The following is a 55,061-nucleotide window of genomic DNA, read 5'->3' as shown; positions in this document are numbered from 1 at the left end:
TCGTGCTGTTCATCATCACCCTCGCGGTGAACATGACCGCGCGCTGGGTCCTGTCCAGGCGCAAGGAATTCTCGGGAGCCAACTGATGTCCGTCACCACCTCGTCGTCCCTCCCCAGCGAGGCGCTCACCGCCGGCCAGCTGCCGAAACACACGGCCATCGCGATGCTCGTGGTCGCCGTGGCGATCACCGCGGGCGTCCTGGCCCTGTTCGGCGCAGCGGGCCCCGCGTCGGTCATCGTCGTCGGGGCGTTGCTCTTCCTCGTGGCCATGTTCGCGCTGTCCGGGGCCGTGGAGGGCATTCGCAAGGCCAAGGACCGCATGGCGCGCTACGTCGTCACGGGGTTCTTCATCATCGCGCTGTTCCCACTGGTGTCGCTGATCTGGCAGACGATCGCCAAGGGCCTCGAGCGCATGGACGCTCAGTTCTTCTCCTACTCCATGCGCAACGTGATCGGCGAAGGCGGCGGCGCCGTCCACGCGATCTGGGGCACGCTGATCGTCACCGGCATCGCGGGCCTCATCTCGGTGCCGATCGGGCTCTTCACCGCCATCTACCTCGTCGAGTACTCGGGCCGCGGCAGGCTGGCCGCCGCCATCAGGTTCTTCGTCGACGTCATGACCGGCATCCCCTCGATCGTGGCGGGCCTGTTCGCCTACACGCTGTTCAGCTTCGTCTTCGGTCCGGGCACCAACAGCGGTTTCGCCGGCGCCATCGCCTTGTCGGTGCTGATGATCCCGACGGTGGTCCGCTCGGTCGAGGAGATGCTGCGGCTGGTCCCCAACGAGCTGCGGGAAGCGTCCTACGCGCTGGGCGTCCCCAAGTGGCGCACGATCGCCAAGGTGGTGCTCCCCACCGCGCTGGCGGGCATCGTCACGGGCGTGGTGCTGTCCGTCGCCCGCGTCATCGGCGAGACGGCCCCGCTGCTCGTCACCGCCGGCATCACGTCGTCGCTCAACGTCAACCCGTTCGCGGATCCGATGGCGACGCTGCCGGTGTTCGTCTACTACCAGTACATCACCCCCGGCGTACCCCAGGATCCGTTCTACGCGCGGGCGTGGGCCGGCGCCCTCACGCTCATCCTCATCGTCATGGGCCTCAACGCGATCGGCCGACTCATCGCGTGGAAGTTCGCCCCCAAGACCGGCCGCTGATCAGGAGACCCCCACACCATGTCGAAGCGAATCGAGCTCAAGGACCTCAACATCTTCTACGGCAAGTTCCACGCCGTGAAGTCGGTCAACATGACCATCGAGCCCCGCGCGGTGACGGCCTTCATCGGCTCCTCGGGCTGCGGAAAGTCGACCGTGCTGCGCTCCATCAACCGCATGCACGAGGTCATCGACGGCGCCTACGTCGAGGGCCAGGTGCTGCTGGACGGCGTCGACCTCTACGACAAGGCCGTGGACCCGGTGCGGGTCCGCCGGCACATCGGGATGGTGTTCCAGCGGCCCAACCCCTTCCCCACCATGTCGATCCGCGAGAACATCCTCGCCGGGGTGCGCCTGAACAACACTAAGATCAGCCGCTCGGAGGCCGACGAGCTGGTCGAGCAGTCCCTGCGCGGCGCCAACCTGTGGAACGAGGTGAAGGACCGCCTCGACCGGCCGGGCTCCGGCCTGTCGGGCGGCCAGCAGCAGCGGCTCTGCATCGCCCGCGCGATCGCCGTCTCCCCCGACGTGCTCCTCATGGACGAGCCGTGCTCGGCCCTCGACCCCATCTCCACGCTCGCGATCGAGGACCTGATCAAGGAGCTGAAGGAGACCTACACCGTCGTCATCGTCACGCACAACATGCAGCAGGCGGCCCGGGTCTCGGACTCGACGGCGTTCTTCAACCTCAAGGCGCACGGCCAGCCCGGTGAACTGATCGAGTACGGCCCGACCGAGAAGATCTTCCACAACCCTGACCAGAAGGCCACCGAGGACTACATCACCGGCCGCTTCGGCTGACCCGTCTCAGGCGGGGTCGACGGCCCAGTAGGTAACCGGCTCGGCCACCTTCCCGCAGCTCAAGGGCGCCGAGGCCCCGGTGTCGACCCGCGACACCCGCACCAGGGCCTCCCGATGCCCGTGCGTGACACGGATCCCGGAGCCCTCGTCGCGGCTCGCCAGATCGGTGGGACGGGCGGGCCCGAACTGTTCCAAGGCCCACGCCTCGGCCGCCTGCCGCTCCGGGGGGAGGTGGCTGCGCCCGCGGTCCCGCGCGGCGCCGCCCGGCCACAGCAGCCCGACGCCGGCGTCCCGGTAGGCGGCCACGGCCTCCGCGGGGGTCAGGCGGCCGAGAACCTGGCCGGTGGGCAGCAACAACGCCGTCGGGGCGAACCGATGGCCACCCAGATGCGAGCACTCCCACAACGACTCGGGGCCGATGTCATCCTCCAGGTCGGCCAGCAGCGGGCGTCCCTCCAGCGCGCAGCACTGATCGCGACGCGCGTGGCTGCACACGAGCAGCACCGGATCGGTCTCGAGCTCGGCCGGGGTGGGCATGTCGTCGGCGCGCCACCGGTCCAGCCAGTCCATCAGCTCCGCCGCCGTCGGCACCTCGAAGCGGGTCGCCCACCCGCCGTCGGTGAAGCCGCCTGAGACGAGCACGGTCAGTGGGTCCTGCCCGACGGTGTTGCGGGTGGCGCGGCGCAGCAGCAGCAGCCTGCCGCCCATCTCCTCGACGAGGGACTCGAGGCACCCTCCGAGGGCCGGGTCGAGGGCTCGGGCGCTGGTGGCGGCCTTCGGACCCCAGGGGCCAGGTGTCTCCAGGCACACCCAGAAGTCGGCTCGAGCGGCGGTCCCCCACGCGGGCGGCCCCGCGGCGGCCCACAACACGGAACAGCGCGACATGTCCGCCAGCCTAGCCGCCGGACAGTGCCTGGGCGGCCGTGATCAGGGGCGTCAGGCGCAGTCGACGAGCCCAGCGGCGGCCTTGAGCCGCAGGACCCGGGTCGCCGATTCGGCGACGCGCTCGGCGAAGTCCTCGTCGTCGGCGGCCCGCTGTGCGGTGGCCTCGATCATGTCCGCCATCAGTCCCGGCGTGGCGTTGATGGCGAGGTCGCCCCCGGCGTCGAGGAACCGGACCGCGCGTTCGGCGGCCGGGATGCCGGCCACGGACCGCGCCGCGCCGAGGTCGTCGGCGATGACGACGCCGTCGAACCCGAGGTCGTCGCGCAGCAGGTCGGTGATGACCGTGTGGCTGAAGACGGCCTCCTGGTCCGGGTCGATCCTGGAGAACACCGCCGACGACACCATCACGGAGTCGGCACCGGCGTCGATCCCGGCGCGGAAGACGTCCAGGCCGGCGTCGTCGCGGCCGGTCACGTCGTCGCGGGCCGCGCCGAAGTCCGTGTTCGTGTCGACCTTGCCCAGCCCCGGGAAGTGCTTCAGCGACGTGCGGATGCCCGCCGCGTCCATGCCCGAGACGTACTCGGCCACCTGCTCGCCGACGGCGCCCGCGTCGTTGCCGTAGTGGCGCGACAGCGCCCCGATGGGCGCGTTGCTCTCGACGAGGTCCGCCGGGACGACGTCGGCCACGGGCGCCAGGTTGTAGTGGATCCCGGCGCGTCGCAGCTGCTCGCCCCAGGTCTCGGCGGCCTCCCGCAGCTCGTCGCCGGGCATGGCGCCCTGGTCGACGGCGGTGGGGATGTCGTCGAACCCGGGCCCGCGGAGGCGCTGCACGCGCCCGCCCTCCTGGTCGACGGCGATCAGGAGCGGGAGGTCGGCGGTGCCGAGGCTGCCGAGCTCGGCGGTGAGCAGGCGGATGTCTTCGGCCCCGGAGCGGGTGTTCTCGAGGAGGACGACCGAGCCCACGCGCCCCTGCGTGATGGCGCGCCTGGTCGTCTCGTCGACTCCGGCGGTGGACACCCCGACCATGAACAGCTGACCCACCTGGGCGGACAGGGGGAGCTCCGCGGCGACGTCGGCGCACTGTCGCGGGGCGGGGCTCTCCGACGGCGCGGCGGCGGCCTGCGCCTCCGTCGCCTGCGCGGCGCCGGCGGGGGCCGACCCCGAGTCGACGGTGGGCGGGAGCGTCGGCGCAGGGGCGCAGCCGACCACGGCCACCGCCGCGACTGCGGGGGCCAGCGCCTGGAGGACCCGGCGCCTCACCGGTCGAGGTACACCGGGTGGTGGGCGTCGAGCAGGCCCAGGAGGGCGTTCTCGACTACCTCAGGCAGCGCAGGATGGATCCAGTACTGGCCGCGGGCCATCTGCGGGACCGGCAGATTGAAGCTCATGGCCTGGATCAGGGGCTGGATCAGCGACGGTGCCTGCGGCCCGATGATGTGGGCGCCCAGCAGATGCCAGGTGCCGGGGTCGGCCAGCAGTTTCACGAAGTGCCCCTCGTCCTCCAGCGCCCAGCCGTACGCCACGTCGGCGTACCGCTGCCGGGAGGCGACGTAGCGCACGCCCCAGGCCTTGAGCTGCTCCTCGGTGGCGCCGACCGACGCGATCTGCGGGTGGCTGAAGACGGCCTGCGGAACGTAGCGGTGATCCGTCTCCACCGGATTGTCGGGGTACAGCAGGTTGTGCTGCACGGTGCGCATCTCGGCGTTCGCGACGTGCTTGAGCAGGTAGTCCGAGGACACGTCGCCCATCGCCCAGACGCCGTCGACGTTCGTGCGCTGCTGGGCGTCCACGTGGATCTGGCCACCGGGCTTGACGTCGATGCCCGCCGCCGGCAGGTTCAGGGCGTCGGAGTTGCGCACGCGGCCCACGGCGAGCAGCACGGCGTCGGCGTAGTACTCGTACTCGATGCCGTTGCGGTCCCGGGTGATGACCGTCAGCTCGCCGCGCTGGTCCGTCTCCAGCGCCGCCAGCTCCTGGTTGAGCCGGACCCGGACCTGGCCGGCGACCATGGACGCGTAGTGCTCGGCGATCTCGCGGTCGTGGTGCCGCAGCAGGACGTCGCTGCGGTTGACGAGCGTCACGTCGGTGCCGAGGGCGGAGAACACATGCGCGAACTCGGCCGCGATGTACCCCCCGCCGACGATGACGAGGCGTCGCGGCCGCTCGGCGATGCGCATGATGGTGTCGGAGGTGTAGACCTTGGCGGCGGCGTCCTCGATACCGGGCACCGCCAGGAGCCGCGGGCGGGAGCCGGTGGCGATGACGATCCGATCCGCGCTGATCCGATCGTCGCCCAGGGCGAGTTCCTTCGGCCCCGCGAAGGACGCCTCGGCGTGGAAGACCGTGACGTTGGCCGAGCGCTCGCGCCAGTCGAGGCCTCCGGCGGAGATCGGGTCGATGCGGCCGAAGATCCGGTCCCGGATGGCGCCCCAGTCAGAGCCGCGCAGATCGAGGTCGACTCCCAGGCGGGCCGCGTGGGCGGGCGACGCCGCCAGGTCCGCCGGGACGACGAACATCTTCGTCGGGATGCAGCCGCGGTTGAGGCACGTGCCGCCGAACACGGGGTCACGCTCGATGAGCGCCACGTCCCAGTCCGCGAAGCGTTCATCGATCAAGGAGTTGCCGGACCCGGACCCGATGACTGCCAGATCGAAATGCTGCATGGCGCCCATTGTTCCACTAACCCCTCCCCCAGGTCACAGCCGCAGCGCGCCGTCGCCGGTCGCCTAAGCTTGCGCCCATGAATGGATCGTGGGCTGTCGTGACCGGGGCGTCGAGCGGGCTGGGTGTGGAGTTCGCGGAGCGGCTCGCCGCCGACGGCGCCAACGTCCTGCTGGTGGCCCGCCGGGCCGACCTGCTCGAGGCGGTCGCCGAGCGCGTCCGGAGCCACTTCGGGGTGCTCGCCGAGACCCATCCCGCGGACCTCACCGACCCCGCGCAACGCGCCGCGCTCGTGACCCGCATGGCGGAACTGGATGTCAGTCACCTCGTCAACAACGCGGGCTTCGGCACCATGGGCGCGTTCGCGGAGATCGAGCCGGAGCGGATGAGCCAGGAGATGGAACTCAACATGGTCGCTCTCACCGAGCTGACGCGGGCCGTGGTCCCGGGCATGGTCGCACGCGGGTCGGGCGCCATCATCCAGGTCGCGTCGACGGCGGCGTTCCAGCCCATCCCCACGATGGCCGTCTACGCGGCCACGAAGGCCTACGTCAAACGCCTGGGCGTGGCGCTCTGGGAGGAGCTGCGAGAGACCGGGGTGCGCGTCGTCGTCATCTGCCCCGGCCCGACGGAGACCGAATTCTTCGCCACGGCGGGTGACGACGCGGTGATGCGCCGCCGCCGGACCCCCGCGCAGGTGGTGGAGACGACCATGCGGGCTTTGGCCGCCCACCGGCCGCTCGTCGTCGACGGCCTCCCGAACGCGGCCATGGCGCTCGCCACGCGGCTCGCGCCGGTCGCGCTCCAGGCCAGGCTGGCCCGCGTCGTCGCCTCGACCTAGTCGACCGTGACGGACTTGTTCTCCGCCGATGTGCCGGCGACGGCGGCGCGGATGTCGTAGCTGCCGTCGCTGAGTTGCACGCTCACGGACCAGACGCGCCACCCGTCGGCGTTGACCCCCGTCGAGGTCTGGGCGGACGTCTGCGCGACGACCGTGTCCGTGTCGATGTCGGTGATGGTCACGATCGGCTCGCCGATGTCCGGTTTGACCGTCCCGATGACGACGACCTGCCCGGCAGAGAGCTGGGCCGCGTTGCGCGGGGAGCTGATCCAGAGGCCGGGCATCGGTTCGATGCCGTCGCGCGTGAATCCCTCGTCCGACACGAAGGCCTCCGGCGGCGGGCCACCGTCGGCCAGGAACTTGATCCGAAGCTGCGGGTCGCCGACGAGCTCCGAGGCGGTGTAGACCATCTGGTTGCGGGCGCGGTCGGCCTCGCCGGGCGTGGCCAGTTCGGCGTACGCGTCGGCGGAGAGGTCCACCGTGAGGGTGTCGCCGATGGTCTCGGTCGCGTTGAGCGTGCCGGGGCCCCACGCCGACTCGTAGTCCGGGTCCAACGGGGCCAGGGTGAGCAACGCCTCGAGCGCTCCGCTGACGAGGTTGCCCGTGGCGGGCAGGTCCCTCTGCTCCCGGTAGAGGCGGCCGTCCTGGCGCCCCACGTAGTAGAGCGGCACCCCGCGGACCTGCGCCGGGAGGGACCGCGGCGCCGCGGATGCCGTCGGGGCCGCCGACGGAGCGGGACTCGAGACCTCGGGCACCGCCGTCGTCGGGCGGGTGACCGCGGCGAGCAGCAGGCCCGCCGCCACCGCCAGGACCGCCACGGCCGCCGCCGCGCGTGGGCCCACGCTGCGGCCGCGCTGCCGCGACAGCGCGCGCAGCTCGCCCTCGAGGGTCTCGGTCCCCGGGGACTGGACCGTGCGGGCGGCGGATCGGAGCGCGGCGGTCACCTCCTGGGACAGCGACTCGATGACGCCGGGCTGGCTACCGGCCGTGGGGTCGCCCACAGCGCGGCGTAGCGTCTCCAGCGCCGCCTCCAGCCGGAGGTTGCACGATCGCACGGACATGCGCATGATGCCCGCCAGCTCAGGCCCGAACACCGACAGGTAGTGGCTGACGATGAGCAGCTCCGACGTGCGCGCCGGCATGGCGCTCAGGGCGGTGAGGATCTCCTGCTGCCGCGCCTCGGCGACGGCCGGCAGCCGGATCCCGGCCTGGGCGTCGCGAACGGCGCGGGCCAGGTGCACGACGTGCTCCTGCAGGAACTCGACCCGTTCGGCCGGGTCGATGAGCCGGTGGCCCCGCCGGTGCAGCGCCAGGAGCGCGCTGCGGACGATGCGGCCGGACTGGTGTTCGGCGTCGAGGAGCACGACGAGGCGGTGCAGGATCGGTCCCTGCTCCTCGTACAACTGGGCGAGCCAGTCGAGGTCCTCGTCGGACTCCATGGCTCAGATCCCCGCGTACGAGTGGAGGCCGCTGAACAGCAGGTTGACGCCGATGAAGTTGAACCAGAAGGTCACCAGCCCGATCAGGGCGATGATCGCGACGGGGCGGCCCCGCCAGCCCGCCGTCGCGCGGGCGTGCAGGTACGCGACGTACACGATCCAGGTGATGAAGGACCACGTCTCCTTCGGGTCCCAGTTCCAGAACCGCCCCCACGCGTACTGCGCCCAGATGGCGCCGGCCGCGATCGTGAAGGTCCACAGCGGCACCGCGAAGGCGTGCAGACGGTAGGACACCAGATCCAGGGTGCGGGCCGATGGCAGCTTCGCCAGGTAACCCGTCAGTGGCACCCCGCGCGACTCCGCCCGCCGTTCCGCGGCGTCGCGCGCCAAGTACAGCGCCGACGCCACCGCGCCGACGTTGAAGGCCGCGCCCGCGATCGCGGCGGCGACGATGTGGATGATGAACCACACGCTGTGCAGGGCCGGCACCAACGGCGACACCTCCACGTAGAACTGCGTGACGGCCACCCCGAGCCCGATCGAGTAGAGGAGGGTGAGTCCCAGACCCAGCCACCGCATGCCGAACCGGGCGACGGCCACGAGGTGGATGAGGACGGCGAAGGCGAGCGCCGAGGTGATGAACTCGTACATGTTGCCCCAGGGCGGACGCTCCGCCGCCACCCCGCGCAGCACGACGGCCGAGATGTGCAGCACCGCCGCGAGGACGGTGGCCGCGACGCCGAAGCGCCCCCACTGGTCCACGCGCAGCCGCTGCGCGTCCTCCGACCCGTCAGCCGGCCGCGCCGGGGCGAGCCCGCGGGCGGCGGACCACTCGAGCGCGTGCATGGCGAACGCGAGGAGGTAGCCGACGGTGGCATAGACCATCACGGTGTAGGACCACTCCGACAGCGTCATCTGCTCTCCTCCTCCGCGCCGCCCGGCGCGACCCCATTGTGCCCAGCGGGCGCGACGGAGGCCAAAAGCCCCGCGACCTCGTCCTCCAGACCGGTCGCCGCGTCGGCGCGGTCCAGGCCGCCGGCGGTGGCCTCGCCGTCGGTGACGCGGACGAAGAGTCGACGGGGACGCACGAACAGCGACACGCTCAGGCCGGCCAGGCCGACGGCCAGGGAGATCAGCGTCATGGCGTTGCCGGGGGTCTCGCTCACCTGCAGCTTCACCCAGCGCTGCCAGCCGTCGAAGCTGATGGAACCCAGGCCGTCGGGCAGGGTGAACCCGGCGCCGGGCAGCATCCGCGCCCGCAGCACCTCTCCCCCGTCGCCGGGGACCGGGGCCAGGCCAGCGGTGTTGAGCGTGTAGACGCTCTCCGGACGGCCCGTCTCCACGGCCGGGGGGCCGGACCAGGCGTTGAGGTACACCTCCGGGTTGAGGGCGTCGGGGAACACGGAGTGGGGCCCCGTCTCGTCCAACACTGCCGTCGGGAAGAAGAACGCCTCGAAGGCCAGGCGTTGCGGCCGGGCGTCGGGAACCTTGACCACCCCCACGGAGGAGAAGTTGCCGTCCTGCGGCAGGAAGACCACCGGACCGCTGAAGGCCACGTCGCCGTTGCCGTCGCGGACCGTGAATGTCGGGGCGTAGCCGTGACCGATGAGGTTCACCTGCGTGCCGCCGGACGTCAGGACGGGCTCGTTGACCGTGAGGAGGACGTCGCGGGTGCCTGTGGCGTCGGTGACGGTGACGTCGGCGTCGAACTGCCGGGCGGCGCCGCGCTGGACCTCCCCGGTCTCGAAGGTGGCCCGGAACTCGGTGACGTCCAGGTCGAACGCCTCGAGCCGGTCGGTGTCGACGAGGGCGCCGGCGGTGAAGTCGTCGTACTGCGTGATGACGTTGGCGAACCCGCGACCCTCCACCACGACGACGCTGCCGTGGTACCCCAGCAGGTTGGACCAGGCCATGCCGATGAGCATGGCGATGAGCGACAGGTGGAACACGAGGTTGCCGGCCTCGCGCGAGTAGCCGCGCTCCGCCGAGACGCCGTCGGCGGAGCGGCGCGTCCGGTAGCGACGCGACCGCAGCCAGGCCTCCCCCGCGTCCAGGGCGTTCTCGGTCGTGGCATCCGTGCGCGCCGACGCCGACGCCGGCAGCCGGTCGATGCGGGCGGGCAGCGCCGGGGGCGGCTTGCGGACCGCGGTGGCGTACTTCCCGATGCGCGGCAGGATGCAGCCGATGAGCGAGACGAACAACAGCAGGTACACGGCCGAGAACGCCGGCGAGGTGTAGACGTCGTAGAAGCCGAGGGGCTCCAGGATCCCGTCCCAGAACGGGTTGTCGCGCTTGAAGTCCAGCACCGAGATCGGGGAGGCGCTGCGCTGCGGGATCATCGAGCCGGGGATCGTGGCCAGGGCCAGGAGGAACAGCAGGGCCAGCGCCGTCCGCATGGACGTCAGCTGGCCCCATGCCCAGCGCAGGAACTGCCCGGGGCCGAGCGCGCGCCCGGCGTCCGCGGCGGTCACAGGATGGTCCCGAAGTTCGCGGCCCACTGCCGCAGCACGCCGATGAGGGCGTCCCACCAGCCCACGACCATGGCCACGCCGACCAGGATCATCGCGATGCCGCCTGCTCGCTGCAGAGCCTGCCCGTGCCGACGCAGCCACTCCAGCCGGGGAGCGAGCCGGGTGAACGCGACCGCGAACGCGAGGAAGGGCAGCCCGAGCCCCAGGGCGTAGAAGAACGCGAGGATGCCACCGCGCGTGGCGGAGCCCTCGTTGAGGGCCAGCGTGAGCACCACCGACAGTGCCGGCCCGATGCAGGGCGTCCAGCCGAGCCCGAAGACCATGCCGAGCAGCGGCGAGGCCCAGACGCCCATCCGCGGGGTGATGCCGGGCCGCCATCCGGTGGGGACCGGGAGCCAGCCGGCGAACCCGGCGCCCAGGACGGCGATGACGACGCCGAGGACGATCGTGATGGCCCGCGCGTTCGTCAGCAGCGCCGCCCCGACGCCGCCCAGCAGGGCGCCGGTCAGCACGAACACCACCGAGAACCCGAGGACGAAGCCCATCGTTCCGCCGATCAGAGCGCGCCGCCGCCCGGTGCCGTCGGCGATCTGCGCGGCCCCGAGGCCGGACGCGTACGACAGGTACCCGGGGAGGAGCGGCAGCACACAGGGGGAGACGAAGGACACGAGCCCGGCGAGCATGGCCACCGGCACGGCCACGAGCATCGACGACGTCAGCGCGGCCCCGGCCCAGGACTCGAGGAGGATCACCGCACCGCCCCGACGTCGGCGAGGATGCCGCGCAGCGTCGAGGCGTCGACGGCGCCCAGCACGCGGGCGGCGACGTCGCCGTCGGCGTCGATGACGACGGTGCTCGGGATGGCCTTGGGCGGCAGCTGCGCGAACCCCAGCAGCAGCTGCCCGTCGGGGTCGAAGATGCTGGGGTACGTGATGCCGAACGCGCGCTCGAACGCGAGTGCAGGGGCCGTGTCCAGGTCGCGCGTGTTGACGCCCAGGAAGGCCACGTCCTCGCCGAGTTCGGCGTGCGCCGCCACGAGTTCGGGCGCCTCGGCGCGGCACGGCGCGCACCAGGAGCCCCAGACGTTGACCACGACCGGGCGGCCCGCGAAGTCGGCCGTCGAGATCTGTGCCCCGTCGAGGGTCTCCCCGGCCAGGACGGGCGCGGGGCGGCGGTCGCCGTCGGGGATGATCGTCACGGTTCCGTCCCCGCCCTGGAAGCCGACCTGGTCCGTGGCAGCCGGGGCACCGCAGGCGGTGAGGACCAGCGCGGCCGCGCACGCGGCGGCGGCGACCCTCACGTGCCGACCTTGAACCGGCGGCCTCTCACCGCGGGAAGGAGGTCGGCGACCGGCTCGGCGTAGTCGACGGCGGTGATGACGCCATCGCGGACGGTGAAGCTCGTGACGGAGCACAGGGTGCAGCGACGGCGGCGCGGGTCGTGCGCCAGGGGCCTGCCCTCGGCGGCGCTGCGCGCGATCCAGATCGGGAGTTGGTGGCTCACCACGAGCGCCTGCCCCCCGGGACCGGCGGCGACGGCGGCGTCGCGGATCGCGGCGTGCATGCGCTCCGCGACCTCCTTGTACGGCTCCCCCCAGCTCGGCAGCAGCGGGTTGCGCATGTGCCAGAACATGCGCGGGTCGCGCAGCGCCTTGTTGGACCCACCGAAGACCTTGCCCTCGAACCGGTTGTCGGCCTCGATGACCCGGTCGTCGGTGGTGATCTCCAGGTGCGGATGGAGCCGGGCCGTGGGCGCGAGGGTCTCCTGCGCGCGCTGCAGGGGTGAGCAGCGCAGATGCGTGAGGGGAACGTCGCGCCAGTGTTCGGCCATCCGGTCCGCCATCTGGCGGCCGAGGTCTGACAGGCCGAAGCCGGGGAGGCGCCCGTACAGCACCCCGCCAGGGTTCTCCACCTGGCCGTGTCGCATGACGTGCACTTGAGTCGGGTCCACCACGCGCTCCAGACTAGACGCTCGGGTCGACGGGCTTGCGCCGCTTGCGACGCTTGCGCTGCGACGGCTTGGTGACCGGGAGGCCGGCGGCCACCTGGTCTGCCCGCCTGCGGTCCGCGAACCGGGCCAGGGACTCGGCGAGCGACTCGAAGGTGGGCGCGTCGGCGACGACGTCGACGCGGAGTCCGTGCATCTCGCAGGCCGCGGCGGTGGCGGGGCCGATGGCGGCGACCACCGTGGCGGCGTGCGGCTTGCCCGCGATGCCGATCATGTTGCGCACCGCGGTGGCCGAGGTGAACACCACCGCGTCGTACATGCCGGTCTTGATGTCGTCGCGGACCTCGGGCGGCGGCGGGGCGGCCCGGACGGTGCGGTAGGCCGTGACCTCCTCGACGTCCCAGCCCAGGCGGCCGAGGCCCACGAGGAGCGGCTCCACGGCCACGTCGGCCGAGGGCACGAGCACGCGGTCCAGCGGGTCGATGAGGTTGTCGTACGCGGGGAACTCGGTGGCCAGCGCGCCCGTGGTGTTCTCCACCACCGGCGTGAGGTCCGCCACGAGGCCGAGGCGCGCGAGGGCCTCCACCGTGCCGCGCCCCACGGCGGCGAGGCTGATGCCCGACAGCGCGCGCGAGTCCAGGCCGTACTCGGCCAGCCGGTCGGCGATCGCGGTCACGGCGTGCGGCGAGGTGAACACCACCCACAGGTAGCGGCCGTCGACCAGCCCACGCACCGCCTTCTCCATGGCCTGTTCGGTCCGGGGCGGCTCGATGGACATGGTGGCGACCAGTTCGGTGGTGGCGCCGTAGTGGCTCAGGTCCTCGACGAGCGGGCCGAGGTCGTCCTTGGTGCGCGGCGCGATGATCCGCCAGTCGAAGAGGGGCTTGCCCTCGAACCAGGCGAGACGCTGGCGGCGGGAGTCCTCAATGCCGGGTCCGACGATGAAGTAGCACTCCCCCGCGTCGGCCACGTCCACGTCGGCCCAGCTGACGACCTCGCTGACCTGGGCCGTGGTGCCGACGCCGACCATGCTGAGGCAGGTGCCGGTGAGCCCGTAGCGGAGGGCCGCCTGGGTCGCGACCTCGTGCGAGAGGGCGCCCCGGGTCCGGACCACGAGGGTCTCGGCGGACGGCCAGGCGTCAATCCCGGGGACCTCGCGCGTGGCGTCCAGCGCGGCGAACGCGGCGGTCGCTGTCACTCCCCCGAAGGACAGTGCCGCGCTCCAGCGCGTGACGCCGGGCACGACGTTGGCGCGGATCCCCGCGGCGGCCAGGACTTCGGGCAGCACGCCACCGGCGTCGGCGTCGGTGAAGTAGTCGCCGGCGTGCAACCGCACCACCTTGCGCCCGCGCGCGACCGCGCCGAGGATGTCCGCCACCTCGTCGTCGCTGCCCGAAGGCTTGATCTCAGCGTGCGCGGGGGCCAGCGCCCTGACCTGCTCCACGTCGGCACCGGGGTCGACGATGATGAGGTCCGCGAAGCGCATGGCGCGCGACCCCGACAGCGTGAGCAGCCCGAGGTCTCCCGGACCGGACCCGACGAACGTGACCGACCCGCCCGACGGTTCGAATTCCGGCGGGGTGGCCGGTGAGGTGGGTTCCAGAGGCTGGGTCACTGCGGGTTTCCGTTCAGGGCTGGTCGGCGAGAGCCGGTGTCCACTCGACTGGCATATCCCGTGGGGCCGGCGAGGCCAGCGCCGCACGCAGTGCCGATTCGTCGACGACCCAGTAGCTCAGCAGCCGCTGATCGACGAACGTGACCGGCACGTGATCGGTGTATCCGGCCCGGAGCGCCGCGTCGGTGTCGACGTCGACGGCGCGCCAGGCCACCCCCAGGTCCTCGCACGTGGTGCGGACGACCGACTCGGCCTCCACACACAGGTGGCAGCCCGCGCGGGTCAGCAGGAGGACCCTGGAGGGTCGGGTCACTACTTGCCGGCGCGACGACGCTGAATGCGGGTGCGCTTCAGCAGCTTGCGGTGCTTCTTCTTGGCCATGCGCTTGCGGCGCTTCTTGATGACAGAGCCCACTGTTCGCCTTTCCTCACCGGGAAGACCCGGATGGTACGTGTACGTCCGGCCGTGAAGCGGCCAGACTCTGAATCTTAACTGTTCGCGGTGGGGATCGACCAATCCCTCATCGCGACATCTCGCGTCCGCGCTCCGCGCACGCCTCGACGGCGGCCAGGAACGCGGCCCTGACGCCCCGCTCGTCGAGTTCCCGCAGCGCCGCCGCGGTGGTCCCGGCCGGCGAGGTGACCTGCTCGCGCAGCGCCGCCGCCGGGGTGCCGGTGGCGAGCAGCGCGGCGGAACCGACGAACGTCTGGACGACCAGCTCGGTGGCCTCGGCGCGGGTCAGCCCCTGGTGCACGCCGCCCTCGATCATGGCGTCGGCAATATAGAAGAGGTACGCGGGCCCCGATCCGGACAGGGCCGTAAGCGCGTCGATCTGCTTCTCAGCGATGACGACGCTGCGCCCGACGGCGTCCATGAGCCCGCGCACGGTGTCGACCTGATCCGCGGAGGCCGCGGTCCCGGGCACGATGCCCGCCATGCCCTGCCCGACGAGGGCGGGGGTGTTGGGCATGACCCGGACCACCGCGGTGCCCTCGGGCAGCGCCGCCTCCAGCTGGGCCACCGGGGTGCCGGCCGCGATCGACACGATCAGCGGCGCGGCGCCTGCCAACCCGCCCGCCAGCTCGCCGAGCACGCCGGCGATCTGATGCGGTTTCACGGCCAGCACGACCACGTCGGACCGCGCCGCCTCCGCGAGGTCGACCGCGCGCACGCCGTGGCGGGCCTGGATCGCGTCGGCGCGCTCACGCACGGGCTCCACGACGGCGAGGTCCGCCGGCGCGTGCCCGGCGCCGAGCCAGCCGGTGAGCAGCGCCTCGCCCATCGCGCCGGCGCCGACCAGGGTCAGCCTCATCGGACGAGCAGTTCGGCGATCTGGATGGCGTTGAGCGCGGCACCCTTGCGGAGGTTGTCGTTGCTGATGAACAGCACGAGCCCTCGCTCGCCCTCGACGCTGCGGTCCTGGCGGATGCGCCCGACGAACGACGGGTCCTGGCCGGCGGCCTGCAGCGGGGTGGGGACGTCGGCCAGCCGCACGCCGGGGGCGCCGTCGAGCGCCGCGCGGGCCTGCTGGGGGGTGATGTCGCGCGAGAACCGGGCGTGCACCGAGAGCGAGTGCCCCGAGAAGACGGGCACCCGCACGCACGTGCCGGCGACGAGCAGCTCCGGAAGGTGGAGGATCTTGCGCGACTCGTTGCGCAGCTTCTTCTCCTCGTCGGTCTCGCCCTCGCCGTCGTCGACGATGCTCCCGGCGAGCGCGACGACGTTGTAGGCGATCGGCGCCACGTACGGGGCGATGTCCGCCGGCTGGAAGGCGGACCCGTCGTGGGCCAGGACCCGCGGGTCCTCGATCTGGCCCAGCTGCGTCGCGAGCGCCTCGACGCCCTTGATGCCCGAGCCGGAGACGGCTTGGAAGGTGGTGACCTGCAGGGCCTCGAGCCCCGCGAGGTCGTGCAGAACCTTCAGCACGGGCATGGCGGCCATGGTGGTGCAGTTGGGGTTCGCGATGATGCCCAGCTCGGCGCGGGCGACGTCCTCGGGGTTGACCTCGGACACCACCAGCGGGACACGCTCGTCCATGCGCCACGCCGACGAGTTGTCGACGACGGTCGCCCCGGCGTCGGCCACCCGCGGCGCCCACTGCTTCGACGTCGAGCCGCCGGCGGAGAACAGGGCGACATCCAGACCGGCGAAGTCCGCCTTCTCGATGTCCTCGACGGTGATCTCCGCGCCGCGCCACGGCAGCGTCGTGCCGGCCGACCGCGCCGAGGCGAAGTACCGGATCTCGTCAACGGGGTAATCGCGCTCCTCCAGAAGGCGGCGCATCACGCCGCCGACCTGCCCGGTCGCGCCAAAGACTCCAACTCGCATGCGGCGCAGTCTACGCGGCGGGCCGGGGGTAGTGTTCGACGCGTCCCACCCCCCGCAGGAGGCCCGCATGCGTCAGGTGCCCCAACCCCATCCGTCCCGGATCACCCCCTTCGCCGGCAGCGACGTGGTGGTCGGCGTCACCCCGGACCAGCCCGAGGTCGTGGTCCTGACGGCGGCGTCGCTCGCCCAGGCGCAGGGTGGCGCTCTCTACTGCGCGTACGTAGATCCGGCCCGGGTGGTCGAGCACGAGTTCCCGGACGGGACGGTCCGCCACAGCGACCTCAACCCGGATCTCGCCGACGAGGACCAGTGGAGGGCGCGCGAGGCGGACCTGACCGCCGCGATCCGCGACCTGCTGGCGGGCTCCCCGGTCCCGTGGCGGTTCCGCTACCTCGCCGGCCGCCCCGACCGCGCGCTGACCCACCTGGCGCGGGCGGTCGACGCGGCGGTGATCGTCGTCGGCACGAGGCGGCCCGGCGCGTCGGGCCGGTGGCACGAGTTGCTGGAGGGCGCCGTCGGGACGCATCTGGCGCACCACCAGCACCGGCCCGTCCTCGTCGTGCCAACGGCCGTGGTCGACTGGAAGACCCCGCTGGAATGGCACTGAGCGGCCGCCCGGCGCACCTCGACCCTCGGCGCGTCGCGCTGGTCGCGGCCGGCGGCACCATCGGGGCCGGGCTCCGTTCGGCGATCGGCAGCGTGACCGGAGGCTCCCCGCTGGGGATCCCCTGGCCGACGCTGGCGATCAACGTCGCGGGCGCGCTGGCCCTCGGTCTGCTGGTCGAGGTGCTGGCCGCGACCGTCCGCGAGCCTCGCCGGCGCCAGTCGCTGCAGCTCGCGCTGGGCACCGGGCTGCTCGGCGGCTTCACCACGTACAGTGCCTTCGCGGTCGAGACCGCCACCCTCGCCGCCCACCGGCCCGCCCTGGCGGTGGGCTACGCCGGCGGCAGCCTCGTGCTGGGCTACCTGGCCGCGGCCGCGGGCATGTGGCTCGGGCGGCGCGTCCCCGGGGGGCGGCCGTGACGTGGCTGTGGGTGGCGCTGGCCGGTGGGCTGGGCGCCGCGGCCCGCTACGTGACCGACGGCTTGCTCTCGGCGCGCGGCCCCCGCGGGTTCCCCATCGCGACCCTGACGATCAACGTGCTCGGATCGTTCGGCCTGGGGCTGGTGGCCGGCGCCCTCGACGTGGGGACGCTCCGCGCGGTGCTGGGCACCGGGTTCCTGGGTGGCTTCACCACGTTCAGCACGGCCAGCGTCGAGCTGGTGCGCGTGGTCCGCTCGGGCCGACCGTGGATGGCCGTCACCCTGGCGCTCGCCATGCTGGCGCTCGCCCTCGCGGCCGCCGTCGGTGGGCTCACCCTGGGCGCGGGGCTGTGAGACCTCAGGAGAACCAGGCCATGACCACGGGCAGCAGCGGGGCCCCGAGGAACGCCGCGATGTCGAGCAGCGAATGCGTGATGACCAGCGGCATCACCCGGCGGATCCGCAGATAGAGCCAGCCGAACACGAGCCCCATGACGAGGTTGCCGAGGAAGCCGCCGAATCCCTGGTAGAGGTGGTAGCCGCCGCGGATGAACGCGCTGACGACGACGATGACCCACATGCGGCCACCGGTCTGGGTCCAGCGCGTGAAGAGGTAGCCGATCATGAGCACCTCCTCCAGCACCCCGTTCATGATCGCGCGCAGTACGAGTACGGGCACGGTCCACCAGGCGGCGGCGAGGTTCGCCGTGCTCACCTGGGTGTTGATGCCCAGCTCGACGGCGGCGAGGTAGAACGCGAGCCCGGCCACCCCGATGACCGCGAAGACACCGAATCCCCACCCCAGGTCGAACCCGGGGCGCCGCAGGTCGAAGCCCATGACGCGGAACGGGCCCTCGTCCGGGCGGCGCTGGGTCGCCAGCAGATGCAGCGCGAGCACGACCGGGATCAGCGGGAACGTCAGCCACGCCAGCTGGTAGGCCAGGTCGAGCCACGGCCGGTCCGGCGTGGCGCTGGTGTTGATGGCCGTGGTCTGCTGGTTGAGCGGGGTCGGGCGCGTCAGCTTCTCGATGATCGACAGCACGGCGTAGACGGCCGACTGCCCCAGCGACAGCAGCAGCACGATGCCGATCTCGGCGCGGAGCCGACGGTCTCCCACCCTCATCGCTTGTCTGCGATGGCGCGCAGGTAGCTGAACAGGGTCCGCGGGCGGGCCGCGATGCGTGTGGTGAGGTACTCGAACCACGCAGGACCGAACGGGACGTACGTGCGGGACCGGTAGCCGATGTCGGCCAGGCGGCGCTGCTCGAGCGGGCGCACGCCGTAGAACATCTGGAACTCGAACTCGTCCGCCCCGACCGCGTTGCGGCGGGCGAGGTCCTGCGCGATGGCCACGAGCGTCGGGTCGTGCGAGGCCAGCATTGCGTACCCGCCGTGCTCCATGACGGTGCGCAGGCAGCGGACCAGAGCCCGCGACTTCTCCTGCTCCGAGTCGTACCCGGCGCCCGGGGGCACGGGGTAGGAACCGACGCACACGCGCACCCGGGCTCCTTCGGCGGCGGCCGCGGCCGCCTCCCGTTCGGAGCGCCGGATGTCCGCCGGGAGCGTCAGGCCGATCCGGTCGCAGTGCTCGCGCGCGTCGCGCCACAGCCGCAGCGTCGCGTCGTACTCCTCGGTGCCCTGCATCTCCAGGGTCACGACGGCGCCCGCGTCGCGGGTGACCGCGCAGAGGTCCTCGAGGCGCGCCCGCGCCCCCGCCGCGTCCACCCGGAGCCCGAGCGACGACGGCTTCACCGAGACCTCGACCCCGCGGGCGGTCTCGCCCAGCGCCGCGACGGTGTCGATGAGCATGCCGGTGGTCTCGGTCTCGGCGTCTGAGCGGGGCAGATAGGCCAGGGACACCAGCAGCCCCTGGCCGGTGAGGGTCCGCGCGACGTCGACGGCGTCGGCGATGTCCTCCCCCGCGACATAGGCCCGAGCGAAGTCCTCGGCGGCGCCCGACCCGACGGCGGCGCTCTGCACCCGGCGGGAGCGGATCACCCCGCGTACCGCGGTGTTAAGACGCGACATCTGCCCTCCTCGCGGCGCCCTTGGCGATGACGGAGCGGATGGTGGACAACGAGTCGCCGAGCAGTTCCTCGCGCTCGTGGCGGGAACGGGCGCGCCGCGTGGACACCTCGAGCACGATGTGGCCCGTGAAGCCGGAGGCGGTCACCTCCTCGACGACCTGCCACGCCGCCTGGTCCCCCTCACCGGGCAGGAGGTGCTCGTCCTGGAGGGAACCGCGCCCGTCGGTGAGGTGCACGTGCGCCAGCCGGTCCCCCCAGGCGTGGACCAGGTCGAGGGCCTGGCGCTGCGCCGTCGACGCGTGGCTGAGGTCCAGCGTCAGGTGGTCGTAGTCGTACGGGGTGGGGTCCCAGCCGGGCAGGTACGCCTGGAAGTGCCCGGCGGGGGTGCGCCACGGGTACATGTTCTCGACGGCGAACGTCACGTCCATCTCGTCGTTGAGCCGCTTGATGCCGGCCACGAACTCGGCGCCGTACTCGCGTTGCCACCGGAACGGGGGGTGCACCACGACCGTGTCGCCGCCCAGCCGGCTGACCGCCTCCCCGGAGCGGCGCAGCTTCTCCCACGGGTCCGATCCCCAGGTGGTCTGGGTGACCAGGAGGGTCGGCGCGTGCACGGACAGCACCGGGACCCCGTGGTAGCTGGAGAGCTTCTCGACCGCGTCGATGTCGATCGACAGGCCATCGACGCCCACCATCAGTTCGACGCCGTCATAGCCCAGGCCCGCGGCGAGTTCGAACGCGCTGGAGGATGCCTCGGGGTAGACCGAGGTGGTCGACAGGAGGACCTTCGACGTGGACACACGGTCACCCTACCCGCCTCGCCCGGTGCGTCCCCCGCTGCCAGGCCGATTAGTGGTTTCGGGCTTGTCGGGGCGAGAATGTGGCCATGCACGTCGACCATCTGATCTTCGCGACCGGCCCCGACGGCCTCAAGGCAGAGGCAGCCCGGCTGGCCGACGCTCTGGGCACCGACTTCAAGGATGGCGGCTTCCACCCGCGGTTCGGGACCCGGAACCACATCATCCCCCTGGCGGACGCCCGCTACATCGAAGTGGTCGAGGTCCTCGACCACCCCGCGGCCGACAAGGCCGCGTTCGGCCAGGCCGTGCGTGCCCGCTCCGAGATGGGCGGCGGCTGGATGGGCTGGGTCGTCAGCGTCCCGGACATCACGCCGTTCGAGCAGCGGCTGGAGCGCGCAGCCGTCCCCGGCCTGCGGCACTTCCCGGACGGCCGGCGCCTCGAGTGGGTGCAGATCGGCATCCGCGGCCTCATCGCCGACCCGCAGCTGCCCTACTTCCTGGAGTGGAAGTCCGACGAGTCGCTTCGGCCCGCCGCGCTGCGCGGTGACGTCCGGCTGACCCAGGTGCAGATCTCCGGGTCCGCTGACCGGCTGTCGGAGTGGCTGGCCGCCCCCGTCGCCGACGAGATCGACGGGGTCCACCTCGACCTCGTGGCGCCGCACGGCACGCCCGGCATCTCCAACGTGACCTTTGAGTCGCCGACCCGGGGCACCGTCACCATCTAGGACTGTCCGACCCTCCGCCTAAGCTCACCCCGTGGCGAAGAAACAGGACACCTACCACTGCACCGAGTGCGGTTGGACGAGCGCGCGCTGGGTCGGCCGCTGCGCCGAGTGCCAGGCGTGGGGCACCGTCGTCGAGCGCGGCGTGCCGAAGCTGCGGCAGGTGTCGTCGTCGGTGCCCACCGACGCGGCCGTGCCCATCTCACAGGTCCCCACCGACACGGCCGTCCGGCGCCTGACGACCATCGCCGAACTCGACCGCGTCCTGGGCGACGGACTGGTGCCCGGCGCGGTCGTGCTGCTGGCCGGGGAGCCGGGCGTCGGGAAGTCCACGCTGCTGCTCGACGTCGCGGCGAAGTGGGCCCGCTCCGGGCAGACCACGCTGTACATCTCCGGCGAGGAGTCCGCCTCGCAGGTGCGGCTCCGCGCGGAGCGCACGGGCGCCGTCGACGATGCGCTGTACCTGGCGTCGGAGACGGACCTCGGCACGGTGCTGGGTCACATCGAGACCGTCAAGCCGAGCCTCCTGGTGCTGGACTCCGTGCAGACGGTCGCCACGGCGGAGGCCGAGGGCGCCCCCGGCGGCCCGGCCCAGGTCCGCGAGGTCACCGGCGCCATCGCCCGCGTCGCCAAGCGCGAGGACATGGCCGCCATCATCGTGGGCCACGTCACCAAGGACGGCTCCATCGCCGGCCCGCGGACGCTGGAGCACCTCGTCGACGTGGTGCTCACCTTTGAGGGGGACCGGCACTCGGGCTTCCGGATGGTGCGCGCCACCAAGAACCGCTTCGGCCCCGCCGACGAGGTGGGGTGCTTCGAGATGAGCGAGACCGGGATCGTCGAGGTCCCGGATCCGTCGGGGCTGTTCACGACGGCGCACTCGGAGCCCACGCCCGGCACCTGCGTCACGGTGACGATGGAGGGCAGGCGGCCGCTGCTGGCGGAGATCCAGGCGCTGGTGGCGCCGTCGCCGTACCAGTCCTCGCCGCGGCGCACCACGCACGGGCTCGACACGTCGCGCATCGCGATGGTGTTGGCGGTGTTGGAGCGCAAGGCCCGCCTGCCGCTCTCCCAGCACGACGTGTACGTGTCGACGGTGGGCGGCGCCCGGGTGACGGACCCCTCGGTGGACCTGGCGGCCGCCGTCGCCATCGCGTCGGCGGCGCTGGACCGGCAGCATCCGCGGCGCCTGCTGGCCCTCGGCGAGGTGGGCCTCGCGGGCGACCTGCGCCGGGTGCCCGGCGTGGAGCGTCGCCTGGCGGAGGCAGCCCGGCTCGGCTTCGAGCTGGCACTGGTGCCGACGGGCTCGCGCGACGTGACCGTCAAGGTCCCGCGCCTGGGCGGGCTGCGCGTCGTGGAGGTGCCGTCGCTGGCCGACGCGCTGGGCGTGCTGGACCTGCGTCGCGGCGGGCAGTGACGATGGAGGCGCTGCGCATCGGCGAGGTGGCCCGCCGCACGGGCCTCACGCAGCGCACGCTGCGGCACTACGACGAGTTGGGGCTGCTCGTGCCGAGCGACCGGTCCGGCGCCGACTACCGCCTCTACTCCCACGACGACCTGGTGCGGTTGCTGGCGATCCAGCATCTCAAGTCGCTGGGGCTGTCGCTGGCCGAGGTCCGCGACGCCTTGGACGCGCCGGGAGGGGACGCGGCGTCTCTGCTGCGGCGCCACGCCGAGGACGTCGAGCGGCGCATCGTCGCCGAGCAGGAGTTACTGGCCCGCCTGCGGTCGCTGGCCAGGGCGGCCGAGGCCGGATGGGACGAGGTGCTGGACGCCATCGCCTTGAGCGAGCGGCTCCGCCATCCGGAGCCCGCCGTCCGCTTCCGCGCGGCGCTCACGGGCCACGCGACCGCTCCTTTCGACGACCTGGTGGAGTTGCTGCGCACGGATCCCGAGCCCGGGGTGCGGGAGGCGGCCACGTGGGCCCTCACGCAGCAGCCCGACGGGGCGGTGGGCCGGTTGGACCAGGCGCTGGCCTCGGGTGACGACCAGTCCCGCCACGCCCTGGCGCACGTCCTGGGCAAGCTGCGGGACCCGGCGGCCGTGCCGCTGCTGGCCCGGCTGCTCCGCGACGAGGCGGGGGAGGTGGCGGCGAAGGCTGCCTTCGGCCTCGGCCAGATCGGCGGGGCCGGCGCGGTCGACGCCCTGATGGGGGCGCTGGGCGACGCGCGCTCGCTGGTGCGCGACGAGGTCGCGGCCGCGCTGGCGCGCGTAGACGGGGCGGACGAGCCGCTGCTCGCCGCCGTGACGGATCCGGCGCCGACGGTCCGCTCGCTGGCCGCGGAGGTGCTGGGGCTCCGCGCGTCACCCGGGAGCGGGCCGGCCCTCGCCGGGCTGCTGCACGACCCGGACCGCGAGGTCCGGTTCGCGGCGCTGATGGCCCTGGGCCAGATCCCGGGCGACGCGGCCGGGCGCGCCATCGAGGGCGAGGTCGACTCCCCCGACGAGCACACCCGGCTGCTGGCCCGCCGCCTGGTGGCGGACCGTCAGGCCTTCGCGGCCCCGCGGGCCCGGAACGCGCGGGCCACCTGAGCGACGACCGGGTCGCCGGCGGCGGCCAGGCGCTCGAGCGCACCCGCGGCCGCCTCGGGCAGCTGGCCGAGGGCCGACACGGCCGCCAAGCGGACCTCCGCGTCGACGTCGGCAGCCGCGCCCTCCAGGGCCTCCACCGCCGCGTCCGCGTCCGGCTCGCCGATGTGACCCAGCGCCTCGGCCGCATGGGCCCGCACCTCGGCATCGCCGTCGCTCAGCGCGACGACGAGGACCGGGACGGCCGCCGCGCCCAGGCGGTGCATCGCCGTGGTGAGCGCGTCGCGCTGCAGCGCCTCCCCGTCGCCGAGCCGGGCCGCCAGCGCATCGGCCGCCTCGGGCCGGCCCGTGTTGGCCACGGCACGGTAGGCCTTGATGGCCACGTCCGGGTGCTCGTCGGCGACGAGCGGGCGCAGGTCCTCGAAGTGCGCCGGGTCGCCGATCTTGCTGAGGACGTGGGCGGCCGTGCGGCGATCGGACGGATCGCTGCTGGTGAGCATGGCCAGCAGGTCGTCGGCCGCCTCGTCGGCGTGCTGCACCAGCGCCCAGGTGAGGTCCTCGCGGATGCAGGAGTCGCGCTCCACGCGCAGGCGCCCGACCAGCGCGGGGCTGATCGCGGGATCCGCGGCGGCTCCGAGCGCGAGCGCCGCCTGCCGCCGGGCGCTGCCGTCGTCGTGGGACAGGGTCTGGATGAGGGTCGTCACATCGGTCATGTCGACGACGCTAAACCTTGACGTCGCGGCAGGGTCAAGTCGGGCGGCGCGCGGGGTTCGCTCACCCCCGCGGCTCCACGGCAGAGTCGCACTGGGCTAGCGTGGTGCCCAGGAGCGATCACCGAGGAGAACGATGCCCGACGTCGCCATGATGACCCAACTCGGGGGCCTGCTGATCCGGCACCTCAAGGCCTTCAACACCGACGCGTCCCCGCTGCCCGGGGAGACACCCGATGAGGCGGAGACCGAGGACGCCGAGCAGTTCACCGACGCGCTGGAGAAGCTGGGCCCCACCTTCATCAAGTTCGGCCAGCTGCTGTCCACCAGACAGGACCTGTTGCCGCCGGCGTACACCGAGGCCCTCTCCCGGCTGCAGGACGACGTCGAGCCGGTGCCGAGCGAGGAGATCCGCGCCCGGATCGAGGAGTCGCTGGGCGCCACCGTCGGCACGCTGTTTCGCGAGTTCGACGACTCGCCACTCGCGTCGGCTTCGCTGGCGCAGGCGCACCGAGCGGTGACCCGCAACGGCCGCGACGTCGTCGTGAAGGTCCTCAGGCCGGGGGTTCGCGACCAGGTGAAGAGCGACCTCGAGTCGCTGTCGGAGCTCGCGGACTTCGCGGACGCCAACACGCCCATCGGGCCCCGGCTGGGCGCGGCCCGCATGCTGGCGCAGTTCCGTCGGTCGATGGCCGACGAGCTCGACTACCGCAAGGAGGCCGCCAACCTGGACCTGTTCGGCGAGCTCGTCCGCGACGAACCCGACCTCCTGGTCCCGTCCTACATCGCCGACTACTCCAGCGACGACGTGCTGACCCTCGAGTTCGTGCCGGGGAAGAAGATCACCGACGTCGGGCCGCTGGCCATGCTGGACGTCGACGGGCAGCGCCTGGCCGCCGCACTGTTCCGGTTCATGCTGGGAGCGATGCTCGTCGACGGCATCCTGCACGCGGACCCGCACCCGGGCAACCTCTTCCTGACGCCCGACCACCGGGTGGCGATCCTCGACGTCGGCATGGTGGTGCGGCTGCCCAGCCGGCTACGCAGCGCCCTGGTCAAGCTCCTCGTGGGGATCGGCGACGGCGACGGCGAGGGCGTCGCGACCATCCTCGCCGCCATGGGCCACCCCACCGAGGACTACGACGCCGCCGCCTTCCGCGACGACGTCTCCCACCTCGTGTCCTCGACGCTGTCCATGGGCGCCGACCTGCAGGCGGGCAGCGTGCTCATGCAGCTGGCCAGGCTCTCCGGCACGCACGGGCTGCGGCCGCCCGCGGAGATGACGCTCATCGCCAAGGCGCTGCTCAACCTCGACCAGGCCACGCAGCACCTCGACCCGTCCTTCACGCCGCTGGAGGCCATCCGCGACAACCTGCCCACGATCCTGGCGGCCGGACTCACGCCCTCGGCCGGGCAGGCGCTACTCGGCACGATCGAGGGCAAGGAGTTCCTCGAGCGCCGCCCCCGCCGCGCGAACCGCGTGCTCGACGCCCTCACGGAGGGCGAGCTCGCGTTCAAGATCGACGCGTTCGACGAGTCGCGGGCCCTCATGGTGCTGCAGCAGGTGGCCAACCGGCTGGCGACGGCGGTGATCCTCGCGGCCGTCACCGTCGCGGCGGCGCTGCTGATGGTGGCCGACGTCGGGCCGCGGTTCCTCGGATACCCGGCGCTGGGGATGGTGTTCTTCCTCATCGCGGCCGTCGGCGGCCTGTGGATGGTGGCGCGCATCATGTGGCACGACCGGCCGTTCCGGCGCACCGTCAAGCGGCAGGAGCGGCGCGCCCGCCTCTCGGACGACGCGACGCGGCGCTAGCGCCCATACACTGGCCTGAACCCAGGGGGAGGTGTCGGTGCCCAAGTCGATCGTACGTCGCTATCTGAAGCTGCTCGCGCCCGGCACGCCCCTGCGCGCGGGCATCGACCGGATCCTCCACGGCGGCACGGGGGCCCTCGTGGTGCTGGGCAACAACAATCGGGTTCAGCAGGTCTGCTCCGGCGGGTTCCAGATCGGCGTCGAGTGCACCGAGCAGGCCCTGCGGGAACTCGCGAAACTCGACGGCGCCATCATCCTGTCCTCCGACCTCAGCCGGATCGTGGCCGCGGGCGTGCATCTCGTCCCGGCCGGCGACCTGCCGACCGCCGAGACCGGAACGCGACACCGCTCCGCCGACCGCACGGCCCAGGCCGCCGGGGTTCCCGTGCTCACGGTGTCGGCATCGATGTCGACGATCTCGCTGTTCATCGACGGTCGGCGCCACGTCGTCGAGACGGTGCCCCAGGTCATCAGCCGGGCCAACCAGACGCTGGCGACGCTGTCGCGGGTCGTCACGCGGCTGAGCGACCTCATGGACCAGTTCACCGCCCTGGAGCTGGGCGAGCAGGTGACGCTGCGCGACCTCACCCACGTCGTGCATCGGCTGGAGCTGACCCGCCGGCTCTCGGCCGAGATGCAGTTCCACGCGGACGTGCTGGGCGTCGAGGGACGCATGGTGGCCATGCAGCACGCGGAGCTGGCCTCGGCCTTCGACGGCGTGGCCGAACTGCTGACGGAGGACTACGCCGCCAACCTGGAGGACCCCACGGAGTTCGACCTCACCCGACTGCACAACTTCGCCCCCGAGGAGCTGTTCGCCGCCCAGCTCGTGGCGCAGCGGTTGGGTTTCGGCGGCAACGCCAACCTGGAACAGGGGCTCACCACCCGCGGGATCCGGCTGCTGACCAAGGTGGGGCGGCTGCCGTCGCCGCTGGTCACCCGCCTCGTCGAGCGCTTCTCGCTGCAGGAACTCTTCGGAGCTTCGGTGGCGGACCTCATGGAGGTCGAGGGCATCGGGCCGCTGCGCGCCCGGCAGATCCGCGACGCGATGCTGCGGATCGCCGAGACCAACTGACCGGGCTCCGGACCCCGCCGCGATGGCGGGTGGGCCGGGTATAGGCTTGCGCCGAACACAGGGGAGCGCCACAGGGGCGCTGAGAGTGCGGGCACACCGCAGACCCTCGAACCTGACCCGGTTAGAACCGGCGTAGGGAGTGGGAATTCTCCTCGGCATGCGCCGAGCCTGCCGAAAGGAGAATCATGGATCGACCCGTCCGGACCCTCGCCGCCGTCGCGGCCGCCCTGGCGCTCGCCGCATGCGGCAGCGGCACACCGGCGGCCAGCCCGTCGCCCGACGGCTCATCGGCGCCGACCGAGACCGACACCCTCACCGTCTTCACCCACGACGCCTTCACGCTGCCTGAGGAACTCACCGAGCGCTTCGCCGACGAGACGGGCTACGAGGTCACCTACACCACGCCCGGGGACGCCGGCGCGCTGGTCAACCAGCTCATCCTCACCAAGGACTCGCCGCTGGCCGACGTCGTCGTGGGCATCGACAACACCTTCAGCTCGCGCGCCGCCGACGAGGGGGTCCTGAGCCCCTACGTCTCCCCCGCCGCCGCGGAGGTCCCCGCCGAGTTCCAGGCGCCCGACCTGACGCCCGTCGACTACGGCGACGTGTGCATCAACGCCGACACGACCTGGTTCGCCGAGCAGGGCATCCCCGTCCCCGCGACGCTCGACGACCTGACCAAGCCCGAGTACCGCGACCTGCTGGTCGTCACGAACCCCGCGTCGTCGTCGCCGGGACTGGCGTTCCTCATCGCGACGGTCGGCGCCAAGGGCGACGGCTGGCTGGACTACTGGGCGCAACTGAAGGACAACGGCGTGAAGGTCGCGGCCGGTTGGACCGAGGCCTACTACACCGACTTCTCCGGCGGCGGCGGCGAGGGACCGCGCCCGCTGGTCCTGTCCTACGCGACGTCCCCGGCGTTCACCGTCGAGGGCGACGAGTCGTCGACGACGGCACTGCTCGACACCTGCTTCCGGCAGGTCGAGTACGCGGGCGTCGTGGCGGGCGCCGAGAACGAGGTGGGGGCCCGCAAGTTCATCGACTTCCTCCTCAGCCCGGAGGTCCAAGCCGCCGCGCCCGAGAACCTCTACATGTTCCCCGTGCTGCCCGGCACCGCCCTGCCCGAGGTCTGGGCGCGGTTCGCCGTCCTGCCCGAGGAGCCGATCGAGGTGCCGCAGGAGCGCATCGGCGCCGAGCGCGACGAGTGGATCCGGGCGTGGACCGACGCCATGAGCTGACCCGGCTCGGGTGGCGGACGGGCTGGGCGGTCGCGGCCGCCGTACCCGCCGCCTTCCTCGTCGTGTTCTTCGCGTGGCCGGCCGCCGCCCTGGTCGCCCGCGGCTTCCACGACGGGTCGGGGTGGACGCTCGACGGGGCCGCCGCCGTCCTGCGGTCGCCGCGGACGTGGCAGGCACTCGGGTTCACGCTCGGCGCAGCGACGGCGTCGACGGTGGCGTGCCTGGCGCTCGGTCTGCCCGGCGCGGCGCTGCTGTTCCGCCGGCGCTTCGCCGGGCGCGACGCGCTCCGCGCGCTCGTGACCATCCCGTTCGTCCTGCCCACCGTGGTGGTGGGCGTCGCGTTCGGGGCGTTGCTCCGTTCCGACGGGCCGCTCGGCTGGACGGGCCTCGACGGCACCCCCGTCGCCATCCTCGCCGCGATGGTGTTCTTCAACTACTCGGTCGTGGTCCGCACCGTCGGCACGTTCTGGGCCAGGCTCGATCCCCGGCTCGCCGACGCTGCGGCCACACTCGGCGCCGCGCCGTCGCGGGTGTTCCGCACCGTGACCCTGCCGACCCTCGCGCCGGCCGTGCTGTCGTCGGGCTCGCTGGTCTTCCTGTTCAGCGCCTCCTCCTACGGCATCGTCATGGTCCTCGGCCAGACGCGCTACCGCACGATCGAGACGGAGATCTGGTTCCTCACCACCCAGCTGCTCGATCTGCCGGGCGCAGCGGCCCTCTCGGTGGCCCAGCTGGTCATCGTCTCGGTCCTGCTGTGGCTGAGCGGGCGGGCCCAGTCGTCGCTGACCCGCGCGCTGCGGCTGCAGCCCGACGTCGCCGCCGCCCGGCCCCTCGCGGCGTGGCGCGACTGGCCGCTCGTCGCCGTCACCGGGGTGGTCGTGCTCGGGCTGCTCGGCCTGCCGCTGGCGACCCTGATGTGGCGGGCGATCGCCCCAGGGGGGTCGCCGTCGCTGGACAACTTCCTGCTGCTGGGCGGCGACACCGGCCTCGGCGCCGGCGTGGGCGAGGCGCTGCGCACGTCGCTGGTCACCGCGACGGCCGCCACGGCGATCGCCGTCAGCCTCGGAGTCCTCGTGGCGCTCGTCACGTCGCGGAGACCCCGGCGCAGGGGTGCCCGCCACGCCCTGGCCACCCTGGAAGGGCTCTTCCTGCTGCCCCTGGGCGTCAGCGCCGTCACTGTCGGGTTCGGCTATCTCATCACCCTCAACCGGCCGCCCCTCGACCTGCGCTCGAGCATCGTGCTGATCCCCATCGCGCAGGCGGTGGTCGCGCTCCCGCTGGTGGTGCGCACGCTGCTGCCCACCCTGCGGGCGCTGGACCCGCGACAGCTGGAGGCGGCCGCGACGCTCGGCTCGAGCCCGCTGCAGGTGCTGCGCCGGATCGAGCTGCCGCACCTCGCGCGTGGCCTGGGGCTCGCGGTCGGCTTCGCGTTCGCGACGTCGCTGGGCGAGTTCGGCGCAACGTCCTTCCTCGCCCGCCCCGACAACCCGACCCTGCCCGTCCTCATCTTCCGCGCCTTCGGCCGCCCCGGGGCCGACAACTACGGCATCGCGCTGGCCGCGTCCGTGGTGCTGGCAGGATTGGCCGGGATCACGATGGCGCTCGCCGAACGCGTGCGCCCCAAGGAGGTGGCCACATGGTGAGCGGGCTCGAGGTGTCCGACGCGGTGGTGCGCTACGGCTCGGTGACGGCCGTCGACGGCGTCACCCTCGCCGTCCCGCCGGGCCGCGTCGTCGCGCTGTTGGGCCCCTCCGGGTCGGGCAAGTCGACTCTGCTGCGTGCGGTCGCCGGGCTGGAGCCCCTCGCCTCCGGCAGCATCCGGTGGGACGGTGAGGATCTCGCCGACGTCAAGGTGCATCGGCGCAACTTCGGGCTCGTGTTCCAGGACGCCCAGCTGTTCCCCACCATGACCGTGGGCCGCAACATCGCGTACGGGCTGAGCCGCTGGGACCGGGCGGCGCAGCGGACCAGGGTCGCGGAGATGCTGGAGCTGGTGGGGCTGCCCGGGTTCGAGGACCGCCGCGTGACGGAACTCTCCGGCGGGCAGGCGCAGCGGATCGCGCTGGCACGCTCGCTGGCGCCGTCGCCGCGGGCGCTCCTCCTGGACGAGCCGCTCTCGGCCCTGGACACCGGCTTGCGCCGCCGGCTGGCGGAGGACCTGGCGCGCATCCTCCGGGAGACCCACACCACCGCCATCCACGTCACCCACGACCATCAGGAGGCGTTCACCGTCGCGGACACGGTCGCGGTGCTGCAGGAGGGTCGTCTGCTGCAGATCGACGACCCGGACGCGCTGCGCCGCACGCCGTCGAGCAAGGACGTCGCGGCATTCCTGGGGTTCCGGGCCTTCGTGACGCACCAGCAGGCACACGAGCTGGGCTGGTCCGGCACGCTGCCCGTCGGTGCGGTGCTGGGGATCGGGCCGAGTTCGCTGGTGCTCGACGACACCGGCGTCGAGGTGCCGGTCGTCGACCAGGGCTACACCGTCGAGGACGTCGAGATCGGCGTGCGGCTGCCGGACGGGCAGCGCGCCGTCGTGTCCGCGCCCGAGAGGGTGGAGGGTCCCACCGTGCGGGTGCGGCTGATCGGTGGCGCGGTCACGCCCGCCTGAGGGGCGCCGGCAGCGACACGAATAGCAGCCCTACTCCGCGATCGGGCCACTCAGGGAGTCCGAGCCACGAGTTCGACGGCGTGTCGTGCCGGGGTGGCGGCGCGGGGCGGACGCGGCGGCGGCCGCCCAGGCCGCGGCGACGCGCTGCGCCACGGTCACGGCGCTCCCGGCGGCGACGACACCCAGCGCCAGCGTCAGGACCCACAGCGGGGCTCCGAGGTCGACGGCGACCGCCGCCACCCCTGCGACGACCAGCCGATCGGCGCGCTCGAAGATGCCCACCGACGCGTCCCAGCCCTCAGCCTCGGCGCGCGCCCGGGCGTAGGACACCACGAAGCCCAGGACGAGCGCGGCGAGGGCGCACCACAGGGTGGCGACGTCGCGGCCCGCGGCCCAGACCGCGAGGGCCGCGAACACCGCGCCGTCGGCGATGCGGTCCATGGTTGAGTCGATGAACGCCCCGAACCGCGTCTGCCTGCCACCGGCACGCGCCATCGTCCCGTCCAGGCCGTCGGCCAGCAGGAACACCCCCACGACGACGAAGCCGGCGATCCACTCGCCCCGCGGCAGGAACCACAACGCAGCCAGGACCACCCCGAGCGTCCCCGCGAACGTCACGGCGGTCGGCGAGAGCCCGATCCGCAACAGGAATCGGGCCAGGGGGGTCAGGGCGCGTCCATACGCGCCACGCAGGAACGACAGCACCTCACCACCCTAGCCAGCCGGACCGGCGGTCAGGCGACGGCCCGCCGAAGTGACGCTACGGTGATCCGGTGGCCCGACAGCGTTTCCCTGCCTCCGTCTATGACAACGGCGACGAACCCGACGCGCGGTTCTCGCTGGCCAACGAGCGGACCTTCCTCGCCTGGATCAGGACCTCGCTGGCCCTCCTCGCGGCCGGCATCGCGCTCGAGGTACTGGGGCTCGACCTGCACGACGCGTTCCGCATCGCCGCCTCGGTGGTGCTCATGGTGACGGGGATCGCCGCCGCGCCGCTGGCCTGGTGGGGATGGGTCCGCTACGAGCGTGCGCTGCGGCTCTACAGCCCGCTGCCGGCGTCGCTGTTCGCCCTGCCGGTCACGCTGGCGGTCAGCGTGAGCGGGATCCTGGTCGTCCTCGGATTCCTGTTCCGGTGACCGACCGTCCGGCCGATCCCGGCCTCCAACCGGAGCGCACCGGGCTGGCGTGGCAGCGCACCGCGCTGTCCCTGGGCGGCGGCGCCCTGGTCTACTCGCGGATCGCCGCGCCGACGGTGGAGAACTGGGCCTGGCTGCTCGCCGGCCTCGGCCTGCTGGCCGCCCTGGTCATCGGGGTGTGGGGCCGGCGCCGCTACGACTACACGCACCGCACGCTGACCCGCGGCGGGCGCATCCTGGCCGACGGCCTGCTGCCCGCCGTGGTGGCGGGCACGGTGGCCGCGGCCGGCATCGTCGTGCTCGTGCTGTCGCTCCTCGCGCTCTGACCCCAGAGCCCCGGGAACGCGACGACGGGGCGGCCCCGTGGGACCGCCCCGTCGACATCGGGTTCAGGAGGCCTGGCCGCCCTCGCCGTCTGAGGCCGGCTCGAACTCCGGCAGCTCCGCCTTGGCGACGCCGGTGAACTTGAACGGCAGCTCCGCGCCCTCATCGGCCACATCGACCTGGACGATCTGTCCCGGCTGCAGATCCCCGAACAGGATCTTCTCGGCCAGGATGTCCTCGATGTCGCGCTGGAGGGCACGGCGCAGCGGCCGGGCCCCGAGCACCGGGTCGAACCCGCGCTTGGCGATGAGGGTCTTCGCGGCCGGCGTGAGCTCGATGCCCATGTCCTTGTCCTTCAACCGCGATTCGATCTGCGCCACCATGAGGTCGACGATGCGCTCGATGTCGGCCTGCGACAACTGGTGGAACACGACGATCTCGTCGACACGGTTGAGGAACTCGGGACGGAAGTGCTGCTTCAGCTCATCCGACACCTTCGCCTTCATCTTCTCGTAGCTCGACTCGGCGTCTCCGGCCCGGGAGAATCCGAGATTGACGCTCTTGGAGATGTCCCGGGAACCGAGGTTGGTCGTCATGACAATGACGGTGTTCTTGAAATCAACCACCCGGCCCTGAGCATCCGTGAGGCGACCCTCGTCGAGAATCTGCAACAGCGAATTGAAGATGTCAGGGTGGGCCTTTTCGATCTCGTCGAACAGCACCACGGAGAACGGCTTGCGTCGCACCTTCTCAGTGAGCTGGCCGCCCTCCTCGTAGCCGACGTATCCGGGCGGCGAACCGAACATCCGCGACGCGGTGTGCTTCTCCGAGTATTCGCTCATGTCGAGAGTGATGAGCGCGTCCTCGTCGCCGAACAGGAACTCCGTCAGCGCCTTGGTCAGCTCGGTCTTTCCGACGCCGGACGGGCCGGCGAAGATGAACGAGCCGCTGGGGCGCTTCGGGTCCTTGAGGCCGGCCCGGGTGCGGCGGATCGAGCGGGACAACGCCTTGACCGCGTCCTCCTGGCCGATGTAGCGCTTGCCCAGTTCCTCCTCCATGCGCAGGAGCCGCTGGGACTCCTCCTCCGTGAGCTTGAACACGGGGATGCCGGTGGAGCCGGACAGCACGACGGCGATCTCCTCCTCGCCGACCACGGCCGGGATGTCGGAGTCGCCCTGCTTCCAGGCCTCCTCGCGCTCGGCGCGCAGTGCCCGGAGGCGCTGCTCCTCGTCGCGGAGCCGTGCCGCGCGCTCGAAGTCCTGCGCGTCGATGGCGGCGTCCTTCTCGAGCTTGTTCGCCGCGATGGCCTCGTCGAACTCACGCAGGTCCGGCGGTGCCGTCATGCGCTGGATCCGCAGCCGGGCGCCGGCCTCGTCGATCAGGTCGATCGCCTTGTCCGGCAGGAAGCGGTCCTGGATGTAGCGGTCCGCCAGCGTGGCCGCCGCCACGAGAGCCTCGTCGGTGATGGTGATGCGGTGGTGCGCCTCGTACCGGTCCCGAAGGCCCTTGAGGATGTCGACCGTCAGCGCCACCGACGGCTCCGCCACCTGGATGGGCTGGAACCGCCGCTCGAGCGCGGCGTCCTTCTCGATGTGCTTGCGGTACTCGTCCAGCGTCGTGGCGCCGATGGTCTGCAGTTCACCGCGCGCCAGCATGGGCTTGAGGATGGAGGCCGCGTCGATGGCCCCCTCCGCGGCGCCGGCGCCGACGAGCGTGTGGATCTCGTCGATGAACAGCATGATGTCGCCGCGGGTCTTGATCTCCTTGAGGACCTTCTTGAGGCGCTCCTCGAAATCACCGCGGTAACGGGAACCGGCCACGAGGGCGCCGAGATCCAGCGTGTAGATCTGCTTGTCGCGCAGCGTCTCGGGCACGTCGCCGCGCACGATGGCCTGCGACAGGCCCTCCACGACGGCCGTCTTGCCCACGCCGGGCTCGCCGATCAGCACCGGGTTGTTCTTGGTGCGGCGGCTCAGCACCGTCATGACGCGCTCGATCTCGTGGGTGCGTCCGATGACCGGATCGAGCTGGTTCTCCCGCGCCGCCTGCGTGAGGTTGCGGCCGAACTGATCCAGGATCTGCGAGCTGCCCTTCTCGGGCCCCGCCTCAGGAGCCCCGGACATCGAGGCCTCGCGGCCCTGGTAGCCCGTGATGAGCTGCAGCACGGTGTTGCGGACCCGGTTGAGGTCCGCGCCGAGCTTGATGAGCACCTGAGCGGCCACGCCCTCGCCCTCACGGATGAGGCCGAGGAGGATGTGCTCGGTGCCGATGTAGTTGTGGTTCATCTGCAGCGCCTCGCGCAGCGAGAGCTCGAGAACCTTCTTCGCGCGCGGCGTGAAGGGGATGTGCCCCGTCGGCACCTGCTGCCCTTGGCCGATGATCTCCTCGACCTGCTCACGCACCGCCTCCAGGGCGATTCCCAGCGACTCGAGGGCCTTGGCGGCCACGCCCTCGCCCTCGTGGATGAGCCCGAGCAGGATGTGCTCGGTGCCGATGAAGTTGTGATTGAGCAGCTTCGCCTCGTCCTGCGCCAGGACGATCACGCGCCGGGCGCGGTCCGTGAACCGTTCGAACATGAAAACTTCCCTCCTGTTGTCCGGCGACGCGCGCCGGGCAACCGCTTCTAGCTTACTAACGAAGCGAAGGGACCGAACGCTCCGTGGTTCACCCCCCGCGAACGCACGCCCGGCGAGCGGTCAGTGAGCCGCTTCGTAGGCGGCGATGACGTCGGCGGGGATGCGGCCCCGGTCCGACACCTTGCGGCCGTTCTCCCTCGCCCACTCGCGGACCGCGTTGTTGTCGGTCTTGCGGGACGCGGGCTTGCGGGCGGCGCCGGCCTTGCGGCCGGCCTTGGTGGCCTTCTCGATGAAGGGCGCCAGGGCGCTCTCCAGCTTCGCGGCGTTCTTCTCGGTCAGGTCGATGGTGTAGGAATCGCGGCCGAGCGAGAACTCGATCGTGCGTGCGTCGGGCGACCCGTCGATATCATCGACGAGAAACACGCGAACTTGGCGTGCCATAGTGTCCTCCTGGGGGTAGGGATTTCTCCGCTGAGATTACCGCTGTCCGGGGAATCCGCAAAAGGGGTCGGCATTGTCGAATATGCAGCAATTCAGCATCGGTGGGCTCATTCTGCCCGACCACACCGGTATTTCGCTGGGGTATCGGCACCCCACCTCCGCCGGAATGGTGCGGGTGGTGGTGGAGACAGAGGCCGGAGTCATCCGGAGCGCCGACGTCACATCCGGATATGGGCATCGGGCTGCCGAGAAATTATTCGAGGTCCGCGATTACCGCTCCATGATCATGCTCGGCGACCGCCACGACTGGCTCGCCGCATTCAGCGGTGAATTGAGCCTGACCCTCACGGTGGAGAATGCGATGCGGCTCACTCCCCCACCGCGGGCCACCGTGCTGCGGACACTCCTGGCGGAACTCGCCCGCATCCACAGCCACCTGTCCTTCCTCAGCCACCTCGCCGGCGGGGACGCCGCGGCCCGCCTCTGGCAGGTCGTGGACCGGCTGCGCGACGCCATGCTCGGGTGGAGCGGCAACCGGGTGCACCCCATGCTCAACCGCGTCGGCGGCCTGGCCGCCGACGCCCCGGAGGGCTGGCTGGACCACCTGGACGACCTGCTGGACGACGCGTCCCGGGTATCGGCGGACCTGCGCGCCACCCTCGCCGGCACGAGCCGCTACTCGGGTCTGGCCGTCCTGGACGCCCGGACGTGCCTCGGCTACGGGCTGAGCGGACCCGTCGCGCGCGCGGCCGGCCTGGACCTCGACCGCCGGGCGGGCGGCTACTGCGCCTACGGTCAGGTCTTCCGGCCCGTCACCCCGCGGTCCGCGGGCGACGCCGAGTCCCGGTTCGCCGTGCTGATCGACGAGGTCGGCACCAGCGTCGACATGGTGCGGGTCGCACGGTCGTTGGCCGCCGCGACCCCCGGCGACGTGGCGGTGCGGCTGTCGCGCCGCCTGAAGGTCCCCGAGGGCGAACACGAGACGGACATCGAGGCCCCGTGGGGCATCGCGTCGTGCCTGCTGGTCTCGCGGGGCGGCCAGACGCCGTGGCGGGTGGCGCTGCGGACGCCGTCGTTCAGCGACCTGTCCGCGCTGGGCTGCGCCCTGGAAGGGGTCCGGACAGACGACATCGCCGACGTCGTGGCCTCATTGGGCTACACCGTCGGCGATGCGGACAAGTAGGCGGGGCGTCCCGCTGCGGCTCAGGCCTGCCGCAGCTCCGGCAGCCCGTCGAGGTTGAGACGGGCGAGGTCCACCATCGTGGGGTGCTCGTTCTCGCCCCAGATGTCGGCCACGCTCGGCGAGACGCGGCGCGGCAGGTCGACGATGTTGGCCGTCTCCTCCGCCTCGAGCTCCGCGATGCGCGCCTCCAGCGCCTCGATCCGCGACTGACGCTCGGCCACCTCGGCACGCAACCACACGGCGTTGCCGCGCATCGAGCTGAGTTCCGCCTTCGCGGCACCCAGCTGGCCGCGAAGCTTCGCGATGACCGCCTGAAGGTTCTCGGCGCGCGCGTTGAAGCGGCTGATCATGGCGACGGACTCTTCGTGGAACCGCTCGGCCTGCTGGGCGCGGAGCCCGACCTCGTGCTTCATCTCGACCGCGTGCCGTTCGCGCTCGGCCCGCACCTCACGCCAGGCGACCCACGTGGCGGCGAAGGCCATGAGGACGGCGACCACGACGCCGGCGCGGACGAGCCACACTCCGCCGAGGAGGGAGGCCAGCGACGCAGCGGTGCCCACCCCGAGGATGGTGAGCGCGAGGGTGCGCTCGGAGGACTGTTGGGAAGCGCGTCGACCAGGCATGCGGCCAGTGTAGGTGTGGTGCCGCGGCCAGCCGCGGAGGCCGGTGGGCGTGTCGGCTCAGGCCGGCGAGGCCGCCCCGGTGCCGCCGGGCTTGTCGTCGTCGTCATCGTCGTGCACCACGCAGGCCCGCTCCAGCATCGCACCGGCCACGGCCAGGAGCAGCGCCGCGATGATCGTGGCGATCCCCTGTACGACGCGTGCCGACGGCAACGGCGCCTCGAACAGCTGCAGGAACCGCGCCACGTACACGACGTGCGCGCCGGCCAGCACGGCGCCGGTCATGATCATCGACTTGCCGACCGCCAGGGCGGCCACGGACTCCTGCGGCTCCACGCGGCGCTCCTCGATCCGCCGGGGCAGCAGTCGGGCGTACACCGCGACGCCCACGGCCAGCAGGAGCATCAGAGCGGGCACCGACCACGGCACCACCGGCGGGAACGAGCCCGCCGCCTCGAACCCGAGCAGGATGAGGCCGCAGACGACGGCGCCCGCGAGAACCGAGATGACGGCCTGACGGGCGGTGGTCAGACCGAGCCGGCCGTCTCCGCTCAAAATCCCGTGGCGGCGGTGACGACGACGTCGTCGCGGCGGGTGACCGTCGAGGTGTCCACCTCGTCGAGCAGGTCCACGACCCGGCCGTGGCCGGCGATCTCGGCGGCGGGATCGATGTCGGACCACGGCACCAGGACGAAGGCGCGCTCGTGTGCGCGCGGGTGCGGCAGCTCGATGCTGTCCTCCGAGATGCGCTTGCCGACCATGATGATGTCGATGTCGAGGGTGCGCGGACCGTGGCGCAGGTCGCGGGTGCGGCCGAAGTTCTCCTCGATGGCCTGGGCGCGGTCGAGCAGCGTCAGCGGCTCCAGGGTCGACTCCGCCACGACGACGAGGTTGAGGAAGTCCGGTTGGTCCTGGATGTCGCCGACCGGCTTGGTCTCGTAGACCGGCGACACGTCGACGACGATGAGGTCCGGCGTCTCGGCCAGGTAGTCGACCGCCTCCTGCAGGATGCTGGCAGAGTCCCCCATGTTGGAGCCGAGGCTGAACACCACCTTCGAGATGGGGCGCAGATTGCCCAGCGTGTCGACATCGATATCGAAGGGACCGTTAGACATGTCTACTCCTGCTGATCGTGACGGCAACATCCGTGAAGGTCTGGCTGAGCGGTGCACTCGGCTTGTGCACCGTGACGGTGACACGCTCCACTCTGCCATGAGCGAGGCACCGCTCCGCAATCTCGCCTGCCACCGTCTCAATGAGGTTGCGCGGCTCTCCCGTGACGACGTCCTCGACGTCCCGGGCCACCGCGCCGTAGTCCACCGTGGTCGCCAGGTCGTCACTGCGGGTGTCGACGGGGAGTTCGAGAACGACGTCGACGACGAACGGCTGGCCGTCCCGACGCTCATGGTCGAAGACCCCGTGGTACCCGGTCGCGGTCAGTCCCGTCAGCGTGATGCGGTCGATCTCTTCGCTCCCTTCGGTCGACTCGACCCTAGCGCACGGCTCGTCGGGTGAGGGCGCCGGGAGGCTCATGTGAGCGTGAGGGGGGCCTCGGCCAGGAGGCGGCGGGCGACGGCGACGGCGTCGGCCTGGGCGGCGACGTCGTGGGTGCGCACGGCCCACACCCGGTGCAAGGCGCACCAGAACGACACCGCGGCGGTGGCGGCGTCGCGGCCCCGTGGCTCGCGCCCGCCCAGGAGTTCCCCGAGGAAGGCCTTGCGCGACGCGCCCACGAGCACCCGGTGTCCGTCGGCCGCGAAGCGGTCGAGGTGCCGGAGCAGGGTCCAGTTGTGGTCCCAGGCCTTGGCGAACCCGAGCCCCGGGTCGAGGATGATGCGCTCGGCCGGGATCCCGGCCTCCAGTGCGGCGTCGCGTTGCTCGAGCAGCTCGGCGAGCACCTCGGTGACGACGTCGCCGTACTGGGCGCGGCCCTGCATCTCGCTGGAGTGGGCCCGCCAATGCATGACGACGAGCTCCGCCCGGGATCGCGCGACGACCCCGAGCAGATCCGAATCCGCCCTGCCGCCCGACACGTCGTTGATGAGCGCGGCCCCGACGTCGATGGCCGCCTGCGCGACCCCGGCCCGCATGGTGTCGACCGACACCGCGACACCGTCGGCGGCCAGCGCCCGGACGACGGGGATGACGCGCTCCAGCTCGTCGGCCTCGGTGACCCGGGCGGCGCCGGGGCGGGTCGATTCGCCACCGACATCGATGATCGACGCGCCGTCGGCGAGCAGCCGGCGGGCGTGGTCGACCGCGAGCTGCGGGTCGAGGAAGCGCCCGCCGTCGGAGAATGAATCGGGCGTCACATTGACGATGCCCATGACGAGGGTCACGCGGTCACCGCCCGATGATCAGGCTCATCGCCTCGGCCCGGGTGGCGGGGTGACGCAGGATGCCGCGGACCGCCGACGTCACGGTGCGGCTGCCGGGCTTGCGGACGCCGCGCATGGTCATGCACGTGTGCTCGGCCTCGACGACGACGATCACGCCGCGCGCGTCGAGGTGCTCGACGAGCGCGTCGGCGATCTGGGTGGTGAGCCGTTCCTGCACCTGGAGCCGGCGGGCGAAGATGTCGACGAGCCGCGCCAGCTTCGACAGGCCGGTGACCCGACCGCTCTCGGACGGGATGTAGCCCACGTGCGCCACCCCGGTGAAGGGCAGCATGTGGTGCTCACAGGTGCTGACCAGCTCGATGTCCTTGACCAGCACCATCTCGTCGTGCGCGATGTCGAAGGTCTTGCCCAGCACGCCCGACGCGTCGGCGCCGTGGCCGGCGAGCAGCTCGCCCCAGGCGCGGGCGACGCGCTCCGGCGTCTCCTGCAGCCCGTCGCGCTCCGGGTCCTCGCCGATGGCGAGCAGCAGCTCGCGGACGGCCGCGGCCGCGCGCGCCTCGTCGATCGCCATGTCAGTGCCCCGCGGGCGGGACGGGCGGGCCCCACGGGGAGGGTCCGGTCTCGGGTGGCTGCGGATCCCCGCCGGGACGGAAGTCCGGGCCGGTCGGAGGCGACGGCGGGGACGGGACGGGCACCGGCAGGTCCGCGGGCCGCTCGGGCGCCGGGGGGACCTCGACCGGGGGGACCTGGGACGGCTGTCGCAGGTCCGAGCCGGTCCACGCCGGACGCTTCGGCCGCCGGCGCAGCGGCTTGAACACCTCGGCCACCTCGGCCTTGTTGAGCGTCTCCTTCGCGAACAGCTGCCGGACGAGTTCGTCGAGCACGTCACGGTTCTCGTGCAGGACGTCGAACGCCTCCTGGTGGGCGGTGTGGATGAGCGCCGCCACCTCCTCGTCGACGACCGCGGCCATCGCCTCGGAGAACTCCTGCGTGGAGTCGGTGCCGCGCATGCCCATGAAGGGCTCCGAGTCCCCGCCGCCGAGCTTGACGGCCCCGACGCGCTCGCTCATGCCGAACTGCATGACCATGGCGCGCGCCACGCGGGTCGCCTTCTCGATGTCGTTGGACGCCCCGGTGGTCGGGTCGTGGAACACGAGCTCTTCGGCGGCGCGGCCGCCCATCATGTAGGCCATCTGGTCCAGCAGCTCGCCGCGCGTCTGGGAGTACTTGTCCGCGTCGGGCATCACCATGGTGTAGCCGAGGGCCCGGCCCCGCGGCAGGATCGTCACCTTCTGTACCGGGTCATTGCCCGGCATGGCGGCCGCGACGAGGGCGTGGCCGCCCTCGTGGTAGGCGGTGATGAGCCGCTCGCGGTCGTTCATGAGGCGGGTGCGCTTCTGGGGGCCGGCGATGACCCGGTCGATCGCCTCGTCGAGCTGGGGTTGGCGGATCATCTCCTGGTTCATGCGCGCCGCCAGGAGCGCCGCCTCGTTGAGCACGTTGGCCAGGTCCGCGCCGGAGAAGCCGGGCGTGCGGCGCGCGATGGACGCCAGGTCGACGTCGCTCGCGAGCGGCTTGCCCTTCGCGTGGACCTGCAGGATCTTGAGCCGGCCGTCGACGTCCGGCGCCTCGATGCCGATCTGCCGGTCGAAGCGACCGGGGCGCAGCAGCGCCGGGTCCAGCACGTCGGGCCGGTTGGTGGCCGCGATGAGGATGACGCCGCCGCGGACGTCGAAGCCGTCCATCTCGACCAGCAGCTGGTTGAGGGTCTGCTCGCGCTCGTCATGGCCGCCGCCCAGGCCCGCGCCGCGGTGCCGGCCGACGGCGTCGATCTCGTCGATGAAGATGATGGCCGGCGCGTTCTCCTTGGCCTGGTTGAACAGGTCCCGGACGCGCGAGGCGCCGACGCCGACGAACATCTCGACGAAGTCCGAGCCGGAGATGGAGAAGAACGGTACGCCCGCCTCCCCCGCGACCGCGCGGGCGAGCAGCGTCTTGCCGGTGCCGGGTGGGCCGTACAGCAGCACGCCCTTGGGGATCTTGGCGCCCAGCTTCTGGAACTTGGCGGGCTCGGCCAGGAACTCCTTGATCTCCTCGAGTTCCTCGACGGCCTCCGCAGCGCCGGCGACGTCCTTGAACGTGGTCTTCGGGGTGTCCTTGGCGACCAGCTTGGCCTTCGACTTGCCGAACGACAGCGGACCGCCGGCCCCGCCTCCGGAGACCGAGCGCATGATCCAGAAGAACACCAGGAGCATCAGGAGGAACGGCAGGCCGGTGTAGAGGAACATCGACCAGACGCTCGGGCTGGGGTTGCGCGCCGACCAACGGTCCAGCGTGCCGGCCTGCTCGCGGGCCTCGAGCATGGGGACGATGTCGTCGACCTGATTGCCCACCCAGTAGGACTGCGTCTTGGCGCCGGCCTCGTCGGTGATCTGGATGACCTGTTCGCCGTCGACCAGGAGCACCTCCTGCAGCCGCTCGTCGCCGGCGAGGACGCCGAGCGACTCCGACGTCGGCACCGTGCGGTAGCCGGTGACGGTGGAGAGCACCTGCATGCCGAGCAACAGCACGAGGAGGCTGATGAGGATCCAGGCAACCGGGCTCTTGAAGAACTTCTGCAACGTCGGGACCGATCTAGTGAGGCGACAGCGAGCGCACCGTCACACTACCAGCGCCCACAACCGGCCCCGGGCGCGGCCGATCAGCTGTAGACGTGCGGTGCGAGCGTCCCGACGTCGCGCAGGTTGCGGTACCGGCCGGCGTAGTCCAGCCCGTAGCCCACGACGAACTCGTTGGGAATCTCGAAGCCGACGTACTTCACCGGAACGTCGATCTGCGCAGCGTCCGGCTTGCGGAACATCGTCATGATCTCCAGTGACGCCGGACCGCGGGAGGCCAGGTTGCTCATCAGGTAGGACAGTGTGAGGCCGGTGTCGATGATGTCCTCCACGACGATGACGTCGCGGCCCTCGATGTCGACGCTGAGGTCCTTGAGGATCCGCACGACGCCGCTTGACTGCATGCCGGAGCCGTAGGAACTCACCGCCATCCAGTCCATCTCGACGTGGCTGTGCATCGCGCGCTGCAGATCGCTCATCACCATAACGGCGCCGTTGAGCACCCCGACGAGCAGGACGTCGCGGCCCTGGTAGTCGGCGTCGATCAGCGCGGCGATCTCGGCCACGCGGGCCTGGATCTGGTCCGAGGAGAAGAGCACCTTCTCGAGGTCATCAGCAACGTCAGCGGCATCCACGCAGCGCAGCCTATCGCGCCCGAATCCCGGACGCACCCGCCCTATCGAACCGGAGCGTCCCCTCCCGCCGGGCCACCTGGCCACCCGGGACCGCGACGGGGCCCTGGCCGTGCCACCGCTCGCACAGCGCCGCGACGGCGAGCACGTGCGCCATCGTCGGCTCGGTGTGCCGCGTCAGCCAGCGGTGGATGACCCGCCGGCGCAACGCCGTCGGCAGCGGCGCCACGTCGGCGACGGGCAGGTCGTCGCCGACGTCCACGGCGGCGGCGAGGTCGTCGAGGAGGTCCGCGTCCGCCCTGGCCAGCTCGGCGGTACGGGCTAGTGCGGGGGCGACGTCGCGGCCGACCGCGTCCGCCAGGTCCCGGAGGTGGCCGCGCACCGCGACGCGCGCGAACCGCGGGTCGACGTTCATCGGGTCGTCCCACGGCCGCACCCCCCACTCGGCGCAGGCGTTGATCGTGTCCGTTCGGCGCAGGCCCAGCAGGGGCCGCAGGAAGGGGGGCCGGTGCGGGGCCATGCCCGCCAGGGCCCTGGTCCCGGATCCCCGCAACAGGCCCAGCAGTACCGTCTCGGCCTGGTCGTCCAGCGTGTGGCCGAGCAGGACCGGCAGCCCGGGCGCGGCCAGTGCGGCGAGGCGAGCGTCGCGGGCGGCGGCCTCCAGCCCGCCGGGATGCGCGGTGTCGACGGTCACCGGGGCGACGGTCGTGGGGATCCCCCTGCCGCTCAGCAGTTCCCGCACCGCCTCGGCGACCTCACCGGAGGCCGGCTGGAGCCGATGATCGACGACGATCGCCCGCACCGCCGTGCCCGACCGGCGGCCGGCCCAACTCGCCCCGAGCGCCAGCGCGAGCGAGTCGGCGCCGCCGGAGCAGCCCACCACGACCTCGCCCGCGGGCAGCACCGCGGCGACCGCCTGCGCCACCCGCAGCGCGGCCGGGCCCAGTTCGCGCCTAGCCATGGACGCGGTTCAGCCACGAGCGGGGGTCGGCGATCTCGGCGGCCGTCGGCAGCGCGGCAGGGTCGTGGAAGGCGGCGCCCAGCGCGCCTGCCCCCCGCGCGGCCCGGACCGCGCGACAGAATGCGAGCCCGTCGCGGTACTGCGCGCCCTTGTCCAGCGTGCGCGACACGCGGCTGATGAGGGTTCCCTCGGGGCGGCGGAAGGCGCGGCGGAGGGTCGCCACGGTCCGGACGTGCCGGCGCCCGACGGTGTCCGCGACGTGATCGGCGTGTCCCTCGAGGAAGGTCATGGCGGCCGTCAGCCGGGTCAGGTCCTCCCGCCCGGGTCGCGAGGCGAGCAGCGCTGCGGCGTCCCGGGTCGCGCGCCAGCCGGCCAGCCCCTCCAGGAGTCCCGCGTCGTCGCCCGCCAGACGGAGCATGAGGTCGCTCAGGTGTCCCCGCAGCCACGGGGCGAGGCGGAACTGCAGCGCGTGGGTCTGCTCGTGCAGCGCGATCCACAGGCGGAAGTCCGCGGGGACGAAGCCGTGGCTGCGCTCGTGCTCGACGATGGTGGGGGCCACCAGGTAGAGCGCGTCATCGCCGGTCAGGGCGTCGTACTGGCCGAGCATGCGGCGGCTCACCAGGCCGAGGGCCGCGCCGGCCGCCAGCCCGTTGCCGACGGCGCGCAGGCGCGTCATCGCCCCTCCGGGACGCTCGGGAAGCCCCAGGTCGTCGAGCGCCGACTCGGCCATCCGGCGGGCGGCCCGCGCCCAGCCCGGGCGGTCGACGACCCGGATCTCGGCGGCGCCACCGCCGTCGAGGCGGAGGTGCCGGGCGGCCAGCTCCCCGGCGCGCCGTGCCGTGACCCGCAGGTCGGCGACCAGCCGCACCACCTCCGGCCGTGCGACCGCGGGGGGCTGACCGTCGGTGACGGCCGCGACACGGCGCGCCACCGACCAGTCGAGCGCGGGGCGATGCTCCATCAGCATCCACACGACGCGATGACGCCGGCCACCTGGTCCGTCCAGACCTTGGCCGCCCACCCGTTCGGGGCTCCGTTGACGACAACAGCGAACGCGAGCTCGCGGTCGTCGGCCGTCTGCGTGGTCCCGGCGAGGCTCGCCACGAGTGACAGCGTGCCCGTCTTGGCCCTGACGACGCCGCGGGCGGGCTCGGCGACCGCGTCGGTGAACCGGTCGGCCAGCGTCCCGGTGACGCCCGCCGTCGGCAGCCCGTCGAGGATCACCGACAGCCGCGGATCGGTCTGCATCCGGCGGACGGCGTCGGCCAGCATCCGGGCCGTGACCCGGTTGCTGCGGCTGAGGCCGGACGCGTCGGTCAGGACCGCCCCCGCATCCCACAGGCCGAGCGCCGTGAGTTGCTCCTCGATCGCGGCCACGGCGCCGGCGAACGTCGCGGGGCGCCCGGTGGCCAGCGCCAGCTGCAGCCCCAGGACCTCGGTGAATGAGTTGTTGGACCGCTGCATGGCGGTCTCGACGAGGACGTGCACGGGCAGCGACTCCACGCGGGCGATCTCCGCGCCGGACCGGGCGGCGGCCACGGGCGGCCCCACGACGGCGACGCCGGCCTCCGCGAGCTGCGCGGCGAATAGGGCGGCGGCGTCGAGCGCGGCCGTGCGGCTGCGCCCACCGCCCGTGCGCCTCTCGTCGGCCCACAGCGCCGACAGCTCGGTGACCTGGTCGCGGTAGTTCGCCGGCCAGACGTCGTTCCAGCCAGGCCCGGGGAACAGCCCCGCGTCGACACCGAGCGTGACGCTCGTCTGGCCTCCCGCGAGGAGGGTGGCGGCCGTCACGGCGGCCAGCTCCCGCAGCGAGGCGGGTCGCGGGTAGGCGTCGGGGGCCGCCGGCTCGGCGGCGAGCAAGGGGTCTCCGCCCCCGACCAGCACGATGCGGCCGGGCTCCGGCTGCACGACCGTGGTGGCGAAACGCTCCTCGCCTGAAAAGACGTTCATGACGGCCACGGTGGTGAGCGTCTTGGTGTTGGACGCCGGGATGAGCAGGGCGTCCGCGCCGCTGGAGGCGACGACGTCTCCCGTCGCCACGTCGACGGCGTGCCAGGCCACCTGCGCCGCGGCGCCGTCGACACCGACGAGCTCGGCGCGTCCCAGGGCGGCGATGCGCGCGTCCAGGGCCGGCCGACCAGGCACGACGCCGGGAACGGCGGGCGTCGCGGCCCCGGCCAGACCCGCGTCGCCGAGCTGCGGCTCAGGCGACGGCGGCGGCGCGAACAGCGACGGCGGGGCCGTGGAGGGGGCACCGTCGCGCGCCAGGCCGGCCGAGGCGGCCAGCGGCTCGCGGTACAGCGCGACCACGAACGCGGCCGCGAGGATCGCGCCCACGAGCAGCCACGCGAGCACCGGCCGCGCGACGCTCGTGCGTGTCAAGGGTTCCTCCGAGCCTGTATCCTGCAGGGGTAGCTGACCCGCAGCGATGGCGGGCACCGATCTCAATCATAGGAGTGCCTCAGTGAGCGAAGACGCACCCGTCGGCGTCACCCCCGTGGACCCCGGCCGCCGGATCCTGTTCGACGTCACCGTGGAGATCCCCAAGGGCACGAAGAACAAGTACGAAATGGACCACAACACGGGGCGGATCCGGCTGGACCGCACCCTGTTCACCTCCACGCAGTACCCCTACGACTACGGGTTCGTCGAGGGCACGCTCGGCCAGGACGGTGACCCGCTCGACGCGATGGTCATCGGCGCGGACCCGACGTTCCCGGGCTGCCTCATCGAGTGCTACGCCGTCGCGATGTTCCGGATGACCGACGAGATGGGCGGCGACGACAAGGTGCTCTGCGTCGCCACCGCCGACACCCGCCGCAAGCACATCACCGACCTGTCGTCGGTGCCGGAGCACATGCTCCTCGAGATCGAGCACTTCTTCTCCGTCTACAAGGACCTGGAGCCCGGCAAGTCCGTCGAGGGCGCCACGTGGACCGGGCGCGAGGAGGCCGAGGCCGAGGTGCAGGCCTCGTTCGAGCGCGCCAAGGGCACGCCCTACGAGCATCACCACGTGAACCTGGCCTGAGCAGCAGACCCGAGCACGGAGCCCCGCCACCCGGCGGGGCTCCGTCGCGTTACGACGCCCTCACGGCTCGTGGGACACTGGGGCAATGCCCCGCTACCTCATGCTGCGCACCCCGTCGGCCAACCGCGTGTACGCCGGGGAGGCCGGGCCGCTGACCGCCGCCGAGCTGGAGCTGACGGCCCCCTTCGCCCAGGACATCGCCGACGTCGACGTCGCCGGCGTCGGCTACCTGTCGTTCGAGTCGCCCGAGCTGACGGCAGGCCAGGTCGAGACCGTCGCCGCCCAGTCGGCGTGCTTCGCGCTGTTCGCCGCTGAGGGCGACCTCCTGCGCCCCGTCGCCGTCCCCCGCCCGTTCATCCTCGACGACGACCTCGTCACGATCCCCAAGTACCCGGGCAAGACCAACGAGCAATTCACGCACCTGCTCCTGGGCGTCACGCTGTCGGCGGTCACGCGCGAACCGACCGGTCCCCGCCAGGTGCTCGACCCGCTGGCCGGGCGCGGCACCACGCTGTCGACGGCGCTGCTGCTCGGTCACGACGCGTACGGGGTCGAGGCGGACCAGAAGGCGTTCGAGCAGATGGTCTCGTATCTCAAGACCTACCTGCGCCGGAAGCGGATCAAGCACACCGCTGACGTGTCGTCGGTGCGCCGCGACGGCAAGGCCATCGGCCGCCGCTTCGACGCCGAGATCCGCCCCGACGGCCACACGCTGCACGTGACCGCGTTCACGGGGGACACGCGGGACTCCGCCTCGCTGTTCGGCCGCAAGAAGTTCGACGCGATCGTCACCGACGCCCCCTACGGCGTGGCCCACGGCGCGTCCGGGACCGACGTCCGGGGCGTGGCGGGCAAGCGGGACCGGTCCCCGGCGGGCCTCCTGCGGGAGGCGGTGCCGGTGTGGGCCGGCCAGCTCATGCACGGCGGGGCGCTCGGCCTGAGCTGGAACACCTTCGGGCTGTCCCGCGACGACCTGGCCGGCATCCTCACCGACGCGGGCCTCACGGTGCAGTCGGGCGGCGCGTGGGAGCGGTTCGCGCACCGCGTCGACTCCTCCATCAAGCGCGACCTCATCGTCGCCGTCAGGCCCTGACGTAGGCTCTGACGCATGCGACGACTCGTCCTCATGCGCCATGCCAAGACCGAGGCCAACAACCCCCAGGGGGACAAGGCCCGCCGCCTCATGCCGCGCGGCGTCCAGGATGCCCAATCGGCCGGTCGGGAGCTCGCCGCGCTGGGCCTGCAGTACGCGATCGTGTCGTCGTCGACCCGCACCCGGGAGACGTTCGCCGCTCTCGGGCTCGACATCCCCGCCGAGTTCCAGGACGCCCTCTACTACTCGGGCACCGAGACCATGCTGCAGCGCATCGGTGAGACGGACCCGGAGGTGACGGGGCTGCTGGTGATCGGCCACGCCCCCAGCATCCCCAGCCTGGTCGCCGAACTGGCGTACGCCAGCGACCGCAGCGAAGCGGACCAGGCGCAGTGCTGGTTCCCGACGTCGGCGTACACGACCTTCAGCGTCGACGGTGACTGGGCCGATCTCGCCGACGGCGACTTCTCGATCGTGCGGCTCGAGGGCATCAACCGGCCCTAGTTAACGCGGCGGTAACGCGCCGTCCCCGAGCTGTTACCGCGGCCGCCGATTCGCTAACCGGACCGTTACCGGGCGACGGCCCCACCGAAACGTGGCCCCAGCAGGATTTCCGCCATGACAGTTCTCGAAATCTCTGCGGGCGACACCGCCTGGGTCCTGGTGAGCGCAGCCATGGTGCTCCTCATGACTCCCGGTCTCGCGTTCTTCTACGGCGGCATGGTCCGAGCCAAGAGCGTGCTCAACATGCTCATGATGTCGATCACGACGATGGGCATCGTCGGGGTCCTCTGGGTCGTGGTCGGCTACTCGATGGCGTTCGGCGACTCCATCGGCGGCTTCCTCGGCAATCCCCTCGAATTCCTGTTCATGGCGGGTGTCATGGATCCGGAGCTGGCCACCTTCACGGTGCCCGCGGCGGTCTTCGCCGGCTTCCAGGCCGCGTTCGCCATCATCGCCGTGGCCCTCATCTCGGGCGCGGTGGCCGACCGCATGAAGTTCTCCGCGTGGGCCGTCTTCGCCGCGGTGTGGGCCCTGCTGGTGTACTTCCCGGCCGCGCACTGGGTGTTCAGCTTCGACGGCGGCACCGCTGAGAGCGGCGGCTTCATCGCCAACGACATCGCGGCCATCGACTTCGCCGGCGGCACCGCCATCCACATCAACGCCGGCGCCGCCGCCCTCGCGCTCGCCCTGGTCCTCGGCCCGCGCCTCGGCTTCGGCCGCACCCCCATGCGTCCCCACAACCTGACGCTGGTCATGCTCGGCGCCGGGCTCCTGTGGTTCGGCTGGTTCGGCTTCAACGCCGGGTCCGCGCTCGGCGCCAACGCGACCGCCGGCGTCGCCTGGGTGAACACCCTGGCGGGCGCGGCAGCCGCGATGCTGGCCTGGCTCGCGGTCGAGCGCCTCCGCGACGGCCACGCCACGTCCCTCGGCGCCGCCTCCGGCATCGTCGCGGGTCTCGTCGGCATCACGCCCGCCGCACACTCCGTCAGCCCCCTCGGCGCGCTCATCATCGGTGTCCTCTCCGGCGTGGCGTGTGCCTTCGCGATCGGCCTGAAGACCCGCCTCGGCTACGACGACTCGCTCGACGTCGTCGGCGTCCACCTCGTCGGCGGCCTGGTCGGAACGCTGGCGATCGGCTTCCTTGCCGATCCCGACTCGCCGGCCGGCGTCGCGGGCCTCCTCTACGGCGGCGGCGTCGACCAGCTGTGGCGGCAGGCGCTCGGCGCAGGCGCGGTCCTGGTGTACTCCTTCGTGGTCACCCTCGTGATCGCCAAGGTCCTCGACGTCGCCATGGGCCTGCGGGTCCCCGAGGCCGCCGAGACCCAGGGCATCGACACCGCGGAGCACGCTGAGACCGGCTACGACCTCAGCCACGTGGGCTACTCCACCTACGGCGTTCGGCAGACGCTGATCGTCCCCACCCCCCGAGAGGATGTGCAGGCATGAGGCTCGTCACAGCTATCGTCCAGCCCACCATGTTGACCCAGGTCCAGATCGCCCTCGCCCAGCACGGCGTGGCCGGGATGACCGTCACCGAATGCTCCGGCTACGCCCGTCAGCGGGGCCACAAGGAGTTCTACCGCGGAGCCGAGTACACCATCGACTTCATCACCAAGGCCAAGATCGAGGTCCTGGTCGAGGACGACGAGGCCGAGGACATCATCAGCCTGATCACCGCGGCAGCCCGCACCGGCGCCGTCGGTGACGGCAAGGTCTGGTCCACGCCGATCGACGAGGTCGTCCGGATCCGCACCGGCGAGCGGGGAGCAGCGGCCATCTAGCGGCCGTCGAGCACCCACCAGGCAGGCTCCGGATGAGGGGGCGGCGCACAGGCGCCGCCCCCTCATCCGCGTCCGCGCGTCAGTCGGCAACGAAGGGGAACGACCGGAACAGGCCGTCCAGCCGGGAGCGCACCGTCGCGCTCAGCGGGGTGAACTCCTCGACGCTGAGGGACCGGCGGCCGGGGCGGCCCGCCCGGGACCACACCCCCGTCACGACGCCCCCGGCCACGACCGAGCGCTTGAAGACGCCGTTGTTGCCCGGCACCAGCCGCTGGTGGTCGGCCTCGGTCAGCGCGAACAGGCGGTCCTGGTAGCCGAGGATGAATTCGTCGAATCCGGGCAGCAGCAGCGGCGCCGACGACCGGCGCCCCGCCGCCCCGGCCTCCTCGAGGAGGCCGGGGCGCCAGTAGCGTCGCTCCTCCGCCGCGCCGTCGTGCTCCAGGTGCGGCTCGGCATGCGCGAAGGCCGTGCGGATCTCCGCGAGCCGGAGCTTCGTCCACCAGGCCAGATCGCGCACCGTTGCCGGGCCGTGGCTGGTGAGGTAGCGGCGCAGCACCTCGCCCACTGCGGCGACCCGGTCTCCGTTGAACCGGCCCTCGAGCGTGGACCCCGCGGGGAGCCACCGCGAGGCGAGGACGACGTCCTGGTCGGTGCCGTTCCACGGGCCGTAACAGACGGTGCCGCCGGCGATGAGGTGGAACAGGAGGTGATAGCCGCGTCCGCCGGCCGTGACCAGACCGTGCTCGTCCCAGCGGGCGAAGAGCGCGGCCCGCGGGATGGGGCCGCCGTCCAGGGCCGCGAGGGCCAGATCCCTGGCCCGGTCCACCGAGTGCTCGTCGAGCCCCAGCTGGTGCCTGCGCGCCTCCGCCGCGCGCAGCGTCGGGGGTGCGCACAGCTCGGTCACCCACGCCACGTCGTCGGCGGCCATGAGGAAGACGGTGCCGCGCATCGGGTACCCGCGCACCAGGCGACCCGCGTCGAGGTCGGCGAGGACGTCGGCGACGCCGGCGCGCGTCCGGAGCACCGCGGAGGCCAGCACCCCGGGGAGGTCCTGGCCCTGCATGGCCATCGACGCGGCGACGGCGTCGACCGGTCTGGCGAACGGCCGTGAGACGAGGCCCTGCGCCACGAGGCGCAGGCGACCGAGCCGGGGGTCAGGCGAGGTTGCGGGCGACAACAGCGGCCACCTCGCGCCCGGAGCGCACCGCGCCCTCCATGTACCCGTTGAAGCGCGTCGCGTACTCCGCGCCGGCCCAGTGCAGCACGCCCTCGGGCTCGGCGAGGATCGGACCGTTGGTGGTCCACACGCCGGGCGCGAAGTGGGCGCCGTGACAGCCGCCGGTGAACTTCTCGGCGGCCCAGTCGCGCTCGATGTAGGACAGCGGCTTGGCCGCGACCTCCCCGAACGTGCGCACGACGGAGTCGATGAACGCCCGCTCCCGGAGCGTGACGGAGCGCCGCGACAGGCTGTCGGCGTCGGCGCCCTCGAAGAAGCCCATGAGGTGGCCGCGATCCGAGTTGTCCGAGGTGGTGTCGAATGTCACGCGCACGGCGCCCTCGTCGGCGCTGGACTGGCCGGAGTAGCCGAGGTCGCGCCAGAACGGCTTGTCGTAGATGAGGAAGGCCTTGATGACGTTGCCCGGTGCCACCTTGTCGGCGGCCTCGGCCCGCCACGCGGGCAGCGCGGGCACGTGGGGCACGGCGACCGCGAGTCGCGGCGGCAGCGTCGAGATGACCTGGCGGGCCTCAACGACCGCGCCGTCCGCCAGCGTCAGGCGGGCCGAGCGGTCGTCGTGCTCGACGCGGACGACCTCGGAGCGCAGCCGCACGGCGTCGCCGAGCTTCGCCGCGAGCGCCTCGGCGACGGTCGCCATGCCGCCGCTCACACGCTTCTGGTGCAGGCCGCCGTTGCTGGCGAGCATGGACTCGAGGTCCGGCCCGGAGTTGACCTGGTGGAGGCCCTCGAGCAGCGTCGCGCCCTTCGGCATGGGCCCGAACGCGGCCGAGTAGACCTCGCCGAAGCGGCGCTGGGCGCCCTGCGTGCGGAGGTTCGTGGTGACCCAGCGGCGCAGGTCCTGCTTGAGCCAGGCATCGTTGGCCCGCCGCCAGGCCGCGTCGTCGCGCAGGCGCTCGGCCAGGCGGCGCAGCCGGAGCAGGCCCTGCCCCAGGTCCGAGACCTCGAAGGGCGTGAGCGCGGGCTTGTCGTCTGTCGACGGCACCTCCAGCGCTTGGCCGCGCAGCCGGACGACGAGGTTGCCGCGGGCGGGCAGCCCGACGGTCTCCAGACCGAGGCTGTCGATGATGGCCTGCAGCTCGTCGAAACCGGGGCCGATCCACTGGCCGCCCAGCTCGACGTACGAGCCGTCGCTGAGGACCCGGTTCTCGACTCGTCCGCCGACGCGGTCGCGGGCCTCGAGCACCGTGACGCTCAGCCCGCGGTCCGCGAGGTATTGCGCGGCCACGAGCCCTGCCAGGCCAGCCCCGACGATGGCGCAGTCGAACACGTGTTCCTCCCTTGACGTGATCCCCGGGTCGGGGGACGCGGACACCAGACTACAAGGCCACACATCACCCGACCCTCGCGGAGTCGGCTAACCCGCGAGCCGCTGCGTGCCCGCCGCGCGCAGGTGCGCAGCGAAGCCGCGATCCGCGGGCAGCTCCGCGTAGAGGGTCGCCTGGTACACGTGGTACAGGTCGGGCTTGCCGTCCCACGTGAGCGCCACCGGGTTGCCGTGCACGTCCAGTTCGGAGTGCCACGAGCCGAGGCGGTGATCGATGAAGTGGCTGTCGGCGAAGCGCCAGAACGTCTCGTACCACTCCTGGAAGCGCTGCTCGCCGGTCGCGAGCCACAGGTACCGGGCAGCGCCCATGGCCTCGGCCACCTCCCAGAAGAAGCGCTCCTCCACGACGGGGCGCCCGTCCCAGTCCACGGTGTAGACGAACCCCCCGCCGTCGCCCCAGGCGTCCGCGAGGGCCCCGTCGAACAGGGCGGTGGCCGCGGGCAGGAGCCAGGGCTCGTCGGCGCCGAGGCCGCGCAGCTGCAGCAGCAGCTTGGTCCACTCGAGCCAGTGGCCGGGCTGAGAGCCGTACGGCCGGAACGCGTGGCGCGGGTCGTCGACGTTGTAGTCGGGGATGGGGCGCCAGTCGGCGGTGAAGTGCTCCGGCAGCCGCCATGATCCCTCGCCCGAGGCCGCAGCGCCGGTGATGCGGCGGGCGATCGACAGCGCGCGGTCCAGGTAGACCCGCTCCCCCGTCGCCTCGAACGTCGCCAGGTAGGCCTCGGTGAGGTGCATGTTGGCGTTCTGGCCCCGGTAGTCGTCGAGGTGGGTGAAGGTCCGGTCGAACCCCTCCACGCAGATGCCGTCCTCCTCGCGCCAGAAACGACGGTCGATGAGGTCGGAGCAGGCGGCCAGCAGCGCGGGGCCTCGGCTGAACCCCGCCTGGGTGGCCGAGCTGGCGGCCAGCAGCAGCTGCGCCGTCCCGTAGAGCTCCTTGCGGTCCTGCGGGGCGGATCCGCCCACGATCGGCACCCAGCCGTCGTGGTCGTGGTCCCGGCCGGCGCCGTCGAGGTAGAAGTCGAGCCCGTGCTCGACGACGTCGCCCGCCCCCGGGCGGCCCTCGAGGGCGGCCAGCGAGAAGACGTGCATCATGCGTGCGCCGATGAACAGCTGGGCACCCATCTCGGGCATCGCGTGGCCGTCGGCGCCGATCCAGGCCATGCCGCCGTCGGCCAGCCGCACCTCCGGCTGGTAGAAGTCGAGCAGGTCGCGGCGGTGCCGCAGCAGGAACTCGCGGTGGACGGGATCGGTGAACCGGTCCTCGTGGTCTCCGAACAGATCAGTCATGGGGGGCTCTCAGATGGTCTCGGCGAGCCAACCGAGCTGGCGCCAGGTCTGCACGTCCTGGCCTCCCTCGTGGCCGCTGTGCGGGTAGATGACGATGTCGCGGGGTGCCGGGTACGCGTTGTGGGCGGCGAACACCGTCGACGGCGGGCAGATGGTGTCGGCCAGCGCGACCGAGAAGAGGGCGGGGCACTCGGCGCGGCGGGCGAAGGACACCCCGTCGTAGTGCCCGAGGGTCGCCCAGACGGCCTCCTCGAGGTGGGGAGCGGCCTTGATGAAGCGGGCGATGTCCGAGAAGGGCGCGTCGTCGGTGAGCCCGACGGCGCGGCGGATGTGGCACATGAACGCCACGTCGGGCATCGCCCCGGCGAGGCGCAGCCCCACGGACGGCGCGAGGCCCGCCACGGCGAGGGTCAGGTAGCCGCCCTGGGAACCGCCGGTCACCACGACCCGGTCCGGGTCGGCCAGCCGGTGGCCGGCCGCGAGCTGCGCGAACCGCAGGGCGTCGGTGAGGAGTCGCCGGTAGTAGTACGTCTCGGGTGCCGCGATGCCGGAGGTCATCGGGCCGGGCGGGCCGAACTCGCCGGCGGCCGGGTGCGGGTCGGGGGTGCGGTCGAACAACGAGGCGGCGTGCCAGCCCTGACCCCGGTTGTCCATGACGAAGTGCGCGTAGCCCGCGGACGCGAACGTGGAGGCCAGCGGCATCCCCCGCGACACGGAGTAGCCGTGATACTGCACGACGGTGGGCAGCGGACCCGTGGCGCCCGCCGGAACGTGCAGCCAGCCCCGCACCGGGGCGCCGCCGAATCCGGTGAAGGTGAGGTCGTAGGTGTCAATGAGCCGCTGCCGGTTGTCCACCGGGGTCTCGGTCAGCAGCGTGACGGGCTCATCGGCCGCGAGGGTGTCGGACCAGAAGGCGTCGAAGCCCGGGGCCTCGGAAATGTCGGGTGAGTAGGTGCGCAGCGCCTCGAGGGGCAGGTCGAACTGGGCCATGGCGGGCACTCTACTGCGCGAGGGCCCCGGCGCGGATCGCGACCAGGGCCCTCGCCACCGAGCCGCCCACGGGAATCGAACCCGTGACCTACGCTTTACGAGAGCGTCGCTCTACCGACTGAGCTAGGGCGGCAGCAGGCACGAACTATACCGGCGTCGCCCGACGCGAGCAAAGCGCCGAGTTGACTCATCGAAGATGCCCGCGTAGCTGGAGTCGTTGACTCATCTGAAGATGCCCGCGTGGGTCAGACTCGGGGATGGAGTTGACGATGGCGACACGTAGAGCGGTCACGCAGGCTCAGCTG

General features: G+C 72.3%; 59 protein-coding genes, 1 tRNA gene and 1 riboswitch (1 of these 61 running past the window's edge). Of the genes, 23 read left to right on the top strand and 37 right to left on the bottom strand.

The features are described 5' to 3' along the window. The 3 genes in view from pstC to pstB are tightly spaced (at most 18 nt apart) and all read left to right on the top strand, a layout consistent with a single transcriptional unit that may run on beyond the window. Positions 1-86 carry the end of a phosphate ABC transporter permease subunit PstC gene (gene pstC / locus BCR15_RS02750; protein WP_068750202.1) on the top strand. 907 nt of this gene lie to the left of the window's left edge, so the window shows 86 of its 993 coding nt (coding positions 908-993); its start codon lies beyond the left edge, outside the window; its stop codon occupies positions 84-86. Then, positions 86-1,153 carry a phosphate ABC transporter permease PstA gene (gene pstA, locus BCR15_RS02745; RefSeq protein ID WP_068750200.1) on the top strand — a complete coding sequence of 356 codons (1,068 nt, stop codon included), beginning with the start codon at positions 86-88 and terminating at the stop codon, positions 1,151-1,153. Before pstC ends, pstA begins: the two co-directional genes overlap by 1 nt. A gap of 18 nt (positions 1,154-1,171) precedes the next feature. Beyond that, on the top strand, positions 1,172-1,951 hold the full coding sequence (pstB, locus tag BCR15_RS02740; protein WP_068750198.1) for a phosphate ABC transporter ATP-binding protein PstB: 780 nt from the start codon (positions 1,172-1,174) through the stop codon (positions 1,949-1,951). 6 nt (positions 1,952-1,957) lie between these two features. Here pstB and BCR15_RS02735 read toward each other — a convergent pair whose 3' ends face one another. From BCR15_RS02735 to BCR15_RS02725, 3 genes are read right to left on the bottom strand one after another with little or no spacing between them, the layout of a single operon-like run. After that, positions 1,958-2,836 carry a ferredoxin family protein gene (locus tag BCR15_RS02735; RefSeq protein ID WP_068750196.1) on the bottom strand — a complete coding sequence of 293 codons (879 nt, stop codon included), beginning with the start codon at positions 2,834-2,836 and terminating at the stop codon, positions 1,958-1,960. Between the two features lie 51 nt (positions 2,837-2,887). After that, a complete protein-coding gene (locus BCR15_RS02730; protein ID WP_068750194.1) occupies positions 2,888-4,096 on the bottom strand; it encodes a glycoside hydrolase family 3 N-terminal domain-containing protein in 1,209 nt (402 codons plus the stop codon). Next, positions 4,093-5,499 (bottom strand): mycothione reductase, encoded by a 1,407-nt coding sequence (locus BCR15_RS02725; RefSeq protein WP_068750192.1) that lies wholly within the window; start codon positions 5,497-5,499, stop codon positions 4,093-4,095. Before BCR15_RS02725 ends, BCR15_RS02730 begins: the two co-directional genes overlap by 4 nt. A 77-nt stretch (positions 5,500-5,576) precedes the next feature. Here BCR15_RS02725 and BCR15_RS02720 point away from each other — a divergent pair, with 77 nt between their 5' ends. Then, positions 5,577-6,338: an SDR family NAD(P)-dependent oxidoreductase gene (locus BCR15_RS02720; protein ID WP_068750190.1), complete on the top strand. Its 762-nt coding sequence runs from the start codon at positions 5,577-5,579 to the stop codon at positions 6,336-6,338. Here BCR15_RS02720 and BCR15_RS02715 read toward each other — a convergent pair. From BCR15_RS02715 to BCR15_RS02670, 11 genes are all read right to left on the bottom strand, one after another. Next, complete coding sequence (locus BCR15_RS02715) at positions 6,335-7,777, bottom strand: GerMN domain-containing protein (RefSeq protein WP_068750188.1); 1,443 nt, start codon at positions 7,775-7,777, stop codon at positions 6,335-6,337. The genes BCR15_RS02720 and BCR15_RS02715 overlap by 4 nt on opposite strands. A 3-nt stretch (positions 7,778-7,780) precedes the next feature. Next, a complete protein-coding gene (ccsB, locus tag BCR15_RS02710; RefSeq protein WP_068750186.1) occupies positions 7,781-8,692 on the bottom strand; it encodes a c-type cytochrome biogenesis protein CcsB in 912 nt (303 codons plus the stop codon). After that, entirely contained in the window at positions 8,689-10,275 is a 1,587-nt protein-coding gene (resB, locus tag BCR15_RS02705) for a cytochrome c biogenesis protein ResB (RefSeq protein WP_068750184.1), read from the bottom strand. The genes ccsB and resB overlap by 4 nt, the downstream gene beginning before the upstream one ends. Beyond that, on the bottom strand, positions 10,245-10,955 hold the full coding sequence (locus BCR15_RS02700) for a cytochrome c biogenesis CcdA family protein (RefSeq protein ID WP_068750226.1): 711 nt from the start codon (positions 10,953-10,955) through the stop codon (positions 10,245-10,247). The genes resB and BCR15_RS02700 overlap by 31 nt, the downstream gene beginning before the upstream one ends. A gap of 41 nt (positions 10,956-10,996) precedes the next feature. Then, positions 10,997-11,548, bottom strand: a complete 552-nt coding sequence (locus tag BCR15_RS02695; RefSeq protein ID WP_068750182.1) for a TlpA family protein disulfide reductase — start codon at positions 11,546-11,548, stop codon at positions 10,997-10,999. Further along, positions 11,545-12,174, bottom strand: coding sequence for a histidine phosphatase family protein (locus BCR15_RS02690; RefSeq protein WP_078920478.1), 630 nt, complete (start codon positions 12,172-12,174; stop codon positions 11,545-11,547). The genes BCR15_RS02695 and BCR15_RS02690 overlap by 4 nt, the downstream gene beginning before the upstream one ends. 37 nt (positions 12,175-12,211) lie before the next feature. Further along, positions 12,212-13,810, bottom strand: coding sequence for a uroporphyrinogen-III synthase (locus BCR15_RS02685; RefSeq protein WP_176715175.1), 1,599 nt, complete (start codon positions 13,808-13,810; stop codon positions 12,212-12,214). Positions 13,811-13,823: 13 nt separating this feature from the next. After that, entirely contained in the window at positions 13,824-14,123 is a 300-nt protein-coding gene (locus tag BCR15_RS02680; protein WP_068750179.1) for a glutaredoxin family protein, read from the bottom strand. Then, positions 14,123-14,224 (bottom strand): 30S ribosomal protein bS22, encoded by a 102-nt coding sequence (locus BCR15_RS14240; RefSeq protein ID WP_042842924.1) that lies wholly within the window; start codon positions 14,222-14,224, stop codon positions 14,123-14,125. Before BCR15_RS14240 ends, BCR15_RS02680 begins: the two co-directional genes overlap by 1 nt. A 106-nt stretch (positions 14,225-14,330) precedes the next feature. Beyond that, positions 14,331-15,122: a pyrroline-5-carboxylate reductase gene (proC, locus tag BCR15_RS02675; protein WP_068750176.1), complete on the bottom strand. Its 792-nt coding sequence runs from the start codon at positions 15,120-15,122 to the stop codon at positions 14,331-14,333. Then, positions 15,119-16,147 carry an aspartate-semialdehyde dehydrogenase gene (locus BCR15_RS02670; RefSeq protein ID WP_141680009.1) on the bottom strand — a complete coding sequence of 343 codons (1,029 nt, stop codon included), beginning with the start codon at positions 16,145-16,147 and terminating at the stop codon, positions 15,119-15,121. Before BCR15_RS02670 ends, proC begins: the two co-directional genes overlap by 4 nt. 58 nt (positions 16,148-16,205) lie before the next feature. On the opposite strand from BCR15_RS02670, the gene BCR15_RS02665 reads away from it, so the two are divergent. The 3 genes from BCR15_RS02665 to BCR15_RS02655 are packed head-to-tail and all read left to right on the top strand — an operon-like array spanning position 16,206 to position 17,514. Then, positions 16,206-16,745 carry a universal stress protein gene (locus BCR15_RS02665; protein WP_068750172.1) on the top strand — a complete coding sequence of 180 codons (540 nt, stop codon included), beginning with the start codon at positions 16,206-16,208 and terminating at the stop codon, positions 16,743-16,745. Beyond that, complete coding sequence (locus BCR15_RS02660; RefSeq protein WP_068750171.1) at positions 16,736-17,161, top strand: fluoride efflux transporter FluC; 426 nt, start codon at positions 16,736-16,738, stop codon at positions 17,159-17,161. Before BCR15_RS02665 ends, BCR15_RS02660 begins: the two co-directional genes overlap by 10 nt. Further along, complete coding sequence (locus BCR15_RS02655; protein ID WP_078920092.1) at positions 17,158-17,514, top strand: fluoride efflux transporter FluC; 357 nt, start codon at positions 17,158-17,160, stop codon at positions 17,512-17,514. The genes BCR15_RS02660 and BCR15_RS02655 overlap by 4 nt, the downstream gene beginning before the upstream one ends. A 4-nt stretch (positions 17,515-17,518) precedes the next feature. On the opposite strand, the gene BCR15_RS02650 is transcribed toward BCR15_RS02655, so the two are convergent. Genes BCR15_RS02650 through BCR15_RS02640 form a run of 3 tightly spaced genes read right to left on the bottom strand, consistent with a single transcriptional unit; the run spans position 17,519 to position 19,987 of the window. Next, on the bottom strand, positions 17,519-18,283 hold the full coding sequence (locus BCR15_RS02650; protein WP_068750167.1) for a CPBP family intramembrane glutamic endopeptidase: 765 nt from the start codon (positions 18,281-18,283) through the stop codon (positions 17,519-17,521). Then, the gene (locus BCR15_RS02645) at positions 18,280-19,188 is read right to left on the bottom strand and encodes a proline dehydrogenase family protein (protein WP_141680007.1); all 909 of its coding nucleotides are present in this window, start codon (positions 19,186-19,188) and stop codon (positions 18,280-18,282) included. Before BCR15_RS02645 ends, BCR15_RS02650 begins: the two co-directional genes overlap by 4 nt. Then, the gene (locus BCR15_RS02640) at positions 19,175-19,987 is read right to left on the bottom strand and encodes a sugar phosphate isomerase/epimerase family protein (protein WP_068750163.1); all 813 of its coding nucleotides are present in this window, start codon (positions 19,985-19,987) and stop codon (positions 19,175-19,177) included. The genes BCR15_RS02645 and BCR15_RS02640 overlap by 14 nt, the downstream gene beginning before the upstream one ends. Positions 19,988-20,073: 86 nt before the next feature. Here BCR15_RS02640 and BCR15_RS02635 point away from each other — a divergent pair, with 86 nt between their 5' ends. Genes BCR15_RS02635 through BCR15_RS02625 form a run of 3 tightly spaced genes read left to right on the top strand, consistent with a single transcriptional unit; the run spans position 20,074 to position 23,241 of the window. After that, positions 20,074-20,712, top strand: coding sequence for a VOC family protein (locus BCR15_RS02635; RefSeq protein WP_068750161.1), 639 nt, complete (start codon positions 20,074-20,076; stop codon positions 20,710-20,712). A gap of 31 nt (positions 20,713-20,743) precedes the next feature. Continuing rightward, positions 20,744-22,126: a DNA repair protein RadA gene (gene radA, locus BCR15_RS02630; protein ID WP_068750159.1), complete on the top strand. Its 1,383-nt coding sequence runs from the start codon at positions 20,744-20,746 to the stop codon at positions 22,124-22,126. A 2-nt stretch (positions 22,127-22,128) separates the two neighbouring features. Continuing rightward, the gene (locus tag BCR15_RS02625) at positions 22,129-23,241 is read left to right on the top strand and encodes a HEAT repeat domain-containing protein (RefSeq protein ID WP_068750157.1); all 1,113 of its coding nucleotides are present in this window, start codon (positions 22,129-22,131) and stop codon (positions 23,239-23,241) included. Here the strand turns inward: BCR15_RS02625 and BCR15_RS02620 are convergent. Then, a complete protein-coding gene (locus BCR15_RS02620) occupies positions 23,196-23,951 on the bottom strand; it encodes a HEAT repeat domain-containing protein (protein WP_078920091.1) in 756 nt (251 codons plus the stop codon). The genes BCR15_RS02625 and BCR15_RS02620 overlap by 46 nt on opposite strands. Before the next feature lie 133 nt (positions 23,952-24,084). Here BCR15_RS02620 and BCR15_RS02615 point away from each other — a divergent pair, with 133 nt between their 5' ends. The 5 genes from BCR15_RS02615 to BCR15_RS02595 all read left to right on the top strand — a co-directional run bounded on the left by BCR15_RS02615 (position 24,085) and on the right by BCR15_RS02595 (position 30,685). Next, a complete protein-coding gene (locus BCR15_RS02615; protein ID WP_068750155.1) occupies positions 24,085-25,761 on the top strand; it encodes an ABC1 kinase family protein in 1,677 nt (558 codons plus the stop codon). A 37-nt stretch (positions 25,762-25,798) separates the two neighbouring features. Next, positions 25,799-26,836 carry a DNA integrity scanning diadenylate cyclase DisA gene (gene disA / locus BCR15_RS02610; RefSeq protein ID WP_176715174.1) on the top strand — a complete coding sequence of 346 codons (1,038 nt, stop codon included), beginning with the start codon at positions 25,799-25,801 and terminating at the stop codon, positions 26,834-26,836. A gap of 49 nt (positions 26,837-26,885) precedes the next feature. Next, positions 26,886-26,992: riboswitch (TPP riboswitch) on the top strand. Positions 26,993-27,021: 29 nt separating this feature from the next. Further along, a complete protein-coding gene (locus BCR15_RS02605) occupies positions 27,022-28,074 on the top strand; it encodes a thiamine ABC transporter substrate-binding protein (RefSeq protein ID WP_068750151.1) in 1,053 nt (350 codons plus the stop codon). Continuing rightward, positions 28,053-29,717 carry an ABC transporter permease gene (locus tag BCR15_RS02600; RefSeq protein ID WP_068750149.1) on the top strand — a complete coding sequence of 555 codons (1,665 nt, stop codon included), beginning with the start codon at positions 28,053-28,055 and terminating at the stop codon, positions 29,715-29,717. The genes BCR15_RS02605 and BCR15_RS02600 overlap by 22 nt, the downstream gene beginning before the upstream one ends. After that, positions 29,711-30,685 (top strand): ABC transporter ATP-binding protein, encoded by a 975-nt coding sequence (locus tag BCR15_RS02595; protein WP_068750147.1) that lies wholly within the window; start codon positions 29,711-29,713, stop codon positions 30,683-30,685. The genes BCR15_RS02600 and BCR15_RS02595 overlap by 7 nt, the downstream gene beginning before the upstream one ends. Positions 30,686-30,715: 30 nt before the next feature. Here the strand turns inward: BCR15_RS02595 and pgsA are convergent, their stop codons facing one another. Beyond that, the gene (gene pgsA, locus BCR15_RS02590; protein WP_068750145.1) at positions 30,716-31,390 is read right to left on the bottom strand and encodes a phosphatidylinositol phosphate synthase; all 675 of its coding nucleotides are present in this window, start codon (positions 31,388-31,390) and stop codon (positions 30,716-30,718) included. A gap of 68 nt (positions 31,391-31,458) precedes the next feature. Here pgsA and BCR15_RS02585 point away from each other — a divergent pair, with 68 nt between their 5' ends. Then, a complete protein-coding gene (locus BCR15_RS02585) occupies positions 31,459-31,821 on the top strand; it encodes a YidH family protein (protein ID WP_068750143.1) in 363 nt (120 codons plus the stop codon). Next, positions 31,818-32,147, top strand: coding sequence for a DUF202 domain-containing protein (locus BCR15_RS02580; protein ID WP_176715173.1), 330 nt, complete (start codon positions 31,818-31,820; stop codon positions 32,145-32,147). Before BCR15_RS02585 ends, BCR15_RS02580 begins: the two co-directional genes overlap by 4 nt. A 63-nt stretch (positions 32,148-32,210) precedes the next feature. On the opposite strand, the gene BCR15_RS02575 is transcribed toward BCR15_RS02580, so the two are convergent. Beyond that, entirely contained in the window at positions 32,211-34,721 is a 2,511-nt protein-coding gene (locus BCR15_RS02575; RefSeq protein WP_068750140.1) for an ATP-dependent Clp protease ATP-binding subunit, read from the bottom strand. A 120-nt stretch (positions 34,722-34,841) separates the two neighbouring features. Beyond that, positions 34,842-35,162, bottom strand: a complete 321-nt coding sequence (locus BCR15_RS02570; protein WP_068750138.1) for a histone-like nucleoid-structuring protein Lsr2 — start codon at positions 35,160-35,162, stop codon at positions 34,842-34,844. Between the two features lie 82 nt (positions 35,163-35,244). Here BCR15_RS02570 and BCR15_RS02565 point away from each other — a divergent pair, with 82 nt between their 5' ends. After that, the gene (locus BCR15_RS02565) at positions 35,245-36,345 is read left to right on the top strand and encodes an NADH-quinone oxidoreductase subunit D-related protein (protein ID WP_068750136.1); all 1,101 of its coding nucleotides are present in this window, start codon (positions 35,245-35,247) and stop codon (positions 36,343-36,345) included. 20 nt (positions 36,346-36,365) lie between these two features. Here BCR15_RS02565 and BCR15_RS02560 read toward each other — a convergent pair whose 3' ends face one another. From BCR15_RS02560 to dacB, 11 genes are all read right to left on the bottom strand, one after another. After that, on the bottom strand, positions 36,366-36,968 hold the full coding sequence (locus BCR15_RS02560; RefSeq protein WP_068750134.1) for a hypothetical protein: 603 nt from the start codon (positions 36,966-36,968) through the stop codon (positions 36,366-36,368). Between the two features lie 57 nt (positions 36,969-37,025). Then, a complete protein-coding gene (locus BCR15_RS02555; protein ID WP_068750132.1) occupies positions 37,026-37,520 on the bottom strand; it encodes a DUF3180 domain-containing protein in 495 nt (164 codons plus the stop codon). Continuing rightward, entirely contained in the window at positions 37,517-38,080 is a 564-nt protein-coding gene (gene folK, locus BCR15_RS02550; protein ID WP_068750131.1) for a 2-amino-4-hydroxy-6-hydroxymethyldihydropteridine diphosphokinase, read from the bottom strand. The genes BCR15_RS02555 and folK overlap by 4 nt, the downstream gene beginning before the upstream one ends. Next, positions 38,073-38,498: a dihydroneopterin aldolase gene (folB, locus tag BCR15_RS02545; protein WP_078920086.1), complete on the bottom strand. Its 426-nt coding sequence runs from the start codon at positions 38,496-38,498 to the stop codon at positions 38,073-38,075. Before folB ends, folK begins: the two co-directional genes overlap by 8 nt. Further along, the gene (gene folP, locus BCR15_RS02540) at positions 38,495-39,292 is read right to left on the bottom strand and encodes a dihydropteroate synthase (protein WP_068750217.1); all 798 of its coding nucleotides are present in this window, start codon (positions 39,290-39,292) and stop codon (positions 38,495-38,497) included. Before folP ends, folB begins: the two co-directional genes overlap by 4 nt. Before the next feature lie 16 nt (positions 39,293-39,308). Further along, complete coding sequence (gene folE, locus BCR15_RS02535) at positions 39,309-39,875, bottom strand: GTP cyclohydrolase I FolE (RefSeq protein WP_068750129.1); 567 nt, start codon at positions 39,873-39,875, stop codon at positions 39,309-39,311. Between the two features lies 1 nt (position 39,876). Beyond that, the gene (gene ftsH, locus BCR15_RS02530; RefSeq protein ID WP_068750127.1) at positions 39,877-41,925 is read right to left on the bottom strand and encodes an ATP-dependent zinc metalloprotease FtsH; all 2,049 of its coding nucleotides are present in this window, start codon (positions 41,923-41,925) and stop codon (positions 39,877-39,879) included. Between the two features lie 80 nt (positions 41,926-42,005). After that, positions 42,006-42,557, bottom strand: coding sequence for a hypoxanthine phosphoribosyltransferase (gene hpt, locus BCR15_RS02525; protein WP_068750125.1), 552 nt, complete (start codon positions 42,555-42,557; stop codon positions 42,006-42,008). 10 nt (positions 42,558-42,567) lie between these two features. Continuing rightward, positions 42,568-43,515 carry a tRNA lysidine(34) synthetase TilS gene (tilS, locus tag BCR15_RS02520; RefSeq protein WP_068750123.1) on the bottom strand — a complete coding sequence of 316 codons (948 nt, stop codon included), beginning with the start codon at positions 43,513-43,515 and terminating at the stop codon, positions 42,568-42,570. Further along, entirely contained in the window at positions 43,508-44,482 is a 975-nt protein-coding gene (locus BCR15_RS02515) for a zinc-dependent metalloprotease (protein WP_068750121.1), read from the bottom strand. The genes tilS and BCR15_RS02515 overlap by 8 nt, the downstream gene beginning before the upstream one ends. Continuing rightward, on the bottom strand, positions 44,476-45,897 hold the full coding sequence (gene dacB / locus BCR15_RS02510) for a D-alanyl-D-alanine carboxypeptidase/D-alanyl-D-alanine endopeptidase (protein ID WP_176715172.1): 1,422 nt from the start codon (positions 45,895-45,897) through the stop codon (positions 44,476-44,478). The genes BCR15_RS02515 and dacB overlap by 7 nt, the downstream gene beginning before the upstream one ends. A gap of 115 nt (positions 45,898-46,012) precedes the next feature. Between dacB and BCR15_RS02505 the strand changes: the two genes are divergently transcribed. From BCR15_RS02505 to BCR15_RS02485, 5 genes are all read left to right on the top strand, one after another. Next, positions 46,013-46,543 (top strand): inorganic diphosphatase, encoded by a 531-nt coding sequence (locus BCR15_RS02505; protein ID WP_068750213.1) that lies wholly within the window; start codon positions 46,013-46,015, stop codon positions 46,541-46,543. Between the two features lie 85 nt (positions 46,544-46,628). Beyond that, the gene (locus BCR15_RS02500; RefSeq protein ID WP_068750119.1) at positions 46,629-47,636 is read left to right on the top strand and encodes a TRM11 family SAM-dependent methyltransferase; all 1,008 of its coding nucleotides are present in this window, start codon (positions 46,629-46,631) and stop codon (positions 47,634-47,636) included. Between the two features lie 15 nt (positions 47,637-47,651). After that, complete coding sequence (locus BCR15_RS02495) at positions 47,652-48,140, top strand: SixA phosphatase family protein (RefSeq protein ID WP_068750117.1); 489 nt, start codon at positions 47,652-47,654, stop codon at positions 48,138-48,140. A 114-nt stretch (positions 48,141-48,254) separates the two neighbouring features. Next, complete coding sequence (locus BCR15_RS02490; protein WP_068750115.1) at positions 48,255-49,586, top strand: ammonium transporter; 1,332 nt, start codon at positions 48,255-48,257, stop codon at positions 49,584-49,586. Next, positions 49,583-49,921: a P-II family nitrogen regulator gene (locus BCR15_RS02485; RefSeq protein ID WP_068750113.1), complete on the top strand. Its 339-nt coding sequence runs from the start codon at positions 49,583-49,585 to the stop codon at positions 49,919-49,921. Before BCR15_RS02490 ends, BCR15_RS02485 begins: the two co-directional genes overlap by 4 nt. A gap of 79 nt (positions 49,922-50,000) precedes the next feature. Here the strand turns inward: BCR15_RS02485 and BCR15_RS02480 are convergent, their stop codons facing one another. The 5 genes from BCR15_RS02480 to BCR15_RS02460 form a co-directional block, all read right to left on the bottom strand. Beyond that, positions 50,001-51,098, bottom strand: a complete 1,098-nt coding sequence (locus tag BCR15_RS02480) for a winged helix DNA-binding domain-containing protein (protein WP_068750112.1) — start codon at positions 51,096-51,098, stop codon at positions 50,001-50,003. Further along, the gene (locus tag BCR15_RS02475) at positions 51,076-52,425 is read right to left on the bottom strand and encodes a flavin monoamine oxidase family protein (RefSeq protein WP_068750110.1); all 1,350 of its coding nucleotides are present in this window, start codon (positions 52,423-52,425) and stop codon (positions 51,076-51,078) included. The genes BCR15_RS02480 and BCR15_RS02475 overlap by 23 nt, the downstream gene beginning before the upstream one ends. A gap of 87 nt (positions 52,426-52,512) precedes the next feature. Then, positions 52,513-53,766 (bottom strand): AGE family epimerase/isomerase, encoded by a 1,254-nt coding sequence (locus BCR15_RS02470; protein WP_068750108.1) that lies wholly within the window; start codon positions 53,764-53,766, stop codon positions 52,513-52,515. Positions 53,767-53,775: 9 nt separating this feature from the next. Continuing rightward, a complete protein-coding gene (locus BCR15_RS02465) occupies positions 53,776-54,756 on the bottom strand; it encodes an acetylxylan esterase (RefSeq protein ID WP_068750106.1) in 981 nt (326 codons plus the stop codon). A 60-nt stretch (positions 54,757-54,816) separates the two neighbouring features. Continuing rightward, positions 54,817-54,889 (bottom strand) — tRNA-Thr (locus BCR15_RS02460). Between the last annotated feature and the right edge of the window lie 172 nt (positions 54,890-55,061).

Source organism: Tessaracoccus lapidicaptus, from assembly GCF_001693815.1.
In the GTDB taxonomy this organism is placed as follows: domain Bacteria; phylum Actinomycetota; class Actinomycetes; order Propionibacteriales; family Propionibacteriaceae; genus Arachnia; species Arachnia lapidicapta.
The sequence above is the reverse complement of the archived record's forward strand: the minus strand, read 5'-3'. Positions and strand labels throughout refer to the sequence as shown.

Bases quoted from the DNA above. Each gene is read 5' to 3' on its own strand.
- pstA (WP_068750200.1), top strand. From the start codon at position 86: ATGTCCGTCACCACCTCGTCGTCCCTCCCCAGCGAGGCGCTCACCGCC.
- pstB (WP_068750198.1), top strand. From the start codon at position 1,172: ATGTCGAAGCGAATCGAGCTCAAGGACCTCAACATCTTCTACGGCAAG.
- BCR15_RS02735 (WP_068750196.1), bottom strand. From the start codon at position 2,836: ATGTCGCGCTGTTCCGTGTTGTGGGCCGCCGCGGGGCCGCCCGCGTGG.
- BCR15_RS02725 (WP_068750192.1), bottom strand. From the start codon at position 5,499: ATGCAGCATTTCGATCTGGCAGTCATCGGGTCCGGGTCCGGCAACTCC.
- BCR15_RS02720 (WP_068750190.1), top strand. From the start codon at position 5,577: ATGAATGGATCGTGGGCTGTCGTGACCGGGGCGTCGAGCGGGCTGGGT.
- BCR15_RS02715 (WP_068750188.1), bottom strand. From the start codon at position 7,777: ATGGAGTCCGACGAGGACCTCGACTGGCTCGCCCAGTTGTACGAGGAG.
- ccsB (WP_068750186.1), bottom strand. From the start codon at position 8,692: ATGACGCTGTCGGAGTGGTCCTACACCGTGATGGTCTATGCCACCGTC.
- BCR15_RS02700 (WP_068750226.1), bottom strand. From the start codon at position 10,955: ATGCTCGTGGCCGTGCCGGTGGCCATGCTCGCCGGGCTCGTGTCCTTC.
- BCR15_RS02690 (WP_078920478.1), bottom strand. From the start codon at position 12,174: ATGCGACACGGCCAGGTGGAGAACCCTGGCGGGGTGCTGTACGGGCGC.
- proC (WP_068750176.1), bottom strand. From the start codon at position 15,122: ATGAGGCTGACCCTGGTCGGCGCCGGCGCGATGGGCGAGGCGCTGCTC.
- BCR15_RS02665 (WP_068750172.1), top strand. From the start codon at position 16,206: ATGCGTCAGGTGCCCCAACCCCATCCGTCCCGGATCACCCCCTTCGCC.
- BCR15_RS02660 (WP_068750171.1), top strand. From the start codon at position 16,736: ATGGCACTGAGCGGCCGCCCGGCGCACCTCGACCCTCGGCGCGTCGCG.
- BCR15_RS02650 (WP_068750167.1), bottom strand. From the start codon at position 18,283: ATGAGGGTGGGAGACCGTCGGCTCCGCGCCGAGATCGGCATCGTGCTG.
- BCR15_RS02645 (WP_141680007.1), bottom strand. From the start codon at position 19,188: ATGTCGCGTCTTAACACCGCGGTACGCGGGGTGATCCGCTCCCGCCGG.
- BCR15_RS02635 (WP_068750161.1), top strand. From the start codon at position 20,074: ATGCACGTCGACCATCTGATCTTCGCGACCGGCCCCGACGGCCTCAAG.
- BCR15_RS02625 (WP_068750157.1), top strand. From the start codon at position 22,129: ATGGAGGCGCTGCGCATCGGCGAGGTGGCCCGCCGCACGGGCCTCACG.
- BCR15_RS02620 (WP_078920091.1), bottom strand. From the start codon at position 23,951: ATGACCGATGTGACGACCCTCATCCAGACCCTGTCCCACGACGACGGC.
- BCR15_RS02615 (WP_068750155.1), top strand. From the start codon at position 24,085: ATGCCCGACGTCGCCATGATGACCCAACTCGGGGGCCTGCTGATCCGG.
- BCR15_RS02605 (WP_068750151.1), top strand. From the start codon at position 27,022: ATGGATCGACCCGTCCGGACCCTCGCCGCCGTCGCGGCCGCCCTGGCG.
- BCR15_RS02595 (WP_068750147.1), top strand. From the start codon at position 29,711: ATGGTGAGCGGGCTCGAGGTGTCCGACGCGGTGGTGCGCTACGGCTCG.
- BCR15_RS02575 (WP_068750140.1), bottom strand. From the start codon at position 34,721: ATGTTCGAACGGTTCACGGACCGCGCCCGGCGCGTGATCGTCCTGGCG.
- BCR15_RS02570 (WP_068750138.1), bottom strand. From the start codon at position 35,162: ATGGCACGCCAAGTTCGCGTGTTTCTCGTCGATGATATCGACGGGTCG.
- BCR15_RS02565 (WP_068750136.1), top strand. From the start codon at position 35,245: ATGCAGCAATTCAGCATCGGTGGGCTCATTCTGCCCGACCACACCGGT.
- BCR15_RS02560 (WP_068750134.1), bottom strand. From the start codon at position 36,968: ATGCCTGGTCGACGCGCTTCCCAACAGTCCTCCGAGCGCACCCTCGCG.
- folK (WP_068750131.1), bottom strand. From the start codon at position 38,080: ATGTCTAACGGTCCCTTCGATATCGATGTCGACACGCTGGGCAATCTG.
- folB (WP_078920086.1), bottom strand. From the start codon at position 38,498: ATGAGCCTCCCGGCGCCCTCACCCGACGAGCCGTGCGCTAGGGTCGAG.
- folP (WP_068750217.1), bottom strand. From the start codon at position 39,292: ATGGGCATCGTCAATGTGACGCCCGATTCATTCTCCGACGGCGGGCGC.
- folE (WP_068750129.1), bottom strand. From the start codon at position 39,875: ATGGCGATCGACGAGGCGCGCGCGGCCGCGGCCGTCCGCGAGCTGCTG.
- tilS (WP_068750123.1), bottom strand. From the start codon at position 43,515: ATGGCTAGGCGCGAACTGGGCCCGGCCGCGCTGCGGGTGGCGCAGGCG.
- BCR15_RS02515 (WP_068750121.1), bottom strand. From the start codon at position 44,482: ATGCTGATGGAGCATCGCCCCGCGCTCGACTGGTCGGTGGCGCGCCGT.
- BCR15_RS02500 (WP_068750119.1), top strand. From the start codon at position 46,629: ATGCCCCGCTACCTCATGCTGCGCACCCCGTCGGCCAACCGCGTGTAC.
- BCR15_RS02495 (WP_068750117.1), top strand. From the start codon at position 47,652: ATGCGACGACTCGTCCTCATGCGCCATGCCAAGACCGAGGCCAACAAC.
- BCR15_RS02490 (WP_068750115.1), top strand. From the start codon at position 48,255: ATGACAGTTCTCGAAATCTCTGCGGGCGACACCGCCTGGGTCCTGGTG.
- BCR15_RS02485 (WP_068750113.1), top strand. From the start codon at position 49,583: ATGAGGCTCGTCACAGCTATCGTCCAGCCCACCATGTTGACCCAGGTC.
- BCR15_RS02470 (WP_068750108.1), bottom strand. From the start codon at position 53,766: ATGACTGATCTGTTCGGAGACCACGAGGACCGGTTCACCGATCCCGTC.
- BCR15_RS02465 (WP_068750106.1), bottom strand. From the start codon at position 54,756: ATGGCCCAGTTCGACCTGCCCCTCGAGGCGCTGCGCACCTACTCACCC.